The following is a 56,970-nucleotide window of genomic DNA, read 5'->3' as shown; positions in this document are numbered from 1 at the left end:
AACGCTCCCAGCGTCGAGATGAGGTTTAACCACTCCCATCCGACGTCCGCGGGATAGGTGAACACCCGGCGCGGCATGCCGCGCAGGCCCGCCAGGTGCATGGGGAAGAAGGCGACGTTGAAGCCCGCGAACATCAGCCAGAAAGCGATTTTGCCGAGCCGTTCGGACAGTCTGCGGGCATTTATGAGCGGATAGTAATAGTAGATACCGGCGGTAACTGGAAACAGCATGCCGCCGATCAGGACATAATGCAGGTGGGCGACGACGAAATAGGTGTCGTGGGCCTGCCAATCGAACGGCACCAGCGCCACCATCACCCCCGTGAGCCCGCCGACTACGAAGATTGCAAGCCCGCCGGCCCCAAACAGCATCGGCACGGAAAAGATGACGCGTCCGGCAAGCAGCGTCGCAATGAAGACGAAAATCTGTACCCCGGTCGGGATCGCGACCGCCTCCGAGGCGGCCGAGAAGAAGGCGAGCGAAATCTGCGGCAGACCGGTGGCGAACATGTGATGCACCCACAGGCCGAAGCTGAGAAAGCCGGTGCCGACCGCCGCGAGCACGATCCAGGAATATCCGACAATCGGACGCTGAGCAAAAGTGGGCACGATCATGGCCATAATTGCGATGGCCGGCAGGAAGACGATGTAGACCTCGGGATGCCCGAAGATCCAGAACAGGTGCTGCCACAGCAGCGGATCGCCGCCGCGCTTGGCATCGAAGAACGGCCAGCCGAACATCCGCTCCATCTCGAACAGGATGTCGCCGGCGATTAGCGGCGGGAAGGCGAACAGGATCATCCCGGCCACGATCAGCAGGTACCAGGCAAATAGCGGCATCATGTTGATGCGCATGCCCGGCGCACGACACTTCATGATGCCGGCAATCAGTTCGACTGCCGCGGCGATGGAAGCCACTTCGATGAAGGACAGGCCGAGAAGCCAGATATCGGCGCCGACGCCCGAATACGCCTTGTCGGTTGCGAGCGGCGGATACATGAACCAGCCGGTGTTGGGGGCTGCCCCGAAGAAAATAGACCCGCATACGAAGACGCCACCCAGCGCGAAGCTCCAGAAGCCGAAAGCGGCCAGGCGCGGGAACGGCAATTCGCGCGCGCCCAGCATCGATGGCAGCAGAAAGATTGCGACAGCTTCGAATACGGGCACGGCGAACAGGAACATCATCACCGTTCCGTGCAGCGTGAATGCCTGGTTGAAGACCTCGGCCGAAAGAAATCCGTTCTCCGGGACAGCGAGCTGCACGCGAACAAGCAGCGCAAGGACGCCCGCGAACAGCATGAAGATGAACGCCGTGGCACCGTACCACAGGCCTATCTCCGTATTGTTAACGGAAGTCCAGTAGCGCCAGCCAGACGGTGTCTGCCAGACTTCACGCAGTTCCCGCTCCTGTTTCGCGCGCTCTTCATGACTGAGGTCCCTCATGCTGACGTCGGTCATCGCAAACCCGCCAGGTATCCCGATATCGCTGCAATATCGCCGGGCGGCACCATATCGAAGGCGGGCATCTTGGCGCCGGGTTTGATCGCGGACGGGTCACGGATAAATCGTTCAATGTTCTTGCGCGTGTTTGCGAGCGTCCCCGCCCCAACGGTCGAGCGATCCGCAAAATGGGTCAGATCGGGGCCCAGCCCGGCGATCGGCGTGGTGCCCCTCACCGAATGACAGCCAACACAGCCGTGATGGGTGAACAATCGCTCACCCTTGCTGCCTTCAGGCCGGTTTCCCGACGCCTGCTTTCGCCTCCAGTCGTCAAAGGCATCCCGTTCCATCACCACGACCGAAAACGCCATATAGGCGTGCGAGACGCCACAGAATTCCGCGCAGGGCGCTCTGAACACTCCTGTCTTCGTCGGCAAAAGCGAAAGGACATTTGTACGGCCCGGGATCATGTCCATTTTTCCTCCCAGTGACGGTATCCAGAAGGAGTGGATCACATCGTCGGCACGTAGGGAGAAGACAACACGTTCGCCGACGGGGAGCCGTATTTCGTTGGCAGTTTCGAATCCCGCGACGCCCTCCTCGGCCGGGTAGCGGACGCGCCACCAGAACTGCTCGCCGATTACCTGGATGCGATCGGGCTCGGCGACAGCGCGCCCGAGCCATGGCCGGATCGAAGGCATCAGCCATATCGTATACACAAGCAGCGCGAAGAGGACGATCACCGGAAAGGCGACACCGCCCCAGGCGATCAGCCTCCCCGCCCCTTCCTCCGACCAAGCTGATCGCCGGCGGCGACAGGCATGCGTCAGCAGCCCGATGACGGTCAGCCAGATAATCCCGCCCCCGATAACCATAACAACGGACAGGTGGTAGACCTCTGCCGCCTCCTGTCCTGCCGGATCAAGCGCCGACTGCCTGCCTGCGCAGCCGGTGACGAGAAAAGGCAGGACTACCTGCAGGTGGCCAAATATCTTTCGTTCGCTCTGAATGGACATGCCGATAGCGATATGGGGCGGCGGGCCGTGCCGGCAAGGTTGTGGGCGAGCGATAAGCGGGAGCGTTCGTGGATTGGGCGCCAAAAGAATGCCCGAGCAAGCAGACGGGTAGGCAATGGCCACCAAATTCTGGCTTTCGCCAGGCGGGCCCCAGCCAACGCCACGACCGTCCCTAAACCACCTTCAGGGGAGCGGATTTCACCCAAAAACGAGAGGTGGACCCACGGATTTTTCAGGTTAAGCGGACTTCTGCCTGACTTCGCCAAAGACCTTGCACACTGAAGCGATCACTGCCCTGTGCCCAAAGCCCGCGCAATGGCCGGAACTATCGGGTTTTCAAGATGTTTTACCTCGGAGGGAACGGAGGCTACATCATGGGAAACCCGAGCTACTGGACAAAATCTGTTGAACTCGAACTCGACGGTCCGGGACGATTTCGAAAAATCACAAGTACCAGGGATGCAGCTGAATGCCTTAGTCACTGGCCCGTAAAAGGTGGCGCCGCACACTCGTTGGCGACGAGTCTATGCCGCGCCGCCCTGGAAGGGGGTGTCCCGCGCAAAGTCGCCCGGGAAGCATTCATCTACGCCGCACAAGAGGGAGGTATTCGCATCCGTCTTGGACCCAACCAAATTTCCAGGAAGTGATCGCTGTCAGGGCATGCCCCTGGCAGACCGGGGCCACCATGCTCACCATTTTCACCACTGGCGTCGACAGCATAAGAGCAGGCTGCTTTTCGGCACCGCCGCGGCGGGCGCGGATGGAACAGACCGCTCTTGCGATAGTCAAGTCAAGCTGAAGGACCTTTGCCCCGTCCCCATCAGACCAAGGTCCGGTGAAAGAGGCGGTCTTGCGCGCTATCTTCAGAAATCGGCGTTATTGCCCCACACGCCACACCTGGCGGCGGAAGCATGCACTTCCGTCGCTTTTTTTTCAGCGCGCTGCCAAGCAGACCTCCGGATCAGGTGGCTCATCTAGCGGCAATAGAGCCCCACCTCTTTTGCCGCCACAATGAAAGTGTTCGTGCCTCCTCCGCACTGCGCATGCCGTCGAAGGCGGCCGTGCATGCGACCTTCGCACGCATGTACTGGGTCCCCGTGCGTCTAGGCCAAACCTCATCGAGGCAGTCAACGCCTCGAATGCACTTGCAGCCGAACGTTAACCAACGCTCCAAGACTGAAGCCAACGGGGGTGGAGCACTCACACCTCTCTATCGCGCGCCCTCCTCATGACTTTCAATCAAGTTGGCTAACACTAAAAGATGGGAATTCACCCGAGTCCCTCAACGCGCGTGCGAACGCATTGATGCGCCGCAGCACGCGGTCGTCGGACTAGCCACGTTTATGCTTGACAGCCTTCAGCAGCTCTAAACCTTCGGCGCTGATGCGTACTCCGAGGTCTTGGTGGTCAAATTGGGGGAGCTCATCAGCCGATTCAGGGGCGACCTGAATCGCCAACCGAGCGAACGGAGACGTTCGGCTACGGTCGTGGGGACAATATGAACCTCTTCATCTGCGAGCTTTTTCAGCCATGAAACTTCTCCTTCCTCGAGGTCTTTGAGGGCATCGCTCATCTTTATTCTCCGCTTGGTTGCAGCCCGCCCGCTATACCGACGGCGTCGCTCGCCGTTTGGCGGCGGGCAAAATCTAAGAGCCGTCCACACCGAGGCGGAACGCCTCCACACCGGAAGACTTGGGCGGGGCGGCGCCTGAGTATCCCTTTTTCCACAGCCGATACACAACGTCCTCACGCCACGGTTGCCTGGGTAGCCCCTATGGCAACATTCGCTCCGCGCTGCTCGCAGCGCCAAGTGGTCCGCTCCTGCAATCCTTGGACCCTAGACGAATAGGATCAGTATCAGGAGCATGGCCACTCCCAGAGCCGACAGCTCAACAAATCCATCATTCATCGATGCGACCCTCCGGAAAAAGATACCCTCAAACGCATTGTAGCGGTGGATGTTCCCACACCTGTCAAGGCCGGCGCAGTGGATCTGCCTGCTCGATACGCGCTCGTCCGGCGCTGCGATCCGGTTCGACGCGCTCGCCATATCAATGAGGTTGGAACATTCCGGAATGGGCGATGTTTGATGTCCCCCGAAGCAAGTATTGGAGGAATGATGATTGTGCATGAAATGATGAATAGTCATGCCGATGTGCACACACGCCCCGCCGACGCCTTGTGCGATGCATCGAACATTGTTACCGGTGTACCAAGCATGCACCAGCTACCGATGCGTCATCGAAAGGGATCGCCTTAGCGAGAGTGTTCAGACGGCCCTCGCCACGCCACCAATGTGCCGAGGCCTTCCCTGGGCTGCTGTAACAACCACTTGCACCGCGAGATGCTGAGAATCACCGCTCGACAAGCAAGTCTCGTGCCCCGTCATAACGCCAACCGGTTTTCTGTGCATGCATTTCGGGGGGCCATCATCGACTTTTCACTGGCGATCCTGTCTTCGGTAAGACCGCTCAGCACTCCACGATTGGAACACAGATGCCTCTCGATCAGTCCGTGAAACCCATTCCCAAAGACATGGCCCTCTTGTGGGCGATGGTGACGCCCGATAACGTCGCCGTGGAAGTTTGCGTAACTCTTTCGGCGTTGCATGCATTGGGCGGCCAGGGTTCCGGCCCGGTCACGCTGCTGAAGGACAATCTTCAGTTACTGGAGCGCCTGGCTAGCAAGAAGTTTGATCGAGATCGAGGCAGCCCGGGACTTCCTTTGTGGATCACGAAGGATGATCTGCAAGACCCAGGCCTGTCTTGACCCACCCTTTCAGCCTTGCACAGCCGCCAGCTGCACCCAGGCCACAAGGAGCAATCCGGGCGGTTCGCGCGCGGAGATCAGCGTTACGGCGAATAGAATTCCGCCGTCACAGCGCATAATTTTGGCCTGTCCCAGGGAACTGAATCGACGGCACACAGTTGCACCCGCGGCACTGTCATCAGTCAAGAGTCCTGGGGCGCTCGCATGAATGTTCTCTCGGTTACTTCAGAAATGTTCCCGCTGGTCAAGACCGGAGGGCTGGCCGACGTGGCGGGCGCATTGCCCAAGGCGATGTCCGCCCACAATATCGACATGCGGACGCTTCTTCCCGGTTACCCGATCGTCCTCGAGCGCTTAGCCCCCCCGACCAAGGTAACAGACATCGACATTTTCGGGATGGAATGCAGGCTACTTTCCAGTGACGTGAACGGCCTGCCCCTCTTGGTTCTCGACGCGCCATCTCTTTATAGTCGCCCGGGCGGCCCCTACGTGGATGAACATGGCCGTGACTTTTCTGACAATTGGCGGCGGTTTTCCGCCATCTCGTTCGCGGCAGCAAGCATTGCCGAAGGTTTGACCGGCGGATTCTGGAAACCCGATCTCGTACATTTACATGATTGGCAGACTGCGTTGACTTCCGTTTATTTGAAGTACACCTTTCAAAGCCGGATACCCACAGTACTTACCATTCACAACCTGGCCTTTCAGGGGAAGTTTGGATTTGAAGAACTTGAGAACATCGCGCTCCCAGAAGCCGCCTTTGGCATCGATTGTCTGGAGTATTATGGAGCCGCTAGCTTCCTCAAAGGCGGCATTCAGACAGCTGACGTCGTGACGACCGTCAGTCCCACCTATGCCCGAGAGATCGTCACGCATGATCTCGGCATGGGAATGGACGGCGTACTCAAATCAAACAAGTCGAAACTGAAGGGAATTGTGAACGGTATCGATGTCGAAGTGTGGGATCCCTCACGGGATCCGTGTCTTATTTCGACCTTTGGGCCGGAAAGCCCGGAGCGGCGCGCGGGCAATCGCAATTATCTGATGAACCTCTTCGACTTCAGCGGCCGCAGTGGTCCACTCTTTGCCGTCGTCAGCCGCCTCACCTGGCAGAAGGGCATAGACCTTCTGATCGACGCCGTTCCGCACCTTGTTGACTCGGGCGGGCACTTGATCGTTTGCGGCGAGGGCGACCGAGCGTTGCAAGATGGCCTGCGGGTCCTTACAAAACACTATCCGGAAAACGTGGCTGTCTCCATCGGGTACAACGAAGGGCTTGCACACCTTATTCATGGCGGCGCCGATTTTGTGATTCAACCATCGCGCTTCGAGCCCTGCGGGCTGACACAGCTCTACGCGCTTCGCTATGGCGCGATCCCGCTGGTCTCACGAACGGGTGGGCTGAGCGAGACAATCATCGATGCGAATGATGCGGCCAATGCTATGGAGACGGCGACCGGCATTCAGTTTCATCCCGTCACGACCACCGAGCTCGAACATGCAATCGACCGCGCTTTCGATATATTCGGGCAGCCCACCCTTATGAGGCGGCTGCAGACCCACGCTATGCGCTCTGACTTCAGCTGGAAGTATAGCGCTGATCGATATGCCGATCTTTTCAGAGGACTCGTTAGCGTCTCGCCCAAGGTCCTGCCCCTCTCGGATCCTCGGACAACTCGCCAACCGTCCCTGGTTGCCCCTTCCCCTACAAGCTCAATCGCCGCACGCGTCAGCAAATAAGGGGCCTTGGCGACCTGCGGAAGAGAATGTTCCGGCACTACTTGCGCGCAAGCCCCGCCACGCGCGGCCGGACTTTGGAGTTTCTTGCCTTCTGCGCGAGCTTGCGACTTAAGATCCGGATCTGATTCTCGTCGAGATGCTCGATCCCAACGAAGACATTCTGGGCGTGAGACGTAAGAATCAGCTCGTCCAATTTGGCCTTAATAGCGCTGCTCTCCCGTGTCTGGGAGTTCTGCAGGATGAACACCATCAGGAACGTGACGATCGTTGTCCCGGTGTTGATGACAAGCTGCCAGGTTTCCGAAAAGTCGAAGTAGGGGCCGCAGATTGCCCAGAGAAGAACGATCCCGCTCGCAACGACAAAGGCTGCCGGGTGCCCCGCCCACTTGGAAAACTGGGCGGAAAAGCGTGGAAATAGGCTCACGGGCCTAGGTTCGGCCATAACACTTCTCCTTTTATGACAGAAACAACTTAAACCGAACCAAGTTCCCATCGAGCAGCAGCCGCCAGCATGGGCTCGCCAAAGTGTATGCTTCAGATTTTCTGCTTCGTGGGAACCATGACCGCTTCGCAGAGTTGGATCCGGAGTGACGATTCCCAAGGAGCAACGAAATGAGAGTGAACGAAGTGATGACCCGCCACGTTCGCGTTGCCAGTCCCAAAGATACCATTCGTGAGGCAGCGCGTATTATGGCGCAGATCGATGCGGGTGTTGTGCCGGTCGGCGAGAATGACAGATTGGTCGGCATGCTCACTGACCGCGACATCGCTGTGCGGGCGGTCGCGGAGGGAAAGGGGCCTGATACGACGGTCGGCGAGGTAATGACCCCGGACGTACAATATTGCTTTGACGATGAAGACATCGACGAGGTGTGCCAGAATCTCGGCGATCAGCAGATCCGGCGAATACCGGTTGTAAACCGGCAAAAACGTTTGGTCGGGATTCTATCGCTCGGTGACCTGGCATTGTCCGGTGGAAATGGCGCGACGGGCGAAACGCTTGCCGCCATTTCAAGGCCAGGCGGGATGCACTCCCAGGCCGATCACTGAGCAGGCAGCATTGCTTGCCACAAAGGCCTCGCCTCAATCAGAGGCGAGGAGCGGTCCACTCGTCGCTTCTACCGGCACCTGTCAAGAACAGCCAGAGCCGTTACGGTCGGCCCGATCACCTATATAGGCCGACCAATGCGGCATGCCCTTGTCCTCGGGGCTACGCCGGTCAGAATGTGCGCGATGTCAATTCTCATTATTGCTGGTGCCGTCGAAAAATGGCTGCAGGATATCACACGTCAGGCCGTGAGAAACCGGGTGATCAGGCTCAACTCCGAGATGAAACGTATCCTCTCCTGCAGAACTTCCGACCGCGCAGGATTTCGCAGCAATGATGACGGGTGCACGGTGATAAGGGCAGCTGCGCCGTTGTCCGCTTTCAGGATCCGTCCTCGGTCAGCCATTACCGTGTAACGTCGCCCAAACAGCGCGAATGTCGCGGTCGCACCGAGAGCCACAAGCAGTGTAGGTTCCAGCCATTCGATCTCTCCCCCCAGCCACCAGGCGCACTGGCGCACTTCCCCAACATTAGGCTTTTTGTGGATCCGTCGTTTGCCGCGCTGACTGAATTTGAAATGCTTGACTGCGTTCGTCAAATAGCATGCCGACCGATCGACACCTGCCTCCGCCAGGCACGAGTCTAGAACACGGCCTGCGGGACCGACGAAGGGGCGGCCGATCCTGTCCTCCCGGTCGCCCGGTTGCTCTCCGACCAGGACGACCCGCGGTTTGTCAGGTCCTTCACCGAAGACGACTTGCGTAGCGTCCCGATAGAGGTCGCAGCGTCGGCATTTCGACGCATCAGCACGCATCTGCGCTCCCGTGCCGTGGGCATGTTCTATGAAAGCCGGTGAAACACTACTTATATCTCGAGGCATCGTCTCGCCTGCTTTGCTCTGACCGGTTGTGCACACATGTCGGCCCTCTCACACGCCTGCGCGCCCTGCCTCCACGGTCATTCGACATCACTTAAAAACCTCGTCACGCGATGATCATTTTGCAACCGGTCTAACCTCCAGCGGACTTGCCCGAAATCCGCGCTTCGGCGCGTAGGCGCTACGGCCGAGCCGGAACCATCAAGTGCTGCTATGTTCCGCCGCCTGGCCTTCGGTCGCATGCGAACGAAATCGGCAGTGTCCCCCAGCGGTACTCTATCACGCAGTGCGCGCTCTTCGGGCAAAAGGGTATGACCTGCGCCTGATCCCTATCACACACTGCCACAGCGCGGCGAATATCCGCTACAAAAATTTGACAGGAGCGATCCGGGTCAGGGTTGTGAGCTCCCCGATGAACGGCAACGTTGGCGGGGAACATGACGGATTGCGCTGCGTTTCTATCGATTATCCGAGGTTCGCTATGTCGAAGATCGTTCAACGAAGAACCAGGGCCAGCCGAGCCGACAAACCACGGGCTGTACCCCAACTTGTCGATGACGAGGCGGAGCTTTTTGTTGCCGACGCAGTCGCTGCGTTAGTGGAATCGAAGATTCCATTTCTCGTGGCGGGAACCTTTGCAGTCAGCGCATATACCGGCATTTCACGACCGACAAAGGATCTCGATATCTTTTGCAAGGCCGGCGATTCCGCTCGGATACTCGCTTATTTCCGCGACCATGGCTACGTGATCGAGGTAGAGGACGACCGTTGGTTGGGGAAGGTGTTTCGGGGAAAGTACTTCTTCGACGTTATCTTCGCCTCCTCTAACGGGGCGATCCCGATCGGCGATGCGTGGTTCGACCATGCCAATTCGTTCGAGATTAAGGGCCAGAAGGTTGCTGTGATTTCTCCGACAGAGCTAATCTGGTCGAAAGCCTTTATTCAGTTACGCAGCCGCTATGATGGCGCTGACATCGTTCATACGATTCTGCGGATGCACGACCGTATCGACTGGCGCAGGTTGCTGGCGTTCATGGAGGTTCACTGGGAAGTGCTGCTGATACATCTGCTGAACTTCAGATGGATCTATCCGACGGAGCGAGACAAGATACCAGATTGGCTCATGGACGAGCTGATCGGACGGCTCGAGGAGCAACGGCGCCTGCCGCTTCCCCAGATGAAGATATGCCGCGGCCGCATGTATTCGCGCTCGGACTACCGCATCGACGTTTCGGAATGGGGCTTCGCCGACGTCGGTGGTGAAGGCGAAATGAGAGAGGATCTGGAGGAGCGCTGATGTCAAAATCAAACGGCAAGCTCAATGTCGCTGCGGTAGCAGATCTTCACGTAAAGGAAGATGCATCCGTCTCCTACAAGGATCTTTTTGCCGAGGTATCATCGGTCGCAGATGTGTTGGTAATTGCCGGGGACCTGACCGACCGGGGCAAGCCATACGAAGCCGAGTTGCTTGCCGCCGACCTGAAACACTGCTTGATCCCAGTCGCCGCCGTCCTTGGCAACCACGATTATGAGAGCGGTCATGCGGGGGAGGTGATGCGCATCCTGTCTGAAGCCGGCGCGCACATACTCGATGGGCAGAACGTGGAGATTGAAGGTTTAGGCTTTGTAGGAGCAAAAGGCTTTGCCGGAGGCTTTGGTCGCCACATGTTGAGCTCATTTGGCGAGCCTGCCATCAAGGCGATGGTGGCCGAGAGCGTGGATGAAGCGATGCGGCTTGAAAACGCTTTACGTAAGGTTAGAACGGATCGCGCGGTGGTTGTCCTTCACTACGCCCCTATTGCCGATACGGTGCAGGGCGAGCCGCCAGAAATCTATCCTTTTCTCGGTTCCTCCAGGCTGAGCGAAACCATCGACCGCTTCAAAGTCACCGCAGTCTTTCACGGCCATGCCCACAATGGCACCTATAGGGGCACCACGCCAGCGGGCACCCCGGTATTCAACGTTGCCGCCCACATCGAAAAACCCACGGGCAGACCATACGCCGTTATCGAAGTCTGATGATGTCCAGTTCAGCGGGGAGCCCCAGCTCCAGGGCTATGCTAATGCTCCGCAGGCGGCGCTCCTGGGGGCGACATTGGCATTTCCAATTGATCATTCGAGGCGTGGTTCCCTGAGGAGGCGCTTCGCGCCATCCCGCTCCTGATAATGTCGATGACCTCTTCCGCTGCGATACGTTGAATAGCGTAGGCTTCATCGGGCTCTATCCCAGGATCCTCCTCATGATCGCCGTGCGTTTCATGTTCCCTGGCAATATTTCGGATCGCATCGCGTGCCTCTGGAATTGAATCGAACAGCGCCACCAAGGAGACCAACAGCTTTCTGTGCGCATTCAGCCTTCCTTCCCATGTCATCATATCGGCGTGGTTCATGTAGCTCTCCGCTTTCTATTCTGGGTGCCCCAAGCCCTGTCCGGCAAGAAACCCTCGGAGCTGGCCAAGGTTCCCGTCTTCCAAGAGCCTCGCCGCCCGGATTTCGGAGTTGCGTGTGGCAGCCGAAGAATAACCAGGCCAAGCCTAGCTCAGTCGCGGGCGCGTTCCGGGCAGTGCGCACCGCCCTTGGTCCGGCCTCAAATGTCCGCATGCGGTCGATTAGACCGCTGCTTGCGTCGATCATCCTGCGTGCTCGCCCAATCAGGTTGTCAGAGCGTCCACGGCAAAAGGCTTCTCGAGGTGTCGAATGGTCGCAAGTCGCCCAGACGAAAGGCACGCCACGGATCCGGAGTTCATCCGCAAGCGGATAGATCATGTGGCCGGCTACCGCTTTGCCGCAGCGTCAAGGCGATGTCCATGGCGATCAGGTCGTCGTCTTCCGCGACAAGAAGCCGGTGCGCTTCACACCCTCCGTCTTCCAGGGAGCTGATCGTGACCATCAAGCCAGTTTTCAGTCTTTGGGAACTGACGAGTATGTCGTGGCAGACAAACAGGAGACCGACCCAGCGCGAGATTGTGCGTCAGTTTTCCCCGAGCGCTCGGCCGAAGAGGGCTTTTGCAATCTTATCGAGTGCAAAAGGTTTCTCGCATAGAACAAAGCCGGGAAAGCGGTCGGGGACAATGGAGGGATCGTAGCCCGTGGCGAATACAAATGGAATAGAACATTCCGTCAATCTATCTGCCACAGCAAACACCAGCTCGCCATCAAGGTGGATGTCGAGTATGGCAGCGTCAACCTGCTCGCTGGACAGCAGTTGCAAAGCATCTTCCACGTGCGCTGTTGGCCCAACCACTGTGGCTCCCAGACTCTCCAGTTTCCGACGGGTCTCGTCGGCCATAAAGTAATCATCCTCCACCACGAGGATGCGCTTGCCAAAAAAAAGTGAACCGTCCGCATTTTGTGACTTCATGCACACCACCGGTCATGCGACCTACCCCTTAGAAGTGAGGAGAGAGGCCGGCTCCGAAACAAGGTAACCAACGGATTTCCACGATACAGAAATCTACGTCATTCTCATTCTGCTGTGTGTCTGCTGCTTTCGGGGGAGTTTCTGAGCGCATTTACTCCCGGACTGAGTTCGTTCCTTCAGTTTCGCCAAAACGCCCCTCCTCGCGATATGGGTCCTGGGCAATCGACCGCTCTTCCTCATCGCCTGGCAAAGCTTCGTCGCTATGCTCGTACGGATCGTCGGGGCTGGCGGTGCTGTTTGCGACATTACCGCCTGTCGGGGACCGATTTGTCAACGTATCTAAATCATCGACGTTCTTCGAAGTTCTACGGGTTCCTGAGTGCATGATCGTTCCTCCCAAACAGGGGAAACTTTCATATTGATCGCATGTTCCCACTGGATGGTGGAATCCTCAGGAGCCAGCATCTCCAACGGTCCTTCACTGTCCGTCCGGCGGAGATCGATCCCCTTGAATGCAATGGACCTCCCTAAGATGAAGAGCGTCAGCCTGACAGTTGCGATGGGATGAAGCACCGCTTTTTTCTTTTCACGCGGCCTCACGCGGAACCAAACGCTGCTCGGTGCATTCGCGCTGAAAGAGGGACTGGTCATGCGTACTCGTGAACAGGAATGTACAGCCACCGAAATAGCCGAACTGGTGCCGATCTTGAGGCGATTTGCACGCACGTTTGCTCACGACCCAAACGACGCTGATGATCTGGTGCAGGAAACCCTGGTCAAGGCACTTTCTAAAATCGATCAGTATCAGCCAGGGACGCATTTAAAGTCTTGGTTATTTACCATCATGCGCAATACTTTTCTGACGCGGCTGAAGCTTTCGCGGCGAGAGTGTCCAGGCTTGGACTGTCAGCTTCTCGCTTCGGCGGTCATGCCTCGCCAGGAATGGCACGTTCTTGGCCGGCAGCTTGAAGAAGCCTTCGGGAGGATCAGTCAGGAGGGTCAGGAGGTCATAACGCTGGTTGTTTTTGAAGGGATGGCCTACGAGCAAGTAGCTACGCGTCTGGGATGCGCAATCGGCACCATCAAGAGCAGGCTCAACCGTGCGCGTCGAAAACTTGCTGCTGAGATGGATGCTCCCACAAAGGCGGAAGGTACAAGCAGCGTGCCCAGACTGCGGTCGGGGTTGAAGTTTGATTGGATGATCGACGTTTAAAGTCTGTCCCCATCAACTGCGTTCGCGTTGTGACAGCTAGCACTGAAGTGTCTATTCGTCGCCCTTTGGGCTTGCCAGCCGTTGCGCGCGTTCAGGCCGCGCCTCGCATCCGACCGGAGAGTGGATTTTGCTCTGGAACTTCCTCTTCTCAGAGGCGTTTAGAGCGATCGCCTCGCTCGGAACGCTGCGACGGAGGATACCGGATGTATGACAGGTTTATTGAACTGTCGATGTTTGGCGCTGCGATGCTGTTCGTTATCCTGGTGATCTTTCTGGTATAGAGCGCAGAATTCAATCTGCTTGCGCTAGTCTCGACTTCGACCCTGCGGAACACCTTAGGGCATCTCTGCTATCGCCGGTTGGCGGCATGCGCCAGCGCAGGGAACAAGCCGAACGTTCACGGGTTCCAACAGAGCATGCATTGAACAAGGAGGATAGAATGCCCACCGAGAAAACACTAAATGATCTCTTTCTGGATACCGTCAAGGACATCTATTATGCCGAGAAGCAGATCCTGAAGGCCCTGCCGAAAATGGCACGCGCGGCCCAATCAGAAGAAGGCAAGGCCAGCTTCCTTCAACACCGCGACGAAACTCAGGGCCAGATCGAACGGCTCGAACAGGTTTTTGAAATTCTCGGCAAACCGCCCCGTGGAAAAACCTGCGAGGCGATTCAGGGATTGATCGGCGAGAGCCAGGAGATCATGGAGGAGTTCAAGGACTCGCTCGCCCTTGATGCTGGGCTTATTTCTTCTGCCCAGGCTGTCGAGCACTACGAAATCGCCCGCTACGGCACTTTGATCGCTTGGGCGAACCAGCTCGGCTTGAAGGATGCGGTTCCCCTCCTGAAACAGAACCTGGCCGAAGAGGAAGCCACAGACAAAAAGCTCACCGCCCTGGCGACCACGGCTGCTAATGTGAAGGCTGCCTGACAACCAGAATAGCCACCGCGAGGCGACTGTTCGCCTCGCGGATCCGCATAGGCGTCTCAGAACGGCGCATAGCCGCGGCGCATCTTATGTCTTCCCTCAAACCTTTGTCCCGTCCGATCAATTCAGGCGGTCCGCCATTCTGCCATCTAAAGCACCCTTAACGGCTCCGCCTGTTGCCCCGGAGCGATCGAGCGCCCGTAGTGCCGTCGGCACGGGTCGCCACCGCTTGTTTTTCCAACGGACGAGCCAGATCGTCAGGGCTATGAGTAGCCGATGGTCCCGAAGGCTTTCCTGCGATAGCATAGTGTCAGACCGGGGCTCGTGGATTGTTGTGGATGGAGCGCCACCTTGCAGCCGTGATGATCGCTGACGTCGTAGGATACAGCCGGTTGAGCTCGACCGACGAGGAGGGAACGCGTGCGCACTTCAGGCGTGACCTCGCCGAGGTGTTCGAGCCAAACCTTACCCGTTATCACGGCCGGTTAGTCAAGACGATGGGCGACGGCTTGCTGATCGAATTTCGCAGCGTCATCGACGCATTGCGCTGCGCAATCGCCGTACAGGAAGTCAAGCGGCGGGCAGAAAGCGAAGTTCCGGCTGATCGACGTATGATCTTTCGCATTGGCATCACGCTTGGCGACGTCATTGCCGAGGGTGAAGACATTCACGGCACCGGCGTGAACATCGCCGCCAGGCTGCAGGCGTTGTCGGATCCAGGCGGCATCGCCGTCTCTGGGAGCGCCTACGAACAGGTGCGAGGCAAGACGGACGCTCAGTTTGTCGATCTCGGCCTACAACGCGTCAAGAATATCGAGGAGCGCGTCCGGGTCTACCTCGTGAAACTGGATGCGTCGGCGCCAATCGCACCATGGCCACCGCGTCAGGTATGGAAGCGGCTGCTTGCCGGTGCCCTGCTTTTGGCCCTCATTCTGGCAGGCGGTCTGGTCTTGTGGGCGCCCTGGCAGCAAATTGCCCCTCAGCCGGTTCAGGAGCGTCTGGCCTATCCCCTTCCGGAGAAACCCTCGGTCGCGGTATTGCCGTTCATCAACGTCACGGGCGACAAGGAACAGGACTATCTGGCCAGGGGTCTGACCGACGACCTTATTACACAACTGTCCAAAGTCGCGGGTCTGTTTGTAATCGCTCGCCACTCGGCCACTGCAGCCGCTGACGAGAGCGGGGCGGTTCAGTCTGCTGCGGGAAAACTGGGGGTGCAGTATATTATCGAAGGCAGTCTGCAGCGCGCGGGCATCAACCTTCGCATAAACGTCAAGCTTCTCGATGCGATGTCGGGCCTCTCGCTCTGGGCCGAACGGTACGATCGTCAGATTACCGACTTGTTTGCCGTCCAGGATGATGTGATCGGCAAGATCATCTCCGCTCTGGAGGTACGGATCAGCGACGGCGAGCGCGACCAGATTGAACGCATTCCCACCGATAACCTCGAAGCCTACGACTACTACATGCGCGCCGAGCAGCAAGGAGCGAGCTATGGCAACGTCCAGACCTACCGGCAAGCTCTCTCATACTATCAAAAGGCGATCGATCTGGACCCGCGGTTCGCTGACGCGCACGCGGGCATCGCACGCATTGCTGTTGACGTCTGGCGCAACGACCACAACTATATCTGGTCAGCAGCTGTAGCAAGAAAGATCGCCTATGACGCTGCAGGCAAGGCACTGAACATCGATCGGGAAAACGCACGGGCGCACAGTGTCTTGGCGCTTCTGCAACTGGTCGACGGCCATGCAGACGAGGCAATCGTATCAGCAAACCGCGCCACCCTCGCAGCGCCAAACGACGCCGAGGCCTACGCCAATCTCGGTCTCGTACTCGCTCTGACCGGTCGTCACCGTGAGGCAACCACGGAGGTGGAACATGCCCTCCGTCTCGATCCAACCCCAGCTGCGAGCTTTCAGCTTCTTGCCGGCATGGTCCTCTATGTCGCTCAGGAAAACAATAAGGCGATCAAGCTGTTCGACAACATCCAGCAGGAGCTCGAGACTTCGGAGACCTTGCATGAGTATCTCGCCGCCGCCTATGCGGCAGCCGGTAACGAAGTCTCGGCAAGGGAAGAAGCTGGGAGGCTACAAGCACTGTTTCCCGAGGCGAACCTGACCTACTATCGTCACCTCTATGACTACTGGCCCGCGCAGGACCTGGATCGTCACCTCGAACATCTTCGGGCTGCCGGGCTGACCGCCTGGCCCTTCGGCATCCAGACGGAGGGTTCTAAGCGCCTCGGTGGCCACGAACTGCGCCGCCTGCTCGAAAACAAGACGTGGCTGGGGCGGCATCACAACGGCACAGAGTTCGTGCAATATTTCGACGCCAGGGGAGATACAGCCTACCGCACGGCCCATACGAGCATCACCGGCAAGGCGAAGGTTGACGGCAGTCTACTATGCGAACAGTTCGACGGATATTTCCTCGACCGCATGGTCTGCGGTTACGTGCTGCGTAACGACGACAAGCTCCATCCCGACATGCGCTACCTTCACGTCACGCCTCAGGCTGCAAAGTACTTCTCTCCCGACCCCTGACCAAACGCCTGCGACGCCAGATGCGGCTCAACGCGGTGCGTGGCGCCAGTCAATCCCGGCCTTTTCGGTTACGAGGGTTTGTTCAACCTCGCTCCAATGCTGCTGGGAATCGGGTAATTTGGTGGGGTTCGTGGCAAACCCCTCCGCCGCACCGGGATCGTAGGAGAGATACAGCTTGCCATCGATGATCCGCCATGCCTTGGGATCGATGTTGGTGGTGACCGTACCTAAGGAGACCCCATCGGCACAATAGCCGCCATATTGCGGCGCGTATCTCGTCGGTTCTTTCGCAAACAGATCACGGTTTTCCGCACTAGTGAACTGCCATGTCGCGCCGAGCCATCGATAGGTAAAGCTAGGCGAGCCTTCGACGGCCTTGTTCTGGTTGAAGTAAGCAACCGGGTCATATCCCTTGATCGCAAGATCACCGAAATAGCCGGTATTGACGAGATTTTCCGCCAACACAGGCCACGATAGCGAGCAGCCTCCAATGAGGACCGCTGCGATCAAACTCTTCAAGCGCATGCCAGCCTCCTTCCGGGCGCCTGCCGGGCCCGGATCATTTTCGTTTGGTACACTCCGCATAGAGCCAGTTGCCCACGATCTCGGCCTTCTGGCATTTCGCCCCGGCCTTTAGAAGAAGATCGGCTGCGTCCCAGTGCGATCGCCATCCTGCCTGTGTGAGAGGCGTGTAGCCGTTTCGTTCCTTTGCCTCGATATTGATGTTGCGGGTGAGAAGGAAAGCGACCACGTCAGTGTGCCCCTCTTCCGCCGCTCCATGCAGGGGCGTCATTTGATAAAAGTTCCGGGCATCGTTCACGTCGGCACCCTTTGCCACCAGCATTTCCACGACGTCCATCCTGCCGGCATAGGTGGCCGCGTGCAGGGCTGTCAGACCGCCCTTGTTGCGGATATCGATATCTGCCCCGCGCTCGAGCAGCAGCGCCAGTACCTCGGTATGGCCGGAAAGTGCTGCGATAATCAGGGCCGGCTCGCCGCTTTCGTCAAGCTCGGATGGATCGGCGCCCTTGTCTAGCAATCCCGCGATTGTCGCTACGTCGCCCTGTCGTGCGGCGTCATGAAGCGGACCTGCGGGTACGGGGGCCGGCAAGCAGAGAAGCAGAGCGAAAGAAAGTGGCAGTAGTCGCACCGGATAAACTCCAGGATGGCATGAGCCTCGGCAACTTCGGTTAGCCGACCACAATAACTGCTGCCCCTTTATATACATGCCTCCTAATGGACGATCAAGGCTGGCGGGTGGTGTCGCCTCCGGGGAGACCAGACCGGCACGGCCCTCACGCACCGGACCCCAGCTCCCGTGAGGATCCGATATGAAGCAACGCCCGATGATTCCGCTAGCTTAGCTTTGTCGCGGGCTCTCTCGCCCAGACCCTCAGTTTGCCCAGATCGCCGACAAAACCTTCGACAGTATCGTCATCAGCGAGCTCGATGGTTCCTTCGTCGAGATCATCGATGCCTGCCTTTTCGAAGAGCGGAGCGGCTGCGTTGACATAGCCTATGAACTTGCAGTGGGCATAGGCGTCGGCAACGAAATCGCGCACTGTCGCCTCGTTGGCAATGTCAGCAACCATGTCTGGGCCGGGAAGTAGCGCCACGGCATCGTAGAGAACCGATGGCCCGCCGTCGATCATCTGCTGGGCAGGAAGAAACGTCCCGTCGGAAAGCGTGACCCCTCCAATCTTCGGCGCGATAATTTCGACAACCGCCTTCTCCTGCTCGATCGCAGACATCAACGATTTCACGAGTCCTGCATCGCTCCCGTCGGTCAAAAGCATTCCGAGTTTTCGTCCCTCGAAACGGTCGGGACCGTTTTCGATGATGCTGAGGGCTGGCGATGGCTCGAGGTCCTGCCGGGGCTCCACTGCAGCATCCGCAACCTTCGGTAGTTCGACAATGCCGAGGCCGAGGGCGACTTTTCCGGCGAGCGTCTCATCGATGTTAAGAAGATGGGACACCACTCGTTCGCGGATAGCCGGGGTTTCGACCTTGCTTAGCTCGAATATCAGTGCCATGGCGATGTGCCGCTGCTCGGGCAATGTCTGGCTGATGAAGAACTGGCGCGCCTGGCTATAATGATCGGCAAAGCTCTCCGGCCGCAGCCGAACCTTCTGGCCAGCTTCTTCGGAGGGGAAATGGCGGTAGCCCGCCGTGGGCGACTCCCGCGGTCCCTCCCCCCATGAGTTGGGCTGATAATTTACACGGCCTTTGGGATTTCTCATCGCCATGTGCCCATCCTGCTGGAAATTGTGGAACGGACACTTCGGGGCATTGATCGGCAGATGGGTGAAGTTAGTGCTTCCCAGACGCTTTAACTGCGTATCGAGATAGGAAAAGTTGCGCCCCTGAAGCAGCGGGTCGTTGCTGAAGCCGATGCCCGGGGGGACGTTCTGGGTCATGAACGCGACCTGCTCGGTTTCGGCGAAAAAATTCTCGGGCATGCGGTCGAGGACCAGCCGCCCGATTGGCTGAACGGGCAGGAGCTCTTCGGGAATAATCTTGGTTGGATCAAGAATATCGAACTCGAAGTTGTCTGCAAATTCCTGGTCGAACAGTTGCACGCAGAGTTCCCACTCCGGGAAGTTGCCGGATTGAATAGCCTGCCACAGATCGCGCCGATGGAAATCAGGGTCCGCTCCATTGATCTTCACCGCCTCGTTCCAGACCACCGACTGAAGTCCGAGTTTGGGTTTCCAGTGGAACTTCACAAAGGTGGATTCATCCTTGGCATTGATGAATCGGAAGGTGTGGACACCAAAGCCTTCCATGAAGCGAAATGAACGCGGAATCGCCCTGTCCGACATGACCCACATGATCATATGCATGCTTTCGGGCGTCAGACTGATAAAATCCCAGAAATTGTCATGAGCTGACTGCGCCTGCGGATAGGCTCGATCCGGTTCGGGCTTCACCGCATGAATGATGTCGGGAAACTTGATCGCGTCCTGTATGAAAAAGACCGGAATGTTGTTTCCCACTAGGTCCCAGTTACCTTCTTGCGTATAAAGCTTAACGGCGAAGCCGCGCACGTCTCTTGCAAGGTCGAATGATCCCTTGCTTCCAGCGACAGTAGAGAAGCGGACAAAAGCTGGTGTCCTCTCGCCAGGACGTTGCAGCAAATCTGCTTTCGTGTAGTGCGCCAGAGATTCATAGGTTTCGAAGTACCCATGCGCACCATAGCCACGCGCGTGCACGACGCGTTCAGGGATCCGTTCGTGGTCGAAATGAAAGATCTTCTCGCGGAAGTGGAAATCTTCTATCAGTGCCGGGCCGCGCGCTCCGACGCGGAGCGTGTTCTGGTCGTCATCAATCGGCGTACCCAATGCGGTCGTCAGCACGTCCTGTCCGTCTTCCGCAAGCTGATGGAGCTCGCCGCCCTTTCCCCGATGAAGCTGTTGGTCGTGAACGGTCGCGATGTCACCTGCGGGCTTTGAGTTCTTGCGTGCCATGTCCCACCTCCTGACTTGAATGCAGGGTAATCCACACAAGTATGGAAAGTTCCATCCTTGCGAAGCGGGACGGATCTACAAAGCGTCCGCAAGGCCCTGGCACGGGCTGCGGCGGGGCAGCCATCATGCGGCCGCGCCGCGTGCCGGCTCCGGCTCGACGCCGCAAAAGACCAGGTGTCACTTTTTGCAGCACGTTCGGCGCGATCTCCACCGCCACAAGGACGGCGCCACATTCTAATATCGCGAGCAGGAGGCGTCGCCTTAACCGGCTGGTGCGGATCGAGGCAATAGTCTATCGGCATGACTGACGATGCGTCCGCCCGATACAAACGCCACCGCTTTCCAGCCGAGATCATCGCGCATGCGGTATGGCTCTATTACCGGTTCCCGCTGAGCCTGCGCGATATCGAAGACCTGCTTGCCGAGCGCGGCATTGCCGTCTCGTTTCAGACCGTCTCAGAATGGACGACTAAGTTTGGCCTGAAATTCGCCCACCAACTCAAGCGGCGGTCGATCGGCAACTTCGCAGACAAATGGCATCTCGATGAGATGGTCGTATCGATCAAGGGCAAGAAATACTGGCTGTGGCGCGCCGTCGATGCCAACGGCTACGTTCTCGATGCTCTGCTGCAAAGCCGCAGAAACAAGGGAGCCGCTCTTCGGCTGATGCGCAAATTGTTGAAGAGCCAAGGTGTTGCGCCGCGCGTGATGGTGACAGACAAGCTGCGTTCTTATTCCGCCGCAAAGCGAGAGATCATGCTGGGGATCGAACACCGTTCGCACAAAGGGCTCAACAACCTCGCAGAAAATTCTCACCTTCCCGTTCGACGACGAGAGCGACGCATGATGCGGTTCAAGTCGGCAGGTCAATGCCAACGTTTCGTCTCAACCCACGGCCAAATTGCCAATCTTTTCCAACTTCATCGAAAACACCTGAATGCCGCTGATCATCGCCAACTCCGCGCCCTCGCCAGCGCCACCTGGCGTGAGATCGCGTTGCCGATCCAAGCCTGAAATTCAGGACAAAGAAATGATTGCGTCCTACGTCAGGTTAAGGCGACGCCACCAACATGAGTTCTCCTGAGGTACCCGCGGCTCGGCTGGCATGGCAACGGTTTGTATAGATCTGGTCGGAGCAATGCGGACGCTGCGTGAGGTCTGATAGTGACTTCCGCAACAATTTACTTTCAGGAAACCGTTTTCGTCGACAGTCAATACGAAAGCCAAACACAGACGTGCTTCTGCAATGCCGAGTTTGAGAGAAAGGCCGCGACCCGCAGCTGACCCATTGCTGCACTCTCGCTGCCTTAGCTACGGAACCTGCGATGGCGATCGACCCTGATGCACTTGAGGAATTACGACAAAGACACCGTCGCTGGCTCGCACAGCTTGGCATTCTGGATAGGCCGTGGTTGATCCTTGGCTCCGCCCCCTCCCCCACCATTCCACCTGACCTGATTGGACATTGTGCACGTGTCGACATTAACAACGCCGGGAAGACAGCCAACGCGTTAGGGCTTCCGCCTGCGGACTTGACGTTTCGCAAGCGGAGGAAGTCGTGGGATGAACATCCACATGTAAAGACGAGAGGCCTGCTATGGCTCCACAACAAGCCTCTCTGGTGGATGCATCTGGAACTCCTGGCTAAGCCGCACGTGCGCTATGGAAGCCTCATGCGCGCCACCAAGGCTGAACGCGAGGCAATGGTAACCGCGGTGAGTGGCGGGCTTCCCGCCGGCATTGGAGCGGTCGGCAAGGTGACGAACGGCGTCGCCGCCACCTGCTACGCACTTTTCATGGGCGTGCCGTCTGTGACGCTCGCGGGGTTCTCAACTACCAGGATGGGCCATTCTTACGACGACAAAGGGAGACCTCGGAAGCAGATCGCTGAAGACAGCTACCTTCTGAAGCGTTTAAAGGGTCGCGGAAACGTCTTCACGACCGAGCTGGATCTCTCCGAGCATGTCGGGCTTCCAATTGTTGGTGAAAGAAGCGACGTCGCCGCGCGGATGACAGTTTTGCCGTCGAGCACAGTCCTTAAATCCTTGGGACCTGCGACCTCCGTACAGACGAAATCACTAAACGTGCCAACCGGGTAAGCGGCAGTGAACGCCGAGTCAACAAGCGCATTCGGCAGCTCGGCGGCGTCCACAATTGCGGTGCCAAGCTCTAAAGCCTGAGTGAAGGGAAGTTCTCCCCTGACCAATTGTCCTGCGGCCGCCTGCGAGATCATTACGACTGGAATCGCGCTATGGCCGTGTTCGTCCTGTTCAATACAAGGTGCGGGGGGGTTGCGCGGAGGTCACAGCCTGAGAGGCGTAGGATGGAAAGCCCCAGATCCTGCTTTCAATCATTAGCTCAAAGAAGATGGCAAGTGGAGACCTGAGCGACGCGGGATTGGCTATCGTCAAGCCGCTCTTCCTGCGAAGCGTGGACGTAAGTCCCGCCCTTCCCACGATAATCGCCAGTTCATGAATGGGATGTTGCGCGTGCTCCGGCTGATGCCGGATAGCTACTTCCCACCGGTTGCTAGTCCCCAATGCGGTAGACCGACGCCTCGTCCGCTTCGTCCCGGAGCCCTTTGAACGAAGCGTGACGTAGCTTCCCGTCGCGGGTCCAGGCTCGAAATTCTACCTCCGCCAGCAGTATCGGTTTTACGAACACGCCCTTGCGCTTTTCGACCTCAATGGCGGATTTCGGAATCGCTATATCGTCCAGCTGGCGGCGTAGCGCGGTACCCGATCGGGCGGTGAAGCCGGTTCCGACGCCGCCGACATAGACCAGCTCATTCCCTTTTCTTGCCGCCAGGAGCAGGCGACCGATCCCGCCGAGCGCGGCTTGAGAGGGCTGGTAGCCGACGATTAGGAACCCCTCGCTCTGGACGCACTTAACCTTCACCCAGTCGCCGAGGCGTCCGGAACGATATGGCTTCGTAACGTCCTTGCCGATGATGCCCTCAAGGCCCATGCCGCACGCCCCCTTCAACAGATCCGCGCCGTTCGCGCCGATCTCCTCAGACAAGCGAATGATGCCGCCCGGAACGTGAACCACAGCTTCAAGCATGGCTCGCCGGTCGTGCAGTGGCATGCGGCTGAGATCGTGACCATTGAGGTAGAGAAGGTCGAAGGCGTAGAACAGAGCTTCACCGGCGCTGCGCTTACCGCCGCGCCCTCCGAGAGCCTGCTGAAGGGCTCCAAAGTCGGAACGTCCCTGTTTATCGAGAACGACCGCTTCTCCGTCCAGGATCAGCGTTTTTGCGTGCATCGCGTCTGCAGCCTGCGTAATGGCGGGAAAGCGATCGGTCCAATCATGGCCGCCGCGCGTGATGATACGGACGCCCGTCGCCTCCTTGTGAACCGCCAACCGATAGCCGTCCCATTTCACCTCGAAGAACCATTCCGGCCCGACTGGCGGCCTACGGACAAGCTGTGCGAGGCAGGGTTCGATACGAGCCGGCATCGGGTCGTGGCCGGGTGCATCTTGAGAACTATGTTTCGCCATACCTACACCGTACTGGCTGCTTGCTGCGATGCGGTTTTGGCCGTTGCGGTCGCAAGGTCTCGCATGATCGGTGTAACGTCCCCTCCCAGCTGCAGTGCTTGAACGAGGTTGTCTCTCAGGTCCGCAACCTTTACATCCGCAGCCAGCTTGTTGCTCAGGGCCCTGCGGATAAAGCTCTCGTGACTCTCCGAAGACGCTTTTGTCAGTGCCTGAACTGCCGCCAGAACCGGGCGCGGAAACCCCTCAGCTTGGAGACGCTCTATCGGCCATCTGCGTGTTTTTTCAACGACATCGTGCAAGTATGCAACCGCCTTTTCGTCTGCAGATTTCACCTGTTCCGCGACGCGCCGGCAATGTTCAATGTATGGCTCTCCAGCCTTATCCAATTGGCCTCGGTGAGCGTCTTGAGCGATTTCAAATGCTCGCCTCACCATGACTTCCGGGGTCATGTCTGCCTCCTGCCTTTGCTTTATGAGGGGAAGCTCGGGCTAGCCATTTTTGTTCCTATGGAACCTCAACAAGCGACAGGTGTTCACTGCACCATTGAAGGAAGGTCCCAGAGGCGCTGCGCATCGGCCGAAGAGACCCGCGATGTTCTCTTGACGTTCTGCAGCCTTTGGGCAACGCAAGCCTATGTCCGGCGAAATCACCCTCTCCACCCTTGGACAGTTCCATGACCAGGGATACCGCTTCGACCTATGGTGCCCGCGGTGCCAGAGGGGCAAGACGGTGACGGCTGAGAAGTTCGTGTCGAAGCTTGGGAGTGACCACCCGATCCAGGTCGCGGATCACGTCCGCTGCTCGGAGTGCGGCGGCAAGGGGATCGAGGCAAGGATCAGGCCGCCGACGCCGGATGTGGACCACAGGCTGCCAGGGCAGTAGCCATCGATTGCATCGCCTTTCCAGATCGTTCGGCTGCTCTATCCTTCTCCAGGATGGAGGAGATCATGGCCGATATACGCTCGCCTAGAACGCCGATCAGCATGGACCGTCTACTCGAATGCGAGGCGGCCATAGAGACACGGCTGCAGGACCTCGTCCGCGACGCAGTGATGGCAGGATGGGATGAGATGGAGGTCTGTACGGCGATTGCTACCTTGGCCGATCACCATATCCTTGCCGTCTTGGGCAATCCGAAAGCCTATCGAACAACCAAGCGCGCACGGAAGAAGCGATAACTTCGCGAAAGAAATACCGATGGGTTCGGACATGGGAGTGGAGACCGGCATCGACGGCAAGCCGGACGAGGACTATCAGGGGTTAGAGGGCGAGATAAGCATCGGGCGAGTCTACCCGATCCTGCAGACCTTGAAGGCGGGGAAAAGGTTCTGGGCGATCCAGTACCCAAAAGGCGCCAAGGCATGGCTGCCAGAAGCGGCTGGGCGGCTCGACAAGTTGGACAAGCAGTTGACCGCCCTGGAGGGTGAGATGCGAACGCTCGACATGCAGGAACTCCGCCTGTCGGCCGTCGAAAAGCAAACCAGCGATGCCGCCGTCTCTATGCGGTCGCTCGAGGGACACTGAACGTCCCAAGTCTCTTCGATTACCGGGGGCGACATCTGCTGCGTCTTGGGGCTTCGACATTCGCGTCGTTCGCGAGACCTTGCAGCGGATCGAGTCCAGTCAGCCGGTGAGGCAGGAACGCTAGAGCACCTGCCAGACATGCCCGGCCATGCTCGCCAGCGTCAGCAGCACGCCAGCAATCAGCAAAGCGTACAGCCACCATGGGTCACGGGTCATCTTGCTTCCGCAAAAAAAGCCCCGCCACATGCGGGGCAAACGGGCTATCAAAGCCCAGAGGGGAACAGCGCCGAGGCGCTGAACTGTACGTACCAACCTTTCGATGTTCGTGCAAAGTGCTAAATCTAGCTATTGCTATCATTGCGAGAACCGAGGAGGACGGGAGGAGAACTTGGCTGGCTGCCGGCAAGCTATCGCGCCGGCCCTAGCTATTGGCATTGGCCGCCGACATGTCCTGCCCGTCGAGGTGATTTTCCGACGCCTGTTCCGGAATGTCGGGGATGATGACGGTGGCGCCGATCGGCAGATGCATGCCAAGCCCGGCAAGCCCCGGATTAAGGGCATAGGTGTCTTCGAGCAGGCCGCGCCCGCGCACGCCGTGGACACGCCAGAGCAGCGCGTCGAGGGCGATGCCCTCGCGCTCGGCGGTGATGGTTCTCGGCATGGGTGGCCTCAGTTGAAGGTGTTGAAGAGCGACAGCAGGCCTTGGATGATCTGTTGCCGGGCGCCGATATCGTGCGCGGTCTTGATCATGGTGATCGAGTGCCTGACGACGAACGGCACGCCGGTTCGCGCCAGTTCAGAATGGCTCTCGCTGATGCTGGTGATGGCTAACCAGCCATAGCGGTGGCCGTCACCGCGCATCAGCGGAAAGCGCGTTCCAGCCCACCGCATCGGGTGGCCGATCTCCAACTGGTCGGTCCCGCCGATCCGTACCGGCAGGATCTGTCCGGCAAGGGTGATCTCGTCTTCGCCCTCACCGGTAAATTCCTGCGGTGGCAGAGCGCCGATCACCGGCTTGGAAACGATCGAGGCGCAGGCGACGGCACCGTCGACATTCATCTCGCCCGGTACGCCGATCGATACATCCCCGTCGAGCAGCTGCTGGCCTTGTCGAGCCGTCCAACAGCGAGAACGGAATGCGGCGGGCCAGGCCGTCAAGCCCGCGGTTTGCGATCGGGTTGAAAAGGGCGAACAGGCCGGCGACGGCGACCCGAAGCCGTCGCGTCTGTCAGAATTGAATCTCGATCAGTTCGGGAGGCTCTTTGTTGAAATCGGAGTATCGAATCCACCGCGGCGTCGCTTTGAACATCACGGCCCCTTTCTCTATGAACTCCCTGTCGGCAGGAAGGCTGTTGAGATAAGCTTCCTGGTATTGTTCGATATCCGCGGCAGGAACCCTTGTTGCCTCGCCCTCGTATTGAACCGTGATATTGTCGTTCCATCCGACTACGAACGCGACGCCGGGACGCTCCGCTAGATTGTCGAACTTTCGCGTGTCGTTGAAAGTGCTGAACACGATCTCAAGATTGTCGCGCACCGAGAAGTCGATCGTAGCAGCCTCCGGCGTTCCATTGCGATGGCAGGTCGCGATGACCGCCAAGGTGTGCTTTCTCAGGAATTCAAGGATCAGACGTTGCGTAAGCAAATCGCCCATTGTCTCGCCCCTCAGTGAGTATTCTCGTTTTTGCCCCGTTCAACAGCCCGCCGCCTCAGAGGGTTTGGCCCCCAGCGACACGAGCTTGCAAGGTATGCGGCTATCCGAAGGTTTTCAACATCGCGGCGCCCCAGGAGGAGCGCAATGTCTTCTAGATGTGCACACCTGGATTCTTGGGCACCTGCCGAAGCGGTAGGGGAATAAAAGGCGACCCTTGTGCGACCGCCTAATCCGCCCGCGGCGAGCATGACAAAATTCTGGATCTCTGTGCTCTACCTTAAGACTTGCAGTCTTCCCTTGCTGCGATCAAAACGGATACCGACGCATCTGCTAGGTGGAACAATGTCTGTAGCGCTTCTGCGCCTGGCGTGAAGAGGAAAAGAAGTCAAATGAACCAGCCTACCTACTCAGTCGTAGCTCGAACCCCGTCAGTTGCGGAATATTTGCATCTTCGCGCCGTGGCGGGGCTAACCCCGTTTGTGGAGGCCGCCGCGCAAAAGGGGTTGCAGGGGACCATCTTTTCCGCACTCATCTTTCACGAGGGTTCCGCGGTCGGAATGGGACGCTTGATCGGAGATGGAGGCTGCTTCTTTCAGGTCGTGGATATCGCCGTCCATCCAGAGCACCAGGGGCGCGGGCTCGGAAAGACAATCATGACGGCCATCATGGAGCACGTGAAAGAGAACCTTCATCCTTCGGCTTATGTCAGCCTAATCGCTGATGTGCCGGCAAACACGCTCTATGAAAAGTTCGGCTTCAAGGAGACCGCGCCAAGGTCTCTGGGGATGGCGTATCGTGTAGACACGTCGGCGTGACCGCTTGTGGCGGCGCAAACCAGACGCCGCCTCTTTTGCACTGTTTCGCGTAGCACCACGACCAGCCATCGCTGCTACAAAGTTGTTACGCAACTCGTTTTATTTTTATTGGGACGTTTCGAACCAGTTGATCAGTGGACCGACGGCGAAGATAGAGGGAAACATAGGCACGATCACCAAAGATCTCGGCCAGCTTCCTGAGCTTCGCGGCACAGGCGGCATCTGGCATGTCCGGCACCAGTATACCGATCAGCCCCTGAGCATAGAGTGCTATTTTCATCGAAGTGCAGAATGCTTTTGGCTTTCCCGCCCCTGCTTTACAAGAGCCAGTAGCCGGGTCGGCCGCGAATGGGCGCCCGGTCGGTCAGATGGACCAGGATCGACGTGCCGTCAGCCAAGTCAAGGCAGGCGGCGACGGGAGAATCTTGCGACAATCGCCCACTGCGTCAGTCGTTCCAGCGCGGCAAGGTCGGCCGCCGGATCTACATCGATCATCGTGAGGCTGCAGGCGGCGCGATGCCGTCATGGCAGCCGCACCAACTCGGCAACGACTGCACCAACCCCGCCGTATCGCAAAGCCTCCTCGAAGCTTGCAAGTACCGCCTCTTCCTTGTCGCACTCGACGAAGACGAAGCGGTCGGGATGAAGGTCGACCTGGGCAGGGCGGGAAGGCGTCGACCGCGGCGTTTCCGCAGCCGGCCACTTGATGGAGCGCGCCGTAGGCAAGTCCGCCTCGAACGGCAGGACGCCGCGAGTGCGCAAGCCGTCCCCCCTCCAGACTGGCGATTTTTGCTCGCAGTTCGCCAAGAGCGCAATGTACGGGCGGAGGAGGTAGTCATGTATCCTTGCAGCATCCGGCGTTTGAGCGGGAGTCATTGCGCTTAAAGTGTCGCCGTCCGAAACGGACCCCGTCTCTCAAAGACGCCTAACGCCAGACCGGAGCCGCAGCCGGGTGTCCTGACCGAGATGCGGCTTTCCGACAGAGACACGTTGCTGCTGGCAGCCACTACTGTTCGCGATAAGCACCCCCGGAGTGGAAATAGAAACCGAGGCCCGCGCGCTGACCGAGCTCGGTGCTCAACTTGCCAGGTGTTCTGAGGAATTTTGATGTGCATTCGCCGTTCGGCCGCGACGCGAGCGCTGCAACTTCAATGATCCGTTTGACGGTCTGCAAGATAACCCCTTCGTAACGGCGCGAGGCCGGGAATTCTGTTCATGATTCATCGCGGAAGTTGCATCGGCATTGCTAGTGGGACATACTGACATTCGTCGCTGGACTGGGGGGCACATGGAACAGAGGAAACCGAATCCGATAGACGTTTTGGTGGGCTCCCGGCTCAGGATGCGCCGCCTCATGCTCGGACTTAGCCAGGAAAAGCTCGGCGAGCGCCTTGGCATCACTTTTCAGCAAGTTCAGAAATACGAAAAGGGGACCAATCGGGTTGGCGCCAGCCGTCTGGTTGCCATTTCAGGGATCCTTAACGTTGCTCCCAGTTTTTTCTTTCAGGATGACAGCAAGTTGCTGCCAGAGGGTGTCGTCAATGAGCCCGACGAAATCGCTTCCTTTCTTAAGACGAGCGAAGGCTTTGCCCTGAACCGGGCATTTGCCAAGATCCAAGATCCGGTGCTTCGCAGAAAAATTGTGGCGCTCGCCAAAGCGCTTGCAGGGCAAACCGAAGACCCCGATATGCCTGCGCCCGAGCGCGGCAACGAGCAGCGTATTTAGGTGTCGGCCGCCTGCCGCCTATACACACTAGGCCGGCTCAGATTGGCGGGCCCTGACGGGAATGATATGGCATTCCCGCAGATGGGATTGATCGTCCTTGCTTTCCTGAAGGCAAGTGGTCTACCCAGCTGCGCCAGGCCAGAGATCGCCAGGCTTTTGTGGGGCGACGTCGATCCGCATCAGGCCTATGCAAACCTTCGCAAGACGATTTCACGCATCTTGGGCCGCCAAGCAGAGCTCGGTCTGGAACTTTTGTCATTCTCGAAGACAGAAATTGGGGTAGGCGCAGATACGGCCGATACCGATCTGGACGACGTCCTCGCCGACAGCTCGACTATCGACAAGGCCCGGGCACGGCGACTGATATCCTCCTTACGCAAGGAATTTTTGCGAGACACACGAACGCAAAGCACGGCGCTGGCCAACTGGATTGTCCGCGAACGTGAAGCGCATTTTGGTATCCTTCGCCGCTGTGTTCTCGCCATTGGCGTCTGTGGCGAGGACTTGGCCAACCGCTCGACAAAGGACGCCGCAATCAGGCTTTTGGAACGTGACCCTTCTGACGACGCGATCCGCGCCCTGCTTCGAGGCGCCATGTTCCAGATGGGCGGAGACAGGGCAGTGGCCGTTGCGAACCATGGAACTGTGCTGCCACTGCCTCTCGAAGAGAGGACGCTCAGCACGCAGGCTTTGCCGCGGCTGGTACTGCTCCCACCTTTGGCGACTGAGGCAGATCATGAGACCGTCTCATTCGCCACCGCGTTGATTGAAGATGTTACCATCGGCCTGTGCAGCATGCGTTCCGTATCGGTCGTAGCGCCCTACAGCGCGGCCAAGATTCGTCACCAGACTGACAAGGCAGCGACCTATGAGCGACATGCAATCAGCTACGTTCTCGATACACGGCTCACGCGCGAAGGCGGGCATCATTCCTTGTTCGCCCAGTTGATTTTCTTCGGCAGTGATGAAGTTGTGTGGGCCGAACGCTTTGAATTGCACGGTGCAGGATTGCTCAGGTCACGACGCGATCTCGCACTTCGCCTTGCGGCTACCCTCACACAACAGATCCACGCAAGCGAAGCCATCCGAAGCAACTACGAGCATGATGCTGACGTCTATCGCCGCTTCCTGCGCGGTCAGAGCCATCTAACGAATCTGAGCCTCCCGGAAATCCGCAGAGCGAAAAAGAACTTCCGGGAAGCGCTTCAGATCAATCCGGAGTTTGCTCCCGCACAAAGTGGCCTTTCCCGAAGTTATTTCCTGGAGTGGCTTGTCACGGCGCGAAACGATGCGGGCCTGCTGTCGGCAGCTGAGCGACACGCCCGAAACGCCATCGATGCCGACCCTCACTTGTCTGCCGGATACAAGGAACTGGGCGTTGCCAAGCTCTATCTGTGCCAATTCGACGAAAGCGCCGAGTTTTTTCAGAAGGCGGAAGCCCTCAGCCCGCACTATGCAAATCTGATTGCGAGCTTTGGAGACGCCTTGATCCAGGGTTCACGGCCCGCGGAGGGACTGACAAAGGTCAAGCATGCCATCGAGCTCAACCCGATCGCTCCGGATGAATATTTCTGGACAGCGGCCGGCGCCTGCTACTCGCTTGGGCAATACGAAGATGCACTGAACTACATCGGCCTTATGGAAGACAGAACGCCCGCGGACCGGCTTTCAGCCGCAAGCTGGGGGATGCTTGGTGATATGCGCAAGGCGCGCCAGTTTGTCCGAAAGACGTTCGATGTTCACCCAACGTTTGATCTCGACACATGGATGGCTCTGGTTCCGTTCAAGGAGGAGTGGCAGAGGCAACATTACAAAGAGGGGCTTGTCAAAGCCGGGTTCTGAGGACTTGCACAACTGGAGAAGGGTTACAAATGTCAAAGGTGGTTGTGATCGGTGTTGCGGGAGAAGACGGATTATGGGTCGCTGATCTCGGAGCTGGAACTGTGACGCGGATCGTAGATCCGACTGCGGGCGCGCTCCAAACAGCCAACGAGCTGCGAAAGAGCGGCGTCACTCTCACCAAAGGCATAGATCTTGCGGTCGTTGCGCAGTCCGCCGCATCGGTATCCGGCGGCTATATGGACGGCTAGCAAGGCATGGAGAGTGCCGCCGAAGGCTATAGCGATAGAACTCGTCAGCCGGCGGAGACCTGGGTGCAGGTCGAGCCTTTGCTGCGGCAATTCGGAATAGCCCGGCTTTCCCGCCTGACCGGACTGGACAGACTAGGCATTCCGGTCTGGAGCGCCGTATCGCCCAACTCGAAATCAATCGTTATTAATCAGGGCAAAGGCGTCAGCGACATGGATGCCCGCGTTTCCGCTGCGATGGAGGCCTTGGAGCGAGCCGTCGCTTGCACTCCGGCTGTTCCAGTTCTGGAGGCATCGCCCGCAGAACGGCAAACTCTGGCAGATGCTTTGCCACGCTGTCCCAGCTGATCGCTTCAAACCAGGACGACATTCGAGAGGATGAGACAATCGCCTGGATTGAAGGCAAAGACCTTTTCACCAAGGCTGCGGTTTGGGTTCCCTTGGAGGCTGTGATCTTGGACCGGACGCGCGACAACTGCCGCTTCTGGCAATCTTCCGATGGACTGGCCTCGGGGAACAATGAGTCGGAGGCCACGCTTCATGCTCTGCTCGAACGGATCGAACGGGACGCCGATGTACTGTGGCGACTTCGATCACTCTCTGCACGGCTATCGTCCTGCGTAGACCCGGCCGATTTCAATGATCCCATAGTCGATGACCTGGCACAACGATACAGTTCGTCGGGACTGGACCTTCGCCTGTTCGATATTTCGAGTGACATAGCTATTCCGTGCTACGCGGCAATAGTCGCCGAAAGGGGCATTCTCACGCGATCGCAGCCTCGGTTCTATGAGGTGACCATCGGCTACGGCGCCCATCTGGCAGAAGAGCGGGCCGTGATCCGTGCGTTGACCGAGGTGGCCCAGTCGCGTCTCACTTTTATCAGCGGCGCCCGGGACGATGTGTTTAGCGAAACTTATGAACGTCCTCTACCGAAGCAGACGCAGGATCTCTTTGGGGCGAGATATGGAGTGCGAGACCGAAAACGATCCATGGTCGCGTCCGGGGACCCTTCGGTGATGTTGAAAAGCGTACTGTGCGAACTGAGTTCAGCTGGAATCAAGGCCGCCATTTCCGTGCCGCTCCATTCAGCCAATTTTCCAGTAGCAGTCGTCAAGGCCATCGTCCCGGGTCTCGAAAACCCTGACGGTGCACGCAGGCGTAGGTTTGGCGAACGCGCCCTGGCGCTCGCCATAAGTGCCAGATGAAGGTCATTTTCGTCGGGCCGAGCCTTCCCGATGCCGCCTCACTCAGCGCGTCCGGCATTGTCGTGCGCCCTCCCGCCAGGCAAGGCGATATACTGCGCGCAGTGCTCGATGGAGCTTCCGTCGTCGGCTTGATCGACGGGAGCTTCGAGTATACGGCGCCGGTTTGGCATAAAGAGATTCTCTACGGCCTTACCGAGGGTGTGTCGATCTTCGGCAGCTCGAGCATGGGTGCTCTTCGGGCAGCCGAATGCCAAACGTTTGGTATGATAGGGATCGGCGAGGTCCATCGGCGATATTCAACGGCGATGATGGTCGATGACTCAGATGTTGCGCTGATCCACGCACCGGCTGAACTGGGATTTCGCGCTCTTTCCATTCCGATGGTCAACCTCGTGGTGACCCTCGAGCATCTCGTTGCGGCGGGTCACGTTACAATGGAGCAGCAGGACGAACTGATATGCATCGTCAGGAAAATTTTTTATAAGGAGCGGAACTGGGGAAGCATTGCAAATGCGGCGTGCCTGGAGAATCCGATCTATGACGCCGACTTCTTCGAGAGCTTTCGTGCCTTCTATATCGACATAAAGCGCGCCGATGCATTGGCGCTTATTCGGGCCGTCATCCACGCACCCGACCAGCGTTCCGGGACAAGGCCGTCATGGGTTTTCAGGTCGACGTCGATGTGGAAATCGATGTTGAGCGACGCGAAGCGCTGATCGGGACTTCTCATATTGCGTGTGTCACGCCAATGTCACGCGCATGCGACACTCATCACCTCTATGCTGCGCCAACGGTTGGGCACTGGGGAAAGACGATGAACTTGGCAGCGGCGGTACCGCCCGGTATTGATGGCAGAAGGCGGGAGCTGATTGCGCTTGCCCGCCTTCTCACATACGCAAAGGATACGGCGGAGGCACTGGAAGCCGAGGTCACAGCCTTTTGCATCACATCCGCAATCAGCGCGATACTGGACCAATTCTCAGGCGACAGCATCGGGGCCCAAGCCCTGGACGAATTCATCGACCTGAAGGCTGCCCGCAGTTGCTAGGAAAAGGCCTGGCGACGTCAGGTTTCTTGTACAGCTCCTTCTGACGGCACGGTCAATGGACTAGTCCGCCGTGCCTTGCTCGGTCAGTGCGAGCCTGCCGTACGCTATGGAACATCATGTTGATGACGAACCGGGAGAGCGGCGATCCCCTTATATGATGGGCCTACGTGGTCGCTGTGCATGGTGTGGGGAGGGCCGTCTGCTGGACGGCTTTCTGACGCTGAAGCCCCGCTGCGAAATCCGCAGGCTGGACACCTCGTTCGCCGATCCCGCTGACGGGCCGGCCTTCTTCGTAATGACCGCAGTGCTCGCCCTTGTTGCATGCCTTTCTTCCATTGCGTCCACCGAAAAGCCGGTTGGTCCATAGCCAATATTTCCAAAAGGCGGTACAGGACGATCGACGACGGTTAGAGCGTTTCCCTGACCGATTGAATCGGGGGCTTCGTAAATCGGGCGCGTTCTGATTCAAGCTCGCTGCCGACTGAGGTCGGCAGAGATGTCGAAAGCGCTTTCCCGTTGATTTTCGTACCCGTGTGCTTGCCGCTGTCGCCGGCGGGGCACTCACCGCAAAGCCGCCGCGCGATTTGGTGTGAGTGCCGCGTGCGTAACATTTGGCGCAACTTGGAAATCCGGCAAGGAAACATTCGTCCTGGTCGGCTCAGCGGCGACCGCAACTCCCGTAAGAAGCCCACGCGGATCTGATCATGTGTCAGCAAGTCGGCATTGCGTCGGTTCCTTGTGAGGCACGATGTTCCTGCCGCCATACAGTTCGGACTTCAACCCCTCGAAGAGGCATTCCGAAACAGAAGGCCTTACGGCGAAGGCAGCGAGCGAACCGTGACCGCCTTGTGGGATCGGATCGGAAAACTGGTCGACCTCATCCAGCCCCATGAAGCGCGAAGCTTCTTCAGCTCTTGCGGAAATGATCCATCGTGAAGGGGAAACGCTCTGGAAACGCCTCCGAGATAGGCGGTCGTGTGGCAGCGCGATGCAAGCTGTGGTCGTGTCGGATTGGCATGACGTCACCGCGGGCATCATAGATGATGCGGGAACCGACTGGGCGCTACGGAGTTAGGCGGCTTTTCGGCAACCTCGCAGCAGAGACCATTGCATGGATATCGTATCGTTAGGACAGGTTATGTCGGTCGGACGACGGCCTGAACTTGCCACTCTACGAAACGGGCTCCGTTGCTCCGACAACGACGCGGACGAGGTAGCCGGCCAGACGGTTGTCCCGAAACGAGCGGGGAGCTCCCATGAAACCGCAACGCTTTCTGCCCGAAGGTGCTCCCCTTGCCGGTCATCGTCCTAAGCTCGGCTTTCTGGGGACGGGCTGGATCGGTCGCAACCGTCTGATGGCCATCGCGCGGAGCGACCTTGCCGACGTGTCCTGCATTGCCGATTCCGACGGCGCGATGCTGGAACAGGCCTGCCGCCTCACGCCGGGAAGCGAAGTCCTTCACAACCTTGATCAGTTGCTTGAACGGGAGTTGGACGGTCTCGTTATCGCCACGCCGAGCGCCATGCATCCCGAGCAGGCGATCCGGGCGCTCAAGGCCGGCGTGGCCGTGTTCTGCCAGAAGCCGCTGGGGCGTGACAGAAAGGAAGTGTCGCATGTGGTAGCCGCCGCCCGCGATGCGAATCGTCTCCTCGGCGTGGATCTTTCCTATCGTTTCACGACGGGCTTTCAGATGATCGCCGAACGGATCGGCCGGGGAAACATCGGAACCGTATTTTCCCTCGATCTGGAATTTCACAACGCGTACGGCCCTGACAAGCCGTGGTTCTATGAACGGCATCTTTCGGGTGGCGGTTGCCTCATCGATCTCGGCATTCATCTCGTCGACCTGGCGGTCTGGCTCCTGCAGCCCACCGGAGTCCGCGTCGTGGACGCGGCTCTTTATAGTAACGGGCAACGGATGCGTTCTAGCAGTAATGTAGTCGAGGATTTTGCCACGGCGACGCTTGAGTGCAACGATGGCGCAACAATACGCCTCGCCTGTTCCTGGCGACTTCATGCGGGATGCGACGCCATCATCCGCTGCCGGTTCTTCGGTGAACGGGGCGGTCTGGAATTTTCAAACGTCGGCGGTTCGTTCTACGATTTCCACGCCCATCATCACCTTGGGACATCATCGAGCGAGCTGTGTCGTCCACCTGAGGACTGGAGCGGCCGTGCGGCTGTCGACTGGCTTCGGCGGCTGGCTGAAAATCCTGGCTACGATCCCGCCTGCGAGCAATTTGTCCGGAGCGCAAGAATTCTCGACGACATCTATTACGCCGGGCTTCGCCAGGAATAGACGCCATGACAGGGATCAGAGAACCCAGCTAACACGTCAAGATCAGCGCAGCAGAGAACGAAGCAAGGCAGCGCCGGTCCGCGCTCCGGATCCATCTTGAAGCAAAAGCCGCATGCTTACGGAACTCGAGGCCAGGGAGCGATGTCCGTCAATGCCATCGGCATTGTATCGCCTAGAAGGCCTCTCCCCGATCTGGTTCTGGCTGACCGCGCTCATACGCCTGGCCGGTTCGTTAGGCCTTTGGTGGGTCGTCATCCGCGACACTGAACGGAGGCGATCAGCAGAAGATCCAGAAGTGGGTCGTGCCTTTCGCCCGGCGCACCGGCAACCGATCGCGCCGGGCGAAAGGAACAAACACTGATCCTTTGAGCAGATGCTGCCCACCCCGGGGCATGGCCAGGTTCTGCACGGGATGGATACCACTGTCGACCGGGCGCCTTCTCTACGGCACACCGGATCTCCTCTACCGACTGTCTCAGCGCTGCTGTGCATAGCCGACTCTCCAATATCGACCTCGCGCGCTGAATCTGCTGTTATCGTCTCAGATCAGAGGAGATGAAGTCGATGTCGTCAATATTGTTCGCGGTTGTGCTTTTGGCGGCCACATCTCAGCCGACGGCAGATGAACTTCAGGCGGATTTTGAATCGGCGCGGCCGTGTTACGCGTTGATCGAGGGGCGCGAGGTCTGGGAGGGCAAAAGAGCCTATTTCATCGCGTCCTTCACCAAGGAAGCTGTCGAGCTTGATCCGGACCTGGTTGGCGCGGACGCTGTACTTCGCGACGACAACTCCCCAGATGTCATCAGCGAGTTTGAAGCCGCGTGTTCGCCCTGAGCTGTATATAGCCTATCCGGTTGACAAGGCTTCGATGCCTTGTCGTTCATTGCCCGCTCGACGCTCGACAGCCAATCGGGCTATTCAGTTGGGCGTGGGCGACCGCTCAGAGTGAGCATGCGGGACGGGCGCAGCTAATGAGGGAAGCACCACCCCCAACACAAAATCCGAGCGGTTGTCAGATCCGTATGCAGGAGGATCCCACCGTATGTCATAGTTTATAGCGCTCTAATTTAGCCTTTGTTAGTAATCCTCCAACAAGGGAGGATCTGATGAAACACCAAACCGCGATCATTGCTGCTGCCACAAAAGTCTGGTCAGTCAAGGATTATTGCCGGCGCTTCAATATCAATCAGGCAGAAGAAAAGAAGTTGGTCCGCCTCTTTGGCCCCTACGCTACCGCCTGCGAGCTTCGATACAACGTCCAGCGCGAACCGCGCCGGCACTGACGTTCGGTCCAACTCGCGGTGTCCGTCTGCAAGTTCGCTGGCACCCTTGCTCCTCCACGGTTCACTCCGACGACTGCCGATTGGGTGACCCGGTGACTTGGGGCCGATCGCCGGCGGCGCGAGTACCGTCCCCTGGGATGATGAGGCAGCCTCAGAAACGTCATTGCCGCGGCCATAAGCGCCCTCGTCCCGCCGATCGAGACATCTCGCGCGATCCGGCATGCTGCCTCACGAAGCTGGACAGCGGGCGGCTAAAATGGATGACCGAAAGAACGCCGCCACGACGGTGCCCATCGTGGCGCCGCGCATTTCAGGAGCGGCAAGCGATGCGACAAGGGAACGATCTGCTGAACGGTCGAAGTCGAACCGACCAGAAACGATGCGGCGAAAAGGAGCCAGGCGGAAAGCCAGTCTATGAGCTTCAATGGCGCGTCATTGACGGCGGGACAGATGCAGTCTTCGTCGGGAGTCGGCACACGCCGGTGCTTGGCGCTGGCGTGGCCCTACGCTGGGGGCACCTTCACCTATTAGCCCCTCCCTTGCAGAGCGATGTGAAAAGATGGAGGATTGCCCGCGCCGCTTTCTGTGTAAATGAGCAACGAGAAGCTGGTGGGGTTGGGAATTTCAGCGCGTAGACAGGCGGCGTTACCTTGTGAGAATTAAACAAATACTCTGAAACCGCAGGCGGTTCCCAGGGTCAATACCCAGCAGGTGTTGCCGCATGAGCCTTGAGCCGGTAGGAATCTTCACTCTCGCTCTGGGTATTTACTGCCTATTTGCCGCCCACGTGCCAGCGTCGTCGCTTTCGTCACCCTCACCGTCCTGGGCGCCGCCGGCGCGATTCTGATAGGTTCCGCAAATATCCAGCCTGCACACCTCTTTCTTGCTTTCCTAGCGCTCAGCACCCTGACATTTCGAAAGAATCTCGCCCTCGCGCTTGAGGCGCTGCGTTTCCCGAACCCTGCATTCTGGCTGCTCTGCCTGCTGGTCTACGGCACGGTTGCGGGCTTCTTCATGCCGCGGCTTCTCGCTCGCATGACCGACATCATTCCGCTCGGGGTTTCCGAGTATGCATCGACGGGGGGCGCCGTTCCTCTGGGACCGGTCTCCAGCAATTTTACCCAAACAGTGTACCTTGCTGCAGATCTCCTCGCCTTCGTGTTGATCGTTTCCATAGGCTCGACGAAGGCTGGCCTTAGGGCTATCACCATAGGCGTACTGGCTTTCTCCGGCGCCAATGTCGCGTTTGCCATTCTCGATGTGGTGACCCACGGTACCGCTGCCCACGATCTGTTTTTGTTTATCCGCAACGCCCGGTACACCTTCCACACAGACGACATCGTTTTCAACGTGAAGCGGATCGCCGGATCGTGGCCGGAGGCGTCAGCTTTCGCCGGCATAAGCCTGGCGGCGATCGGCTTCACCGGCACCCTGTGGCTCTGCGGCCGTGATACACTATGGACGGCGCCACTCTTTCTTCTCTCCGCAGTCCTTGTGGTCCGGTCGACATCTTCAACCGGGTTGTTCGCCTTGCCGTTCTGCTTGCTTATTCTCTACATGACGGCGGTCATGCGGTCAGGAGGGGCATCTGGTACCCGCAGCAGTTTGGTCGTGGTCCTCTTTGCACCGCCCCTCGTGCTCCTCGCCGTGCTGTTCACCATGCTCGATGAGAACGTCCACCGGCAAATCTACGAGTATTTCGATCTTCTGCTCTTCAGCAAGTCCACTTCCAATTCGGCGATCGAACGCGGCTCGTGGAACCTCCACGGTCTGAACAATTTCCTCGACTCCTACGGACTCGGCGTCGGACTTGGCACGGCCCGCACCTCAAGTTTTCTGTTTGCCCTGCTCTCAAATGTCGGCATCCCCGGCACATTATTCTTTTCGCTCTTCGCGCTGTCGGCCTTTGGCCGACGTCGCGGCACACCTCGCACCTTCCCCTCGGACGCGCGACTTGCAGCTCGCAACGGCTGCTTCTGCCTCATGATAGGTGCTTTGGTCGCGGGACCTACCGTCGACCTCGGTCTGCTGTTCTTCATCCTGGCCGCTCTTTGCTGCGCGGAGCCGGAAACCGAGGCAATGCGCGGTCCCCTTCTGCGCTACACACGCGCCGGCGCTCAGGCATAGACCCGGAAGTAATCGACGCGCATGTGCGTAAGCCTGTGCTCGTCCAGGAGCGGTTGGGGATAGCCGACATCGGATCGGAGCGCCAGCGTGAAAAGCGGCCAGAACACGTCCGCATTGGCGTCGAGTTCGGCAGCGCGGGTGATAGTCCAGTCCACGGGCGCGCCCGTGCCGGTGTCGATCACCGGCTGCCGTTCAAAATAGAGCCTGCATTGCTGCTCAGTGACGAGCACGCCATAGCGACAGTAGCTTTCGGTCATGTCTTGCCGCGTCGGCACTCCCGTACCCTCGTGATGCTCGCCAGGCTTGCCCCACTCATGCAGATAGGCTCCATAGAGCCTAGGTTCCCAGCCCTTGTGCTCGACAACGTCGATTTCGATGCTAGTCTTTGGAAACAAGACACTACGTCCGTTCATCATCCAGAACGCCGGCCAGCTCAGGGGGTGCTTCGGAAAAATCATGCGCGCTTCGAAATACCCTCTGCGCCAGCCTCTTGTGATAGTCCCATCGCGCCGGGCCGTTTGAATATTGCCGGAAATCCACTGGAACTCCGCCAGAGCGTTGCCGTAGTAGTGAGGCACGCTCATCGGCCGACCGATGTATTTTGCGCTGATCTGGAGCGCCTTGCCCGCGCTAGCCATTGGGTCATCAACGATCAGGTAAGGGTCGACCCCCTCCCGACCACCGCCTGTCGCAAAGGCCGAACGACCATAAAAGCCCGGATCGGATTTCGTCGGCTTCGGCCCGGCGTTCCAGACTGACCAGTCGATTGTTGTGAACTCGTCCTCAAAAACGATCGATCGTCCCAAGGTCGGATCCTCCGTCGAAGCCGCTTTGGCCCTCCCAGGGCCGGCCGAAGCCACCGAACAGATCAGGAAATTGCGCCGGGAGAGCATCGCCATCCTAACCTCGCCTCAAACAGGGCCTAATAGCCCGCAGCCGCACCAAGCAATGCCTTAGCATGCACCTCGAACACCCGTTCGGGGCTGTAGCAGTCGATAAACTCCTGCCGGTAGACCGCGTGCGCGTGTTCGGTTGCGAGATTGTCGCAATAATAGACCATGGCACTAACGAGTTCGTCCTGTCGGTCGACCGGCACCAGACGGCCCAAACGGCTATCGACGAGAATATCGCTGGGACCGAATTCGCAGTCGGTGGCGATTACCGGCATTCCGAAACGCAACGCCTCGCATATGGCGAGCGACCAGCCCTCCCAGCGCGAGGTGGAAACATACACGTCGCTTGCAGAGAGCGCCGGCTGAGGATTTTCGGGATGATGCTCGATGCTGACCGTCTCCTCTAGGCCAAGTCGCTTGATCTCGGCGCGCAATGCCGCTTCCCCCGCGCCATATCCAACTAATTTGAGCCTGACATTGCTGCGTACCTTGCGCAACTCGGCAAAGGCCGCGATGAGAATGTCCTGCTTCTGGAAGGAGAAACGTCCGACATTGACGAAGGTTATGTCCGTGTCTCCGGGGGATTGCCGCGCTTCGGAGAACTCGAACCTTCGTACCGGGTTGGGCACCCATCGGTGCGGACGCCGGCTATCGAACATCGACTTGAAAGCATCGAGCTGTCGCGGGGAGGTGCCGAAGACAGAGGCCACGCGCGACAGGAAATAGGTCCTCATCAACAGAAAGAGCAACTTTGCCTTGAGGTGGCTGCGCTCGAGACGGGGGTTGCCGTGGAGATGGACCACGAACTTCTTACGGAGGCCGATGCAGGAAACCATGCAAATTACCGTCGGTTCGACTTGCGGCACTACGATCAGATCATAGTTCTTACGGCTGATTACATCCCGGAAGTTTCGCATCAGCGAGAGTCGACTCTTTGCAACACCGCGCCGGCCTTCAAGGCGGATCAGATTGTTTGCATTCATGACGCCAACATTTTTGCCGCTCCGGAAAGCTACAGTCGCGTGTTTCGCACGGTCTACTCTCACCTACAGCCACAACTGGTTCGCCGCTCCGCTTGTATCTCCACGGTTTCGCATGCCTCGGCCCGTCAGCTCGCGCGCTATCTGCCAATCCGAGAATCTGACATTGCCGTTCTGCCAAACGGATATGAACATGTGCTCGCGTGGAACCCGGCCCTGGCGACGGTCGCACCGCACATCGTCAGCGCTATCCAAGCGAGAGGCCGGCGGTTCGTCTTGGCGCTGGGATCCCGCGCTCGGCACAAGAACCTCGGGCTTTTGATCACGGCCGCGGAAGCTCTGGACAGCCTTAAAATCGACGTCGTGATTGCCGGCGGAGATGCGGGAATATTTGCGCCAGGACTGCTGGAGACGCGATCGAACTTTGGCGTTCGCTTGGTTGGGCGGCACAATCCCGCGTACTCGACGCGCGCCAACGAGCAGGCATCTCTATTCAGAGATCCGCAGAGTGGTTCGAGGCGGAAGTGCGGACCTACGAAGTTCACTTCAGAAATGCGATCACGTCAACAATGGTCGACGAGACGGAACCCAAGGATTCAGTATCTGCAGGCCTTGCAATCGCGACTTGGGAAGAAGAGCGATCGGAGCACGAAACGCGACCGACCGATGGAGTCGTCGTTATCAGCGGCATCGGTAATGACACGACGGCCGATGGGAAGCGAGTGGCGAAGGAATTCGCGTACTTCAAGCAGCGGCCATTGCCGCTGCCCGTCATGCCCGAACTGACGGGTGTTCGCGCGCGACTGATCGCAGAGTTTCCTCATGCGGCCACGATTGTTAACAACGTGCTCGAGGGCTTTGGTGGCCGGCCAAATGTCTACCTGAGACCGACCATACTGCTTGGGGCGCCCGGAAGCGGCAAGACCCGGTTCGCCAGGCGATTGGCGGAGGAACTCGGCACGCCATATTAGATCGTCTCTTGTGGCGGCTTGAGCGACAGTGCCATCGGCGGAACCGCCCGGAGGTGGTCATCGGGCGAACCAATCCTTGCGATCATGGCAGTGAGGCGACACCGATGCGCCGGACCGGTCGTAATTCTCGACGAGATCGAGAAGATCGGCACCGGTCGCCACAATGGCAACGTGCACGACGTGTTGATCGGCCTGTACGAACCGGAAACATCGAGAAGCTGGCATGATCCCTACATACAGGACCACTGCGATCTGTCGCATGTATCTTGGCTGATGACCGCGCACTCGATTGAGCCGATCCCGGTCGCTTTACGCGACAGGTGCCGAATCCTTAGTTTCCCGATCCGCGAGCTGACCAGTTGCCCCTCTTCGCCGCGCGAATCCTGGAGCGGCTGTACGTAGAGACGGGTCACCATTTGCGCTGGGCGACGCCGCTTGAAGGATTCGAGCTGGATGCCCTGGCGAGCGTTTGGAGGGGTGGTTCGATCCGGCGATTGGTACGTCTCGTCGAGGGGTTGCGGGCGGCGCGAGAGCGTACAAGGCCGCAACAATGAACTGCCGGAAGGCCGTGTGAGGTTACACGCAGAATGATCTGACGAAAGATCGAATGAAGGGCCAGTGACCGGGGCTGATCCAAAGTGCCGCGGGATACCCCATCTCGCGGCATTTCTCATCCTTGCGAGGCAGCGTCTTAAGCAGCGCCCCCGCTCTTCGTGCTCGTGAGAAGCTTCACGAGAGCCTGCGCGCCGGCTGTCGAGGATGCGGGATTTTGTCCGGTTATCAGTGTGCCATCGGTGATGGCGAAGCTTTCCCAATTGGCCTTCTTCTCATAGAGGCCGCCGAGACGTTTGAGCTCGTCCTCGACCAGGAAAGGAACGACCTTTGTCAATTGCACCTCCTCCTCCTCGCTGTTGGTGAAGCCCGTCACCCGCTTGCCTTTGACGATCGGCGCGCCCTTATAGGTGACGCGGTGAAGCACCGCCGGCGCGTGGCAGACAGCCGCTACCGGCTTGCCGGAGTTGTAGAAGGACTCGATGAGCTCGATGGACTCCGGATTGTCCACGAGGTCCCACATCGGGCCATGACCACCTGGATAGAAGACGGCGTCGAAATCTGCGGAACGGACATCGCTCAGCTTCTTGGTGGTCGCAAAAACCCTCTGCGCGGCCGCATCCGCTTTAAACCGTTTCATGGCAGGTGTTTGATTTTCTGGCAGATCGCTCTTCGGATCGATCGGAGGTTGGCCGCCTTTGGGGGACGCGAGCGTCAAGTCGACGCCTGCGTCGCGGAAGACGTAGTACGGTGCCGCACCCTCCTCCAGCCAGAACCCGGTCTTGCGCCCCGTGCTTCCGAGGATGTCATGCGAGGTGAATACCATGAGGATCTTCATGCGTAGGCTCCTTCCACTTCTCTGAATTCGCAGCCGGGCGGCTGCACGACCGGAAGAATGTCGAGGATCAGCGGATGTTGCATTTGCACGTTAGTATCGCCAATACCTTAGTGTCGGTAAATCGACCCGCGAATGAGTCGAGTCCCAATCACAGCTCGCCCGTCAGGAACTGCGCATTGCCCATGCCGAACGACCAGTCCTCGTCGGAGTTGATATGCAGCGAGACCATTACGTCTGATGGCGCGACGTCGCAGCGGTCCTGGAGCGCGAGCGTAAGGTTTGAATAGAATGCCACCTTGGATTCGCGCGGCCTGGGACGGCTGGTGATTTCCAGGACGACGAATTTCTCAGTCCGCTGAATGTTTAGCCCCGTATCGAGCGCGCGAAGGTGCGACGCCTCGTGCTCCTGAAGGATCTGATACCGGTCCCTTGTCGGAACTCCGAAAGATTGCACGACGACGTCGTGGATCGTGTCAAGCAGCACGTCGACCTCATTGGGCGGGCGACCTTTCAGGACATGGATTTTGACGAGGGGCATTGGCGTCTCCAAGATTACCGAACACGGCGTCACAGAGAACTATCCGCCAGCCAGAACCCAACGCTATTGCACGATGGTATCCCCGCGGCTCGGAGCCGCAAAAAATGAGTCTTTGCGGCGACGCCCCTCACGCTGACCGGAGGATTGGCTCCTTGCGGGCGCGACACGCAGAAGCCGCCGATGATTCCGGCGGCCTGCATTTCTTCGCCGACATCACTTGATGTCAGGCTTTACCTTCGGCCGTATTCTTCCGGTACTGGACGGTCGGAAGGCCGCCCCAGCCCCAGTTGTCCAAATCCACTTCCTCGATGACCACGTAAGTCGATTCAAGCGGCTTGTTGAGGACGTCGAGCATGACCTGGCTGACGCCGGCGATGATTGCGGCTTTCTCCTCGGGAGTTACCGAGGTCCGATTAGACGTCGTGCCTTCACGAGTTACTTGTACGGTGACTATGGGCATTTCCTGTTCTCCTTGTTCGATAACCCCGTCGGTTTGCTAGGCGGCCATTGCAGCGAGGTGCTTCTCGAGTTCATCGACATGGGCATAGCCGGCGCCAACCTTGCTGAGAGTTCCATCCTTGTTCAGGAATAAGGTCGGGAAGCTTGAAACACCCATTGCTCGCACTGTTGCGAAGTCCGTCGCTGCCTCCTCCTTCGTGCTGCGCTTGTCCCACTCAGCGAGGAATTCCTCCGGGCTGACGGAATGACCGAGGTCGGCGAGCGTTCGGGAACCGGTCTCAGCCAATACTGCTCCGTCCGTGGTGTCGAGCGCGTCGACGTAGAAGGCATGCTGGAATGCTCGAAAAACGCTCAGGAGGTCGGCTTCCGGCCTGAGGATGCGGGCGGTCACCACCGCTCGACATACAGGTTCGGTGTCGTAGACGAAGCCTTTTCTGGCGAGCAGGCCTTCTCGATTGAACGGTACGCCGCTGGCCTCCTCGACCTTGCCCCAGTGGTGCAGTCTGAACTGCTTGCCCGCATCGTCGAGTACGTCTGTCGCGCCCGCGCGTAGCCCACCGAGGATGATCTTCAGAGACAGGTCCGGGCGCCGTTCAAGTAGCAGTCCCATCTGTTTGCCGAATCCATAGCACCAAGAGCACATCGGATCGGCGGCAAGTATAAGTTCCATCGTCTTTCCTTTCACCCACTTTCAGGATTCGCGGCGTACCCACGCCGCAAATCCCCGTCATTTTTTGAGGCCTACCAGCGGCCAGCGTTCTGGCCACCGTCGACATGGAGGATCTCTCCAGTGACAAAGCTTGCGCCCTCGAGGTAGATCACAGCGTCGACGATGTCGCTGATCTCGCCCATGTGGCCGACGGGATGCAGCGCGGAAAGAAACTCGTGGGTCTCGGGAGCATGCATCGGGGTCTTGATGATGCCAGGGGAGACGGCATTCACCCGGACGCCCGTCTTGGCGAACTCGATCGCCAGTTCCTTCGTGACGGCGTTAAGACCGCCCTTGGTGAGCGAGGCAAGAGCCGTGGGGACGCTCGACACCGGCTGGTTTACAAGACTGGTCGTGATGCTGACGATATGGCCAGAGCCCTGCTTCAGCATCTCCCTCGCCGCCCGCTGCGTGATGTGGAAAAAGCCCGAAACATTCACGCCGAAGTTCAGGTCGTAGTCTTCCTGAGTGAAGTCGACGAAAGGCTTGGCCGTGAACACGCCCGCGTTGTTCACCAGAGAGTCGATCCGGCCGAAACGGTCGATGGCCTCCTTGACGACGCGGTCTGCGGTGTGGGAGTTGGAGATGTCGCCCGCCACGGCATGTACGCCGTCGTCCGAGCCCTGCTTGATTGAACGCGAGGTGGCAACGACGCGATAATTCCGCTCGCGGTATGCACGGACCAAGCCTTCGCCAATGCCCTGAGAGGCACCGGTGATGATTGCGACCTTCTGCTGATTGCTCATGATATACATCCTTTTCAATTGCAGCGGTCCTTGTTGGGCCGCCCGTCGCCCTCGGCGCCGGTGCAATTGATTTAGATGCTGTCGCTCATCGGGAGAATTGCCGGTACGCGGCAGTCACTGAACCGTTTTCCGGCACAATTCCCGGCACGCTATCACTCCATAGGCACGGTCGTTTCTGCGACGCAGGCCGATGATGGCTGCGGTATGATCGTGGGATGTATCGACGGTCGATACTTAAGTTCACTTACCACGGCTGATGGACCCGCTTACTTCTTGCCGTGTCGCCTCCTCCTCGCTTGGCGACACGCCCAGGCGCTTCAGGACGGGCCGTTCACCGAAGCCTGGGGATCCGTGCAAGATCCGCGAGTGGCCGTTTTTTTCCCTGCACCGCAGGGACGGCTCGCTTCCCCGAGGATTTGTTGAATTGTTGAGCTCTGGAGGCTTCGAAATGAAACTTCGCCAACTCGCCACGTTCATGACTGCGGCATTGTCCGCTGCGCCGATGAACCCGATCCTCGCAGCGGACGGCGCAAAGCCGCCGGCCACCGTTGATCGGCTCTATCACATCGACTGCGGACATTCGCTTGCCAACGACGGGTCCGTGTGGACGCCTGGACAGAATGTCGGCAAGCCCATCGAGTTTTCATCAACGTGCTATCTGATACGACATGGCACCGACACCCTCATCTGGGACACGGGCGTACCGGAGGCAACGATCGGCGATCCGAAAGGTTGGTCCACTCTACCCAGTCTCATAGTCTACCATTTGGACAAGACCATATCCTCGCAGCTCGCACAGATCGGGCTCTCTCCGGAGGACGTGGGATACGTTCTCGTGTCACACACGCACGGCGACCATATTGGAAATATCGGCCTGTTTCCCGACGCCACCGTCGTCATGCAAAAGGCGGAATACGAGTGGATCAACTCAGCTCCCCCGTCCGATCCAAAAATCAACACGCTCGTCACACTCGCCAGGAAACTGCTCGGCCAACCTCACCGGTTGGAACTCGTTACCGGCGATATCGACCTTTTCCGAGATGGAAGCGTCAGGCTTATTTCGACACCCGGCCATACACCCGGCAGCCAGTCGCTCATGGTTCATTTGGCCCAAACAGGATATGTTATCCTGTCGGGAGACGTCGTGCACCTCGAGAGCAACTTCGAGCATGATATCGTTCCTGCATTGAACGTCGACAAAGCACAGTCGATCGCATCAATGGATCGGGTGCGGGCGTTGATAAAGGAGTATAATGCGACGATGTTCATAAACCACGACAAGCAGCAGACGGATGGCTTGAAGTTGCTGCCGGAATATTATGACTGAAAAGGAAGATCGTGTGATCCGTTACACAGGACGCTTTACTCAGAACGGTCCCGGGTGGTGTTGGTGCTGACGCTTGCAGCCTCGACTGCCGGGATCGAGAAGGCGAACGTCGCGCCATATCGCTCGTTTGGCTCTGCCCAGAGGCGGCCGCTATGGCTCTCGACGATTGCGCGACTAACCGACAGCCCTACCCCCATGCCATTTGTTTTCGTGGTGAAGAACGGGCTGAACAGCTTTTCTGAAATAACGGGATTGAAGCCAGGTCCGACGTCCTTGACTGCAAGGCGGACATAGTCCGATTTTTCCCGGGCGGTGGAAATTTCCAGGTCTTTCGGGCGACCGACAACGCCGCTCATCGCCTCGGTGCCATTCTTGATGAAGTTGAAGATCACCTGCTGCAATTGCACGCGGTCGCCCCTCACCGCTGGGAGATCGGAGGCGAGGCTGACCCGGACGTTGACACCGTTCTTTCGCAAATCACTGTGGGCGAACCCGATGACTTCCTGGGCAATCGCGTTCAGGTCCACCACCTCCACGATGGGAGCACTCCCGTTGTAAAGCGCCCTTATTCTTTCCGTCACATCCGAAGCGCGGTTTGCGTCCCGGATTGTCCGCTTGACCGTTTCCTGTGCGCTCTCCACCTGCGGCGGATTCATACTCAGCATGTGCAGGCCGGCGCTGGCATTTACCAGGATGCCTGAGAGTGGCTGGCTCAGCTCGTGGGCAATGGCCGCCGTGAGCTGTCCCATACCCATCACGCGCGTCATGTGGGTCAGCTCCGCCTGTGCCTCGCGCAGTTCATCCTGCGCAATCTTCCAATCATGTATGTCGACGTTGATGCCAAACCACTCCACCCTTCCAGCAGCATCCACGAGGGGATTACCCCGGCACAGAAACCAGCGGTACTCCCCGTCGAAGCGGCGCAATCGCGCCTCGCACTCTCCGGGCTGCGAGGTTTCCGCCATTCGTCGCCAGGTCTCCGTCAGCTCCCAAAGATCGTCTGGGTGAACCGCCGACGCCCATCCGAGTTCGTTGGCTTCATCCACCGACAGCCCAAGGTAGGTGCGGAAGTGACGATTTGCGAAGCTGCCTCCACCGGCAGGTAGAGCCGACCAGACCATCCCCGGAATCGTGTCGATGATAAGCTGCAGTCTCCTCTCGCTGGATGCGATATCTTCCTGCGCGATCTTCCGATCATGGATATCGATCAGGCTACCGTACCACATGAGGATGTTGTTATCGTCATCGAGCATCGGAAGTGCCCTGACATCAACCCAGCGGTAATCCTCGTCGACACGGCGGCGGTACAAGACTTCGACGTTGTAGGGTTCACCAGTGGCGACGCAGCGCTCCCACGTACCGATGATCCCGGCAACCTGGTCTGGATGAAGTCCTTCCGCCCACCAAAAGCCGTCCGTAAGGTCGTCGGCTTCCACGCCCATGAAGTCTAGGCCCTTCTTGTTGAGATATCTGATGGCTCCGTCCGGTGTGGCACTCCAGAGCGCCTGAGGTATGGTTTCAGTAAGCTGTCGCAGGTGGAACTCGCTGGCTTGAAGTGCTTCGGCCGCACGCTTCCTTTCCTCAATGTCGATATTCAGACCGTACCAGCGAACAACAGCCCCACTGCTGTCTACGAATCGATTTGTGCGAAAAAGAAACCAGCGATACTCCCCATCGAACCGACGGAGCCTTGCTTCGGCCTCACCCCCCTGTCCCGAAGAGAGCATCTTGGCCCAGGCGGCTACGAGCCCATCGAGATCGTCTGGATGGACAGTTGCAGTCCACCCGATACCTTGGAGGCTCGCAGCATCGTGACCTACGTACGTCAGGTAATGGTCATTAAAATACTGTGCGGCCCCATCTGGCCCTGCCGACCACGCCAATCCTGGGATCGAGTCGATCGCTTCGGTGGGGTTTGGCGCATTTGCAGGTGTCGGCCCGTCAGGCGGTTGAGAGGGCGAAGACCTTTGCTTCAGTCCGGCACTCGCCTGAAGGAGAGCTTGAGAGATGATCCGGAGCTCTATGTCTGTCGGAAAGCCACTGCGGCTGGCACCGACTAGCAGTTCGCCGCTCAGCTCATCATCTCCAAATGGCGTAACAAGGAATGGAAGCCTCAAGTCCCCGACGACCAGTTCTGCTGCGTATCGGGGGTTCCCGATGGCTGCTTGCTTGAGTGCCGCTTCGATTTCACTTGCGTTGAGATCCGGCGAACATTGCACAACCTCGGCAATACCCTGTCGCGTTTCGCTTCGGAAAGCCACTCTGACGACGTCGACATCCAATCCACGCAGCAAAGAAACAGCAAGTGCTTCGACGACGAGGATCTCATAGTCCATCTGCGATGAAATCCCCGAATTAGGTCGCCGACCCGGATCTTCGTGCATAGTTGGATCGTACAGTAACCCACGATCGAAACACCAGCAAATTCAGCTCGGCCGAAGTTCTGCTGTCACAGATCAGAGGCGATACCTTAGTATAGTGTGCTTGGTGCAAGTTTGCGGTAAACTCATCCTGATGATGAGCGCCGCCCATGGTTCCAAGTGACCGGAGACGAGGCGCTTCCCACCACGTGTGCTGCAATACTTTGGGCAAGGTTTATCTGCGGACGATACGGCCAGAATTGGCGGAAAAATGAACTGGGGCGGTCTACAGGGTCATCAATCTATCCGCTGGGCGGTCGCCTACGGCTTGTTCGGTGCGCCTCGCTCTGGAGCGTCCATAGCCTTCGCATTGGCAGCACTCTCAATCACGGGGAACCCCGCTACCGGGGCAACGGCGCTCGCGGCCATGACAACCGCGCAACTTGTCGGAGCCATGCCAATTGCCCGGTTGGGGCGGGGTGCAGACTCAATTGCATTCTTCAAGGCTCTCATCTTTATTCGGACGGCAGCACTGTTCGCTTGCGCTACTGCGTGTGGAGTTGGGGCGCCGTTCGAAGTTTTCATCGCTGCGGCAATTGCCGCCGGCCTCGTGCAAGGTGCGGCCTTCGGCTATCTGCGTGACAGCGCAAACTATCTTGTGGTGCCGTCACAGATGACAAGGGCCCTTGCCTTGGCAGCTTTTGCGTCGGACCTCACCTTCCTCGTCACCCCAATTTTGGCGGCCAGTCTCGGATCGGTATCCGCATCATTCTCGATAGCAGCAATCGCAATACTCGGCGCGGTGCCCGCGATGCTCTTGCCGTCTGCACAAAGCGAGGTAAAGCCGCAAGCGACCGAAACCCGAACCAAATCGCTGACGCCTGAAGTCCTTCTCTGGCTCGGATGCGCCTGTGCCAGTTCCGCCGCGATCAGCGGCATCGAAGTTGGCGCGGTGTCGCTTGCGATGGGGTTCAATCTGCAAGCGGGGTACGGCGCGATATTCACCGGAACCCTGTGTGGGGCGTCGCTTGTCGGGTCCATGGGGAACGGACTGCTCAACAAAGCTTACTCGAAGCAGCAGGTCGCGGCGATGTTCCTCTCGATCATTATCGGCATGGCGCTGATACTTCAGAATTCCTTCGGTTTATCGATACTCGGCTGCGCGCTTGTCGGTATATGCGCCCCATCGCTCGGCATCCACTACTCATTGCAGCTCAACAGACTGGTGACAGCAGAGATGAGGGCAGAGGTTTTTACCATGCTGAAGATTTCGACTTCATTGGGAACCATCCTAGCCTCGGCGACGCTCGGCTGGACTTCTGTCACGTTTACCCTGACCGCTTCGATATGGATGCTCGCTTGCGCGCTGGCGGCAATTCTTTCGAAGGACCTCATCGTTGGGCGAGGGGTAACCGAGACGCACCTCAGCGGCGGCGCCGCAATAGCAACTGCTCCCGCCCTGGCAGCGGGGCGACGGAGGAAACGGAACGGCCGTTGATGTCAATGTCACTCGACGAGGAGGCAATCACGTCCGGGTCCAACGACGGCCTAGGGATCCTGGACAGCCTGCCCGGCCTGGTCTGGACAACGGACGAAACAGGAAGCCTACGCTATGCAAACTCACGCTTCACAGACTTCACTGGCTTGATGATCGGTCAGGATGGCTCACGGCAGTGGGCAAGCTTTCTGCATCCCGACGATCATCTCCTTGTCGTTCCGGCGCAGAAGGATTGCGTTCAACCCTTCACCGCCCGTTTGCGGCGACGGGACGGACAATTCGAGTGGTTCAATCTTTCTGCTTCGCCAATGAAATGGCTCGAAGGTGAGGTCTGTTGGCTTGCGACAGAACGTCTTGATAGGATCGACAACCAGATTGGCAACGCGGATCGTGACTTTCGGAAATTCCTGGACTCCCTGTCATTCCAGGCGCTTCTACTAACTCCTACTCTGGAGCTCGAGTTTGCAAATCAATCAGCATGCCGCTGGTACGGCTCGTCGCCAAGTCATATGCATCTCGGCAACCTGGAGGAAATCGCCTTTCCGCAGGCGGGGCAAAACCGAAATGAACCAGCCGTCGTTTCGTATCAAGCGCCCTCCGCCGACGGCACACTGCGCTGGCTGGAGGCGCATGTCACTCCAATACGGAAGCTGAGCGGAGAGGTGGCGGGCTATTGCGTACTTCAGACCGACACGCAGGACAATCAGGAAAACTCTTTCCTCCTCGGCGAGGAAATGGAGATTCTCGAAATGGTCGCGCGAGGCGCGCCGTCGGCAACTGTCCTTCAACGGCTCTGCGATGTCGTCGAAGATCTGGTTCCGGACCTCGTTTGTGGGTTTCTCGAGCTTTCGCTTGACCGCAAGCTCTTCCGCATGGGAGCGGCTAGCAGGCTGCCAAGCGAGTTCAGGAAGATCTTCGATGGCAAGAGCGTGATTTCGGACAAGAACCCCTGCTCCACCGCCGCTTTGACGAAAAGGTCCGTCGAGATCGAAAACCTGGCCGAAAGCGACCAGCGTGAGACGTCGATGGGCGAGATCATGTTGGCCAACGGTCTGAATTACTGCCAGGCCATCCCCATTCTCTCCCCGTATGGAAACACGGCCGGGATATTTGCGATCCTACGGCATCAGCAAGCAAAGCTTGAACCTCGCGAGCAGCAGATAGTAGATCGAGCGAAGCATATCGCAGCTATCTCCATAGACCGGACACGTCACGAGGAAGCTCTTCTCAAGCGAGAGACGCAGGTCGAGCGGAGCCAGGCCCAACTCGTTGCCGCTCAACGGATCAGTTCAACAGGCAGCTTTACGTCGGATATCCAGCGGGATGAGAACATCTGGTCTGAGGAGTTCTACAGAATATTCGACCTCGACCCTGAGCTCGAGCCAAGCATTGATGCGGTCAGGGAGCGGGTCCATCCAGACGACCTGGAACTCTTTGACTTCGAGATGAAGAGAGGGTTCGCTGGCGAGGATGCCGACTTCACCTTCCGGATCATCAGGACAGACGCGTCGGTCAGGTTCATTCGCGGACTTGCGAGAGTTACGCATTACATCGGCGACCACCCGGTGTTCATGGGAACGGTTCAGGACATTACAGAGACAAGAACGGCGGAAGATGCTCTCAGACGGGGCGAGGAAGCGCTTTTAAAAGCTCGAGAGGAACTCGCGTATGTATCTCGCGTGATGACTATAAGTGCCCTGACGACGTCCATAGCGCACGAGGTTAGCCAGCCACTTTCGGGCATTCTCGCGAACGCAAATGCATGCGTCCGTCTGTTGGCGCTCGATCCGCCGAACCTTGCGGCCGCAACAGACACCGCTCGGCGGACGATCCGAGACACCATGCGTGCGACCGAAGTTATTAAGCGACTTCGGGCTATGTTTAATCGGCAGTCTCCAACCATGGAGGAGATCGACCTCAACGAGATAGCTCGGGAGGTCATCACATTGTCGTCTCGAGACATGCGGGAGAAACTTATCGTTCTGGAGGCGCGATTGACACCAGGACTGCCAACGGTCACTGGCGACCGGATCCAGCTTCAGCAGGTCATCTTGAATATGGTCCTGAACGGGATCGAAGCCATGGCAGAAATCAAGGAACGGCCTCGCCGTCTGCTCGTGCGTACGGCGCTGGAGGGCGCCGACATGTCTTCACTGTCGGTCTTGGATGCCGGCGTCGGAGTCGGCGCCGACACTGTGGAAAAGATCTTCGAACCCTTCTTCACCACGAAGCGCAACGGGATGGGCATCGGTCTCTCCATCAGCCGCTCAATAATCGAGAGCCACGGCGGCCGCATGTGGGCGCTGCCGAACGATGGGCCGGGCGCAACCGTGGCCTTTTCTCTCCCGAACAAGCCCTAGCTGCTCGACCACGCAATCACTGCGTCGAGGCGGGCACGGCAGATCGGCCGATACCTAAGTCTGGTTTTGCACCGTTTCTAACAAGGCTATTCTCCATTCATCGCCTCCTCCTCCCTGGGCGAAACGCTGATGCAGCGACAGCGCTCCCGCGTCCTCCCCTCCGCCGGAGCGCGCGGATCCTCCCGGTCCGCTGAAGGCCGCCTCCACCTGCCCGGAGGCGGCCTTTTTGATCCTCGCCGCGCTAGTGGGTGGGCCGCGATACCTTCGTGCAATAGGATTCCTGGTTCAGACGCGGTTAGGTACTCGCGCAGCAGCGCCGCGAGGTAATCCGAATGCGCACGCAGATCGAATTGAATATGCCCGCACCGGGTTTCTGGCGGGCGACCTTCGCCAATCCGCCGATAAACCTTGTCGACCCCGAAACGATCTCCGAACTTTCTGAATTGATCGTGAGGCTTGAAAGGGATCCCGATATCAAGGTGATCGTGTTCGAAAGCGGGGATCCGGATTTCTTTCTCGCCCACTACGATGTTCTTGTAGACAAGGCGCGCACGGCGGCAATGATCCCCGGGCCCACGGGCATGCATCCCTGGCTCGATGTCCTGGTGCGGCTGTCACGCGCCCCAGTCGTCTCGATTTCATCGATCCGGGGACGCGCGCGGGGAGCAGGCAGCGAATTCGCTCTGGCTTGCGATATCCGCTTCGCGAGCGCCGAGAAGGCAGTTCTCGGGCAATTCGAGGTCGGCGTCGGTGCGGTGCCAGGCGGCAACCCCATGATAAGGCTTGCCAACCTCATGGGGCGCGGTCGTGCACTCGAAGTGGTCCTCGGCGCCGACGATTTTCCGGGCGCTTTGGCGGAACGATACGGCTATGTAAACCGTGCGGTTCCAGACGCGGAACTCGACGGCTTCGTTGACCGCTTTGCCCGGCGCATTGCAGGGTTCGACAAGGACGCGCTGAGGGAGGCAAAGCGATTTGTCGATGAAGCGTCCCTCCCCGACGACTCACTCTTCCCGCCTGCCCTCGATCAGTTTTTCGTATCTGTCATGCGTCCGGCAACGAAAGCACGGATGGCAGAACTCTTGGAGGCAGGGCTCCAGAAGCGTTCAGATCTCGAACTTAATCTCGGCCAACGCATCGCGACAGGCAGGGTCGGCGAAATCCCGGACGAAACCTTCAGCGGCGGCGACGCTTAGCGCCGCAACCAACTTCCCAGCTAAAGCTGAAGTCCACTTCGGGAACGTAACCCCTCGGAAATTGCGATGAAGCGTTTCGTTGTGAAAGGCAGATCGCCATCGTAGCTCACGCCACCAGCCACCTACAACGCCATGCAAGGAGCCCGTGATGACGAACCGACGTCCGGAAGGAATTGAGCCATACGATCACCCCGCTGGAGGCTGGGATGCCTTGAAAGCGGTAGCGAAGACACTCGCGCATCAGCAGGTCGTTGCTCAAGGCAGCAGAACTCTTCTGAAGGCAAACCAGCCCGACGGCTTCGACTGCCCTGGATGTGCCTGGCCAGACCCCAAGCACACCTCCTCCTTCGAATTCTGCGAGAACGGCGCCAAAGCAATCACCTGGGAGTCGACCGCGAAACGGACAGATTCTGACTTCTTCCGGCAGCACATGGTCTCGGAATTATGGGAGTGGTCCGATCACCAGCTCGAAGATGCGGGACGATTGACAATGCCGCTGCGCTACAATGCCGCGACCGGCCATTACGAGCCGATCGCGTGGGACGAGGCATTTGCACTCGCAGCCGCCGAACTCAACAAGCTTGATGACCCCGATCAGGCGGAGTTCTACACATCGGGAAGAGCTTCCAACGAGGCGGCCTTCCTATATCAACTATTCGCTCGCGCGTACGGGACCAACAACTTTCCAGACTGCTCGAACATGTGCCACGAAGCCACCAGCGTCGGGCTACCCAAATCTATCGGGGTGGGCAAGGGCACCGTAACGCTCGAAGATTTCGACCATGCCGATGCGATCTTCAGCTTTGGGCACAATCCCGGCACCAATCATCCGCGAATGATGTCTACCCTTCATGCAGCCTCACGCCGCGGTGTGCCAATCATCGTTTTCAATCCATTGAAGGAGCGTGCGCTGGAGCGCTTCGCGGCGCCGCAAGACCCGATCGAAATGGTGACGCTTTCCTCGACCCGCATCGCTTCCGCATATTATCAGGTGCGGGTTGGCGGTGATCTTGCTGCTCTCAAGGGGATCATGAAGGCTGTATTTTCACTTGACGCTGAAAGTCTGAGCGGCGGAGGGCCAGGCGTATTGGATCGCTTGTTCATTGCGGAGCACACGCTGGGGATTGAAGCCCTCGAGGCTGACATCGCGGCTACCAGTTGGGAAGAAATCATCTCGGCAAGCGGATTGTCACAAGAAGCAATCGAAAGCGCGGCGGCGGTCTATGCGTACGCAAACAATGTCATTGTCTGCTACGGAATGGGTATCACACAACACGCGAAGGGCACCTCGAACGTCCAGCAGATCGCCAACCTGCTCATGCTGCGTGGGAACATTGGCCGTCAAGGCGCAGGCATCGCGCCGATCCGCGGCCACTCCAATGTTCAGGGAGACCGCACTGTCGGTATCACTGAGATGCCGAACAAGGCCCTCCTGGACGGCATCGAGCGGGCCTTCGGATTCAGGCCCCGGGGAGACAAGGGACACAATGCAGTAGAAGCTATCGAAGCTATCATCGCTGGCCGCTCCAAAGCGTTGGTCTGTCTCGGTGGAAACCTTGCAGTCGCGATGTCTGACCATAAGGCAACATTTGCAGGGATGCGGAATCTGGATTTCGTCATTCACATCGCGACGAAACTGAACCGCTCCCACCTCCTTGTCGCAAAGACATCGCTGATCCTGCCGTGTTTTGGAAGGACAGACCTCGATACCCAGGCTTCGGGTCCTCAGGCGGTCACCGTCGAGGACTCAATGTCGATGGTTCATGCCTCCAGAGGCTTTCTGAAGCCGCCCGGTGACCTGGTCCGATCTGAACCAGCCATTATCGCTGGAATAGCCAAGGCCACGTTGGGCAGTCGCCACGGGAT

The 56,970-nt window shown here is 58.5% G+C and carries 54 protein-coding genes and 3 pseudogenes (2 of these 57 cut by a window edge); 32 read left to right on the top strand and 25 right to left on the bottom strand.

All coding sequences use genetic code 11. The annotated features are described in order from the left end of the window. The 3 genes from ctaD to P0086_RS02205 form a co-directional block, all read right to left on the bottom strand. Positions 1–1,457 carry the 5' portion of a cytochrome c oxidase subunit I gene (ctaD, locus tag P0086_RS02215; RefSeq protein ID WP_275782251.1) on the bottom strand. 1,063 nt of this gene lie to the left of the window's left edge, so only the first 1,457 of its 2,520 coding nucleotides appear in the window; it begins with the start codon at positions 1,455–1,457; its stop codon lies off the left edge, out of view. After that, positions 1,454–2,455, bottom strand: coding sequence for a cytochrome c oxidase subunit II (gene coxB, locus P0086_RS02210; RefSeq protein ID WP_148188214.1), 1,002 nt, complete (start codon positions 2,453–2,455; stop codon positions 1,454–1,456). The genes ctaD and coxB overlap by 4 nt, the downstream gene beginning before the upstream one ends. A 1,366-nt stretch (positions 2,456–3,821) precedes the next feature. Further along, positions 3,822–4,028, bottom strand: a complete 207-nt coding sequence (locus P0086_RS02205; RefSeq protein WP_275782250.1) for a hypothetical protein — start codon at positions 4,026–4,028, stop codon at positions 3,822–3,824. A gap of 923 nt (positions 4,029–4,951) precedes the next feature. Here P0086_RS02205 and P0086_RS02200 point away from each other — a divergent pair. Continuing rightward, on the top strand, positions 4,952–5,224 hold the full coding sequence (locus tag P0086_RS02200; protein ID WP_112606028.1) for a hypothetical protein: 273 nt from the start codon (positions 4,952–4,954) through the stop codon (positions 5,222–5,224). A gap of 204 nt (positions 5,225–5,428) precedes the next feature. Continuing rightward, the gene (gene glgA / locus P0086_RS02195; RefSeq protein ID WP_275782249.1) at positions 5,429–6,964 is read left to right on the top strand and encodes a glycogen synthase GlgA; all 1,536 of its coding nucleotides are present in this window, start codon (positions 5,429–5,431) and stop codon (positions 6,962–6,964) included. Between the two features lie 37 nt (positions 6,965–7,001). Here the strand turns inward: glgA and P0086_RS02190 are convergent, their stop codons facing one another. Further along, positions 7,002–7,406: a low affinity iron permease family protein gene (locus P0086_RS02190; protein WP_275782248.1), complete on the bottom strand. Its 405-nt coding sequence runs from the start codon at positions 7,404–7,406 to the stop codon at positions 7,002–7,004. A 170-nt stretch (positions 7,407–7,576) separates the two neighbouring features. Here P0086_RS02190 and P0086_RS02185 point away from each other — a divergent pair, with 170 nt between their 5' ends. Further along, positions 7,577–8,014 (top strand): CBS domain-containing protein, encoded by a 438-nt coding sequence (locus P0086_RS02185; protein WP_112606037.1) that lies wholly within the window; start codon positions 7,577–7,579, stop codon positions 8,012–8,014. Between the two features lie 239 nt (positions 8,015–8,253). On the opposite strand, the gene P0086_RS02180 is transcribed toward P0086_RS02185, so the two are convergent. Further along, on the bottom strand, positions 8,254–8,892 hold the full coding sequence (locus P0086_RS02180) for a UdgX family uracil-DNA binding protein (protein ID WP_275782247.1): 639 nt from the start codon (positions 8,890–8,892) through the stop codon (positions 8,254–8,256). A 478-nt stretch (positions 8,893–9,370) separates the two neighbouring features. Here P0086_RS02180 and P0086_RS02175 point away from each other — a divergent pair, with 478 nt between their 5' ends. Further along, positions 9,371–10,186: a nucleotidyltransferase gene (locus P0086_RS02175; RefSeq protein WP_112596631.1), complete on the top strand. Its 816-nt coding sequence runs from the start codon at positions 9,371–9,373 to the stop codon at positions 10,184–10,186. Beyond that, positions 10,186–10,908 carry a metallophosphoesterase gene (locus P0086_RS02170; protein ID WP_275782246.1) on the top strand — a complete coding sequence of 241 codons (723 nt, stop codon included), beginning with the start codon at positions 10,186–10,188 and terminating at the stop codon, positions 10,906–10,908. Before P0086_RS02175 ends, P0086_RS02170 begins: the two co-directional genes overlap by 1 nt. A 41-nt stretch (positions 10,909–10,949) precedes the next feature. On the opposite strand, the gene P0086_RS02165 is transcribed toward P0086_RS02170, so the two are convergent. The 3 genes from P0086_RS02165 to P0086_RS02155 form a co-directional block, all read right to left on the bottom strand. After that, the gene (locus P0086_RS02165; protein WP_112606040.1) at positions 10,950–11,279 is read right to left on the bottom strand and encodes a hypothetical protein; all 330 of its coding nucleotides are present in this window, start codon (positions 11,277–11,279) and stop codon (positions 10,950–10,952) included. 581 nt (positions 11,280–11,860) lie between these two features. Beyond that, complete coding sequence (locus P0086_RS02160; protein ID WP_112596637.1) at positions 11,861–12,250, bottom strand: response regulator; 390 nt, start codon at positions 12,248–12,250, stop codon at positions 11,861–11,863. A 339-nt stretch (positions 12,251–12,589) separates the two neighbouring features. Further along, positions 12,590–12,901 (bottom strand): hypothetical protein, encoded by a 312-nt coding sequence (locus P0086_RS02155; RefSeq protein WP_275782245.1) that lies wholly within the window; start codon positions 12,899–12,901, stop codon positions 12,590–12,592. Between P0086_RS02155 and P0086_RS02150 the strand changes: the two genes are divergently transcribed. The 3 genes from P0086_RS02150 (at position 12,900) to P0086_RS02140 (ending at position 16,937) form a co-directional block, all read left to right on the top strand. Continuing rightward, a complete protein-coding gene (locus P0086_RS02150) occupies positions 12,900–13,463 on the top strand; it encodes a sigma-70 family RNA polymerase sigma factor (RefSeq protein ID WP_148189272.1) in 564 nt (187 codons plus the stop codon). The two genes, P0086_RS02155 and P0086_RS02150, sit on opposite strands and share 2 nt — an antisense overlap. A 439-nt stretch (positions 13,464–13,902) precedes the next feature. Next, positions 13,903–14,394 (top strand): ferritin-like domain-containing protein, encoded by a 492-nt coding sequence (locus tag P0086_RS02145; protein WP_112596642.1) that lies wholly within the window; start codon positions 13,903–13,905, stop codon positions 14,392–14,394. A gap of 335 nt (positions 14,395–14,729) precedes the next feature. Then, positions 14,730–16,937 carry an adenylate/guanylate cyclase domain-containing protein gene (locus P0086_RS02140; RefSeq protein ID WP_275782244.1) on the top strand — a complete coding sequence of 736 codons (2,208 nt, stop codon included), beginning with the start codon at positions 14,730–14,732 and terminating at the stop codon, positions 16,935–16,937. 27 nt (positions 16,938–16,964) lie between these two features. On the opposite strand, the gene P0086_RS02135 is transcribed toward P0086_RS02140, so the two are convergent. The 3 genes from P0086_RS02135 to P0086_RS02125 form a co-directional block, all read right to left on the bottom strand. Beyond that, positions 16,965–17,462, bottom strand: a complete 498-nt coding sequence (locus tag P0086_RS02135; protein ID WP_275782243.1) for a YHS domain-containing (seleno)protein — start codon at positions 17,460–17,462, stop codon at positions 16,965–16,967. Between the two features lie 34 nt (positions 17,463–17,496). After that, complete coding sequence (locus P0086_RS02130) at positions 17,497–18,087, bottom strand: ankyrin repeat domain-containing protein (protein WP_275782242.1); 591 nt, start codon at positions 18,085–18,087, stop codon at positions 17,497–17,499. Positions 18,088–18,292: 205 nt separating this feature from the next. Further along, positions 18,293–20,404: a catalase gene (locus tag P0086_RS02125; RefSeq protein WP_275782241.1), complete on the bottom strand. Its 2,112-nt coding sequence runs from the start codon at positions 20,402–20,404 to the stop codon at positions 18,293–18,295. A 300-nt stretch (positions 20,405–20,704) separates the two neighbouring features. Here P0086_RS02125 and P0086_RS02120 point away from each other — a divergent pair, with 300 nt between their 5' ends. Then, positions 20,705–21,418 (top strand): IS6-like element ISRsp9 family transposase, encoded by a 714-nt coding sequence (locus P0086_RS02120; RefSeq protein WP_052642687.1) that lies wholly within the window; start codon positions 20,705–20,707, stop codon positions 21,416–21,418. Positions 21,419–21,729: 311 nt separating this feature from the next. Continuing rightward, positions 21,730–22,503: a hypothetical protein gene (locus P0086_RS02115; protein WP_275782240.1), complete on the top strand. Its 774-nt coding sequence runs from the start codon at positions 21,730–21,732 to the stop codon at positions 22,501–22,503. Between the two features lie 430 nt (positions 22,504–22,933). Here P0086_RS02115 and ligD read toward each other — a convergent pair whose 3' ends face one another. Continuing rightward, a complete protein-coding gene (gene ligD, locus P0086_RS02110) occupies positions 22,934–23,863 on the bottom strand; it encodes a non-homologous end-joining DNA ligase (protein ID WP_345799292.1) in 930 nt (309 codons plus the stop codon). Between the two features lie 44 nt (positions 23,864–23,907). Further along, positions 23,908–24,354, bottom strand: coding sequence for an HD domain-containing protein (locus P0086_RS02105; RefSeq protein WP_275782239.1), 447 nt, complete (start codon positions 24,352–24,354; stop codon positions 23,908–23,910). Positions 24,355–24,852: 498 nt separating this feature from the next. Between P0086_RS02105 and P0086_RS02100 the strand changes: the two genes are divergently transcribed. Together P0086_RS02100 and P0086_RS02095 are read left to right on the top strand one after the other, a co-directional pair. After that, positions 24,853–25,083, top strand: coding sequence for a hypothetical protein (locus tag P0086_RS02100; protein WP_112596670.1), 231 nt, complete (start codon positions 24,853–24,855; stop codon positions 25,081–25,083). Positions 25,084–25,102: 19 nt separating this feature from the next. Beyond that, the gene (locus P0086_RS02095) at positions 25,103–25,429 is read left to right on the top strand and encodes a hypothetical protein (RefSeq protein ID WP_275782238.1); all 327 of its coding nucleotides are present in this window, start codon (positions 25,103–25,105) and stop codon (positions 25,427–25,429) included. A 421-nt stretch (positions 25,430–25,850) separates the two neighbouring features. Here P0086_RS02095 and P0086_RS02090 read toward each other — a convergent pair whose 3' ends face one another. From P0086_RS02090 to P0086_RS02080, 3 genes are all read right to left on the bottom strand, one after another. Next, the gene (locus tag P0086_RS02090) at positions 25,851–26,090 is read right to left on the bottom strand and encodes a tail protein X (RefSeq protein WP_275782237.1); all 240 of its coding nucleotides are present in this window, start codon (positions 26,088–26,090) and stop codon (positions 25,851–25,853) included. Positions 26,091–26,098: 8 nt separating this feature from the next. Beyond that, complete coding sequence (locus P0086_RS02085; RefSeq protein ID WP_275782236.1) at positions 26,099–26,587, bottom strand: phage tail protein; 489 nt, start codon at positions 26,585–26,587, stop codon at positions 26,099–26,101. Positions 26,588–26,657: 70 nt separating this feature from the next. Continuing rightward, the gene (locus P0086_RS02080; protein WP_112596675.1) at positions 26,658–27,083 is read right to left on the bottom strand and encodes a pyridoxamine 5'-phosphate oxidase family protein; all 426 of its coding nucleotides are present in this window, start codon (positions 27,081–27,083) and stop codon (positions 26,658–26,660) included. A gap of 389 nt (positions 27,084–27,472) precedes the next feature. On the opposite strand from P0086_RS02080, the gene P0086_RS02075 reads away from it, so the two are divergent. Beyond that, complete coding sequence (locus tag P0086_RS02075) at positions 27,473–27,898, top strand: GNAT family N-acetyltransferase (RefSeq protein ID WP_275782235.1); 426 nt, start codon at positions 27,473–27,475, stop codon at positions 27,896–27,898. A 525-nt stretch (positions 27,899–28,423) separates the two neighbouring features. Here the strand turns inward: P0086_RS02075 and P0086_RS02070 are convergent. Continuing rightward, positions 28,424–28,685 (bottom strand): annotated as a pseudogene (locus tag P0086_RS02070) (damage-inducible mutagenesis protein); the annotation flags it as partial. Positions 28,686–29,186: 501 nt separating this feature from the next. On the opposite strand from P0086_RS02070, the gene P0086_RS02065 reads away from it, so the two are divergent. The 12 genes and pseudogenes from P0086_RS02065 (at position 29,187) to P0086_RS02010 (ending at position 39,677) form a co-directional block, all read left to right on the top strand. Further along, positions 29,187–29,624: a helix-turn-helix transcriptional regulator gene (locus P0086_RS02065; RefSeq protein ID WP_112596678.1), complete on the top strand. Its 438-nt coding sequence runs from the start codon at positions 29,187–29,189 to the stop codon at positions 29,622–29,624. A 66-nt stretch (positions 29,625–29,690) separates the two neighbouring features. Beyond that, positions 29,691–31,466: a hypothetical protein gene (locus P0086_RS02060; protein ID WP_275782234.1), complete on the top strand. Its 1,776-nt coding sequence runs from the start codon at positions 29,691–29,693 to the stop codon at positions 31,464–31,466. Between the two features lie 29 nt (positions 31,467–31,495). Next, positions 31,496–31,714 (top strand): hypothetical protein, encoded by a 219-nt coding sequence (locus P0086_RS02055; RefSeq protein ID WP_112596682.1) that lies wholly within the window; start codon positions 31,496–31,498, stop codon positions 31,712–31,714. A gap of 260 nt (positions 31,715–31,974) precedes the next feature. Beyond that, positions 31,975–32,919: a YcaO-like family protein gene (locus tag P0086_RS02050; RefSeq protein WP_345799291.1), complete on the top strand. Its 945-nt coding sequence runs from the start codon at positions 31,975–31,977 to the stop codon at positions 32,917–32,919. After that, on the top strand, positions 32,916–33,635 hold the full coding sequence (locus P0086_RS02045; protein ID WP_275782233.1) for a TfuA-like protein: 720 nt from the start codon (positions 32,916–32,918) through the stop codon (positions 33,633–33,635). Before P0086_RS02050 ends, P0086_RS02045 begins: the two co-directional genes overlap by 4 nt. Beyond that, a complete protein-coding gene (locus tag P0086_RS02040; protein WP_148188184.1) occupies positions 33,578–33,967 on the top strand; it encodes a hypothetical protein in 390 nt (129 codons plus the stop codon). The genes P0086_RS02045 and P0086_RS02040 overlap by 58 nt, the downstream gene beginning before the upstream one ends. A gap of 106 nt (positions 33,968–34,073) precedes the next feature. After that, positions 34,074–34,334, top strand: coding sequence for a DUF983 domain-containing protein (locus tag P0086_RS02035; protein ID WP_345799290.1), 261 nt, complete (start codon positions 34,074–34,076; stop codon positions 34,332–34,334). 166 nt (positions 34,335–34,500) lie between these two features. Continuing rightward, positions 34,501–34,903 (top strand): annotated as a pseudogene (locus P0086_RS02030) (hypothetical protein). A 320-nt stretch (positions 34,904–35,223) separates the two neighbouring features. Next, positions 35,224–36,267 (top strand): Gfo/Idh/MocA family oxidoreductase, encoded by a 1,044-nt coding sequence (locus tag P0086_RS02025; protein ID WP_112600548.1) that lies wholly within the window; start codon positions 35,224–35,226, stop codon positions 36,265–36,267. Between the two features lie 564 nt (positions 36,268–36,831). Further along, positions 36,832–37,101 carry a hypothetical protein gene (locus P0086_RS02020; RefSeq protein WP_112596690.1) on the top strand — a complete coding sequence of 90 codons (270 nt, stop codon included), beginning with the start codon at positions 36,832–36,834 and terminating at the stop codon, positions 37,099–37,101. 272 nt (positions 37,102–37,373) lie between these two features. Further along, the gene (locus P0086_RS02015; protein ID WP_275782232.1) at positions 37,374–37,550 is read left to right on the top strand and encodes a hypothetical protein; all 177 of its coding nucleotides are present in this window, start codon (positions 37,374–37,376) and stop codon (positions 37,548–37,550) included. Positions 37,551–38,585: 1,035 nt separating this feature from the next. Continuing rightward, positions 38,586–39,677, top strand: a complete 1,092-nt coding sequence (locus tag P0086_RS02010; RefSeq protein ID WP_275782231.1) for a hypothetical protein — start codon at positions 38,586–38,588, stop codon at positions 39,675–39,677. On the opposite strand, the gene P0086_RS02005 is transcribed toward P0086_RS02010, so the two are convergent. Both P0086_RS02005 and P0086_RS02000 read right to left on the bottom strand, forming a co-directional pair. Then, the gene (locus tag P0086_RS02005) at positions 39,668–40,570 is read right to left on the bottom strand and encodes a family 16 glycosylhydrolase (protein ID WP_275782776.1); all 903 of its coding nucleotides are present in this window, start codon (positions 40,568–40,570) and stop codon (positions 39,668–39,670) included. The two genes, P0086_RS02010 and P0086_RS02005, sit on opposite strands and share 10 nt — an antisense overlap. Before the next feature lie 29 nt (positions 40,571–40,599). Then, positions 40,600–41,553, bottom strand: coding sequence for a glycosyltransferase (locus tag P0086_RS02000; RefSeq protein WP_275782230.1), 954 nt, complete (start codon positions 41,551–41,553; stop codon positions 40,600–40,602). On the opposite strand from P0086_RS02000, the pseudogene P0086_RS01995 reads away from it, so the two are divergent. Further along, positions 41,503–42,012 (top strand): annotated as a pseudogene (locus P0086_RS01995) (glycosyltransferase); the annotation flags it as partial. The gene P0086_RS02000 and the pseudogene P0086_RS01995 sit on opposite strands and share 51 nt — an antisense overlap. A gap of 62 nt (positions 42,013–42,074) precedes the next feature. Beyond that, positions 42,075–42,521, top strand: a complete 447-nt coding sequence (locus P0086_RS01990) for a hypothetical protein (protein ID WP_275782828.1) — start codon at positions 42,075–42,077, stop codon at positions 42,519–42,521. Between the two features lie 691 nt (positions 42,522–43,212). Here P0086_RS01990 and P0086_RS01985 read toward each other — a convergent pair. The 5 genes from P0086_RS01985 to P0086_RS01965 all read right to left on the bottom strand — a co-directional run bounded on the left by P0086_RS01985 (position 43,213) and on the right by P0086_RS01965 (position 46,363). Further along, on the bottom strand, positions 43,213–43,911 hold the full coding sequence (locus tag P0086_RS01985) for a type 1 glutamine amidotransferase domain-containing protein (RefSeq protein WP_275782229.1): 699 nt from the start codon (positions 43,909–43,911) through the stop codon (positions 43,213–43,215). Between the two features lie 148 nt (positions 43,912–44,059). After that, positions 44,060–44,449, bottom strand: coding sequence for a tautomerase family protein (locus P0086_RS01980; protein WP_275782228.1), 390 nt, complete (start codon positions 44,447–44,449; stop codon positions 44,060–44,062). 223 nt (positions 44,450–44,672) lie between these two features. Continuing rightward, the gene (locus P0086_RS01975) at positions 44,673–44,909 is read right to left on the bottom strand and encodes a 4-oxalocrotonate tautomerase family protein (protein ID WP_275782227.1); all 237 of its coding nucleotides are present in this window, start codon (positions 44,907–44,909) and stop codon (positions 44,673–44,675) included. Between the two features lie 36 nt (positions 44,910–44,945). After that, positions 44,946–45,578, bottom strand: a complete 633-nt coding sequence (locus P0086_RS01970) for a DsbA family protein (RefSeq protein ID WP_275782226.1) — start codon at positions 45,576–45,578, stop codon at positions 44,946–44,948. A 71-nt stretch (positions 45,579–45,649) separates the two neighbouring features. After that, positions 45,650–46,363 carry an SDR family oxidoreductase gene (locus P0086_RS01965; protein WP_275782225.1) on the bottom strand — a complete coding sequence of 238 codons (714 nt, stop codon included), beginning with the start codon at positions 46,361–46,363 and terminating at the stop codon, positions 45,650–45,652. A gap of 448 nt (positions 46,364–46,811) precedes the next feature. Here P0086_RS01965 and P0086_RS01960 point away from each other — a divergent pair, with 448 nt between their 5' ends. Beyond that, positions 46,812–47,690 (top strand): N-acyl homoserine lactonase family protein, encoded by an 879-nt coding sequence (locus P0086_RS01960; RefSeq protein WP_275782224.1) that lies wholly within the window; start codon positions 46,812–46,814, stop codon positions 47,688–47,690. A 35-nt stretch (positions 47,691–47,725) separates the two neighbouring features. Here the strand turns inward: P0086_RS01960 and P0086_RS01955 are convergent, their stop codons facing one another. After that, positions 47,726–50,026 carry a PAS domain-containing protein gene (locus P0086_RS01955; RefSeq protein WP_275782223.1) on the bottom strand — a complete coding sequence of 767 codons (2,301 nt, stop codon included), beginning with the start codon at positions 50,024–50,026 and terminating at the stop codon, positions 47,726–47,728. 295 nt (positions 50,027–50,321) lie between these two features. Between P0086_RS01955 and P0086_RS01950 the strand changes: the two genes are divergently transcribed. The 4 genes from P0086_RS01950 to P0086_RS01935 all read left to right on the top strand — a co-directional run. Continuing rightward, entirely contained in the window at positions 50,322–51,548 is a 1,227-nt protein-coding gene (locus P0086_RS01950; protein ID WP_345799296.1) for an MFS transporter, read from the top strand. Further along, the gene (locus P0086_RS01945) at positions 51,548–53,908 is read left to right on the top strand and encodes a PAS domain-containing protein (RefSeq protein WP_275782221.1); all 2,361 of its coding nucleotides are present in this window, start codon (positions 51,548–51,550) and stop codon (positions 53,906–53,908) included. The genes P0086_RS01950 and P0086_RS01945 overlap by 1 nt, the downstream gene beginning before the upstream one ends. Before the next feature lie 332 nt (positions 53,909–54,240). After that, entirely contained in the window at positions 54,241–55,104 is an 864-nt protein-coding gene (locus P0086_RS01940) for an enoyl-CoA hydratase/isomerase family protein (RefSeq protein ID WP_275782220.1), read from the top strand. Between the two features lie 148 nt (positions 55,105–55,252). Further along, positions 55,253–56,970, top strand: the 5' portion of a protein-coding gene (locus P0086_RS01935; RefSeq protein WP_275782219.1) for an FdhF/YdeP family oxidoreductase. The gene runs 601 nt beyond the window's last position; only the first 1,718 of its 2,319 coding nucleotides appear in the window; the start codon lies at positions 55,253–55,255; its stop codon lies beyond the right edge, outside the window.

It is taken from the genome of Mycoplana sp. MJR14, assembly GCF_029210525.1.
GTDB lineage: Bacteria > Pseudomonadota > Alphaproteobacteria > Rhizobiales > Rhizobiaceae > Mycoplana.
The sequence above is the reverse complement of the archived record's forward strand: the minus strand, read 5'-3'. Positions and strand labels throughout refer to the sequence as shown.

Coding starts and splice junctions, on each gene's coding strand:
- coxB (WP_148188214.1), bottom strand. CDS start 2,455: ATGTCCATTCAGAGCGAACGAAAGATATTTGGCCACCTGCAGGTAGTC.
- P0086_RS02205 (WP_275782250.1), bottom strand. CDS start 4,028: ATGAGCGATGCCCTCAAAGACCTCGAGGAAGGAGAAGTTTCATGGCTG.
- P0086_RS02200 (WP_112606028.1), top strand. CDS start 4,952: ATGCCTCTCGATCAGTCCGTGAAACCCATTCCCAAAGACATGGCCCTC.
- glgA (WP_275782249.1), top strand. CDS start 5,429: ATGAATGTTCTCTCGGTTACTTCAGAAATGTTCCCGCTGGTCAAGACC.
- P0086_RS02190 (WP_275782248.1), bottom strand. CDS start 7,406: ATGGCCGAACCTAGGCCCGTGAGCCTATTTCCACGCTTTTCCGCCCAG.
- P0086_RS02185 (WP_112606037.1), top strand. CDS start 7,577: ATGAGAGTGAACGAAGTGATGACCCGCCACGTTCGCGTTGCCAGTCCC.
- P0086_RS02180 (WP_275782247.1), bottom strand. CDS start 8,892: ATGCCTCGAGATATAAGTAGTGTTTCACCGGCTTTCATAGAACATGCC.
- P0086_RS02175 (WP_112596631.1), top strand. CDS start 9,371: ATGTCGAAGATCGTTCAACGAAGAACCAGGGCCAGCCGAGCCGACAAA.
- P0086_RS02170 (WP_275782246.1), top strand. CDS start 10,186: ATGTCAAAATCAAACGGCAAGCTCAATGTCGCTGCGGTAGCAGATCTT.
- P0086_RS02165 (WP_112606040.1), bottom strand. CDS start 11,279: ATGAACCACGCCGATATGATGACATGGGAAGGAAGGCTGAATGCGCAC.
- P0086_RS02160 (WP_112596637.1), bottom strand. CDS start 12,250: ATGAAGTCACAAAATGCGGACGGTTCACTTTTTTTTGGCAAGCGCATC.
- P0086_RS02150 (WP_148189272.1), top strand. CDS start 12,900: ATGCGTACTCGTGAACAGGAATGTACAGCCACCGAAATAGCCGAACTG.
- P0086_RS02155 (WP_275782245.1), bottom strand. CDS start 12,901: ATGACCAGTCCCTCTTTCAGCGCGAATGCACCGAGCAGCGTTTGGTTC.
- P0086_RS02145 (WP_112596642.1), top strand. CDS start 13,903: ATGCCCACCGAGAAAACACTAAATGATCTCTTTCTGGATACCGTCAAG.
- P0086_RS02140 (WP_275782244.1), top strand. CDS start 14,730: ATGGAGCGCCACCTTGCAGCCGTGATGATCGCTGACGTCGTAGGATAC.
- P0086_RS02135 (WP_275782243.1), bottom strand. CDS start 17,462: ATGCGCTTGAAGAGTTTGATCGCAGCGGTCCTCATTGGAGGCTGCTCG.
- P0086_RS02125 (WP_275782241.1), bottom strand. CDS start 20,404: ATGGCACGCAAGAACTCAAAGCCCGCAGGTGACATCGCGACCGTTCAC.
- P0086_RS02120 (WP_052642687.1), top strand. CDS start 20,705: ATGACTGACGATGCGTCCGCCCGATACAAACGCCACCGCTTTCCAGCC.
- P0086_RS02115 (WP_275782240.1), top strand. CDS start 21,730: ATGGCGATCGACCCTGATGCACTTGAGGAATTACGACAAAGACACCGT.
- ligD (WP_345799292.1), bottom strand. CDS start 23,863: ATGCCGGCTCGTATCGAACCCTGCCTCGCACAGCTTGTCCGTAGGCCG.
- P0086_RS02105 (WP_275782239.1), bottom strand. CDS start 24,354: ATGACCCCGGAAGTCATGGTGAGGCGAGCATTTGAAATCGCTCAAGAC.
- P0086_RS02100 (WP_112596670.1), top strand. CDS start 24,853: ATGGCCGATATACGCTCGCCTAGAACGCCGATCAGCATGGACCGTCTA.
- P0086_RS02095 (WP_275782238.1), top strand. CDS start 25,103: ATGGGTTCGGACATGGGAGTGGAGACCGGCATCGACGGCAAGCCGGAC.
- P0086_RS02090 (WP_275782237.1), bottom strand. CDS start 26,090: ATGCCGAGAACCATCACCGCCGAGCGCGAGGGCATCGCCCTCGACGCG.
- P0086_RS02080 (WP_112596675.1), bottom strand. CDS start 27,083: ATGGGCGATTTGCTTACGCAACGTCTGATCCTTGAATTCCTGAGAAAG.
- P0086_RS02075 (WP_275782235.1), top strand. CDS start 27,473: ATGAACCAGCCTACCTACTCAGTCGTAGCTCGAACCCCGTCAGTTGCG.
- P0086_RS02065 (WP_112596678.1), top strand. CDS start 29,187: ATGGAACAGAGGAAACCGAATCCGATAGACGTTTTGGTGGGCTCCCGG.
- P0086_RS02060 (WP_275782234.1), top strand. CDS start 29,691: ATGGCATTCCCGCAGATGGGATTGATCGTCCTTGCTTTCCTGAAGGCA.
- P0086_RS02055 (WP_112596682.1), top strand. CDS start 31,496: ATGTCAAAGGTGGTTGTGATCGGTGTTGCGGGAGAAGACGGATTATGG.
- P0086_RS02045 (WP_275782233.1), top strand. CDS start 32,916: ATGAAGGTCATTTTCGTCGGGCCGAGCCTTCCCGATGCCGCCTCACTC.
- P0086_RS02040 (WP_148188184.1), top strand. CDS start 33,578: ATGGGTTTTCAGGTCGACGTCGATGTGGAAATCGATGTTGAGCGACGC.
- P0086_RS02035 (WP_345799290.1), top strand. CDS start 34,074: ATGGAACATCATGTTGATGACGAACCGGGAGAGCGGCGATCCCCTTAT.
- P0086_RS02025 (WP_112600548.1), top strand. CDS start 35,224: ATGAAACCGCAACGCTTTCTGCCCGAAGGTGCTCCCCTTGCCGGTCAT.
- P0086_RS02020 (WP_112596690.1), top strand. CDS start 36,832: ATGTCGTCAATATTGTTCGCGGTTGTGCTTTTGGCGGCCACATCTCAG.
- P0086_RS02015 (WP_275782232.1), top strand. CDS start 37,374: ATGAAACACCAAACCGCGATCATTGCTGCTGCCACAAAAGTCTGGTCA.
- P0086_RS02010 (WP_275782231.1), top strand. CDS start 38,586: ATGACCGACATCATTCCGCTCGGGGTTTCCGAGTATGCATCGACGGGG.
- P0086_RS02005 (WP_275782776.1), bottom strand. CDS start 40,570: ATGCTCTCCCGGCGCAATTTCCTGATCTGTTCGGTGGCTTCGGCCGGC.
- P0086_RS02000 (WP_275782230.1), bottom strand. CDS start 41,553: ATGAATGCAAACAATCTGATCCGCCTTGAAGGCCGGCGCGGTGTTGCA.
- P0086_RS01985 (WP_275782229.1), bottom strand. CDS start 43,911: ATGAAGATCCTCATGGTATTCACCTCGCATGACATCCTCGGAAGCACG.
- P0086_RS01980 (WP_275782228.1), bottom strand. CDS start 44,449: ATGCCCCTCGTCAAAATCCATGTCCTGAAAGGTCGCCCGCCCAATGAG.
- P0086_RS01975 (WP_275782227.1), bottom strand. CDS start 44,909: ATGCCCATAGTCACCGTACAAGTAACTCGTGAAGGCACGACGTCTAAT.
- P0086_RS01970 (WP_275782226.1), bottom strand. CDS start 45,578: ATGGAACTTATACTTGCCGCCGATCCGATGTGCTCTTGGTGCTATGGA.
- P0086_RS01965 (WP_275782225.1), bottom strand. CDS start 46,363: ATGAGCAATCAGCAGAAGGTCGCAATCATCACCGGTGCCTCTCAGGGC.
- P0086_RS01960 (WP_275782224.1), top strand. CDS start 46,812: ATGAAACTTCGCCAACTCGCCACGTTCATGACTGCGGCATTGTCCGCT.
- P0086_RS01955 (WP_275782223.1), bottom strand. CDS start 50,026: ATGGACTATGAGATCCTCGTCGTCGAAGCACTTGCTGTTTCTTTGCTG.
- P0086_RS01950 (WP_345799296.1), top strand. CDS start 50,322: ATGAACTGGGGCGGTCTACAGGGTCATCAATCTATCCGCTGGGCGGTC.
- P0086_RS01945 (WP_275782221.1), top strand. CDS start 51,548: ATGTCAATGTCACTCGACGAGGAGGCAATCACGTCCGGGTCCAACGAC.
- P0086_RS01940 (WP_275782220.1), top strand. CDS start 54,241: ATGCGCACGCAGATCGAATTGAATATGCCCGCACCGGGTTTCTGGCGG.